Origin of the sequence: Microbacterium istanbulense (assembly GCF_037204145.1) — a bacterium.
Classification (GTDB): domain Bacteria; phylum Actinomycetota; class Actinomycetes; order Actinomycetales; family Microbacteriaceae; genus Microbacterium; species Microbacterium istanbulense.
The window spans coordinates 56874-114544 of record NZ_JBBDGN010000003.1 but is presented as its reverse complement, the minus strand read 5'-3'; the positions used below and the strand labels follow the sequence as shown (position 1 = coordinate 114544).

Annotated in this window: 47 protein-coding genes and 1 tRNA gene (1 of these 48 only partly in view); 17 read left to right on the top strand and 31 right to left on the bottom strand. The window is 68.2% G+C overall.

The genetic code is table 11. From position 1 onward, the window contains the following. On the top strand, nucleotides 1-825 hold the 3' portion of the coding sequence (locus WDU93_RS05255; RefSeq protein WP_337318301.1) for a glycosyltransferase family protein. The gene continues 165 nt to the left of window position 1, outside the view; 825 of the gene's 990 nt are visible here — the last part of the coding sequence; its start codon lies off the left edge, out of view; its stop codon occupies nucleotides 823-825. Here WDU93_RS05255 and WDU93_RS05250 read toward each other — a convergent pair. The 4 genes from WDU93_RS05250 to WDU93_RS05235 are packed head-to-tail and all read right to left on the bottom strand — an operon-like array spanning nucleotide 818 to nucleotide 5301. Further along, a complete protein-coding gene (locus WDU93_RS05250; protein ID WP_337318299.1) occupies nucleotides 818-2596 on the bottom strand; it encodes an ABC transporter ATP-binding protein in 1779 nt (592 codons plus the stop codon). The two genes, WDU93_RS05255 and WDU93_RS05250, sit on opposite strands and share 8 nt — an antisense overlap. Nucleotides 2597-2609: 13 nt before the next feature. Beyond that, nucleotides 2610-3596 (bottom strand): Gfo/Idh/MocA family oxidoreductase, encoded by a 987-nt coding sequence (locus WDU93_RS05245; RefSeq protein WP_337318297.1) that lies wholly within the window; start codon nucleotides 3594-3596, stop codon nucleotides 2610-2612. After that, entirely contained in the window at nucleotides 3596-4693 is a 1098-nt protein-coding gene (locus WDU93_RS05240; protein ID WP_337318295.1) for a DegT/DnrJ/EryC1/StrS family aminotransferase, read from the bottom strand. The genes WDU93_RS05245 and WDU93_RS05240 overlap by 1 nt, the downstream gene beginning before the upstream one ends. Further along, a complete protein-coding gene (locus WDU93_RS05235; protein WP_337318293.1) occupies nucleotides 4690-5301 on the bottom strand; it encodes an acyltransferase in 612 nt (203 codons plus the stop codon). Before WDU93_RS05235 ends, WDU93_RS05240 begins: the two co-directional genes overlap by 4 nt. Before the next feature lie 169 nt (nucleotides 5302-5470). On the opposite strand from WDU93_RS05235, the gene WDU93_RS05230 reads away from it, so the two are divergent. Beyond that, complete coding sequence (locus WDU93_RS05230; RefSeq protein ID WP_337318291.1) at nucleotides 5471-6169, top strand: glycosyltransferase family 2 protein; 699 nt, start codon at nucleotides 5471-5473, stop codon at nucleotides 6167-6169. Nucleotides 6170-6171: 2 nt separating this feature from the next. Continuing rightward, a complete protein-coding gene (locus WDU93_RS05225; protein WP_337318289.1) occupies nucleotides 6172-6534 on the top strand; it encodes a DUF2304 domain-containing protein in 363 nt (120 codons plus the stop codon). 9 nt (nucleotides 6535-6543) lie between these two features. Here WDU93_RS05225 and WDU93_RS05220 read toward each other — a convergent pair whose 3' ends face one another. Then, complete coding sequence (locus tag WDU93_RS05220; RefSeq protein ID WP_337318287.1) at nucleotides 6544-8436, bottom strand: DUF6541 family protein; 1893 nt, start codon at nucleotides 8434-8436, stop codon at nucleotides 6544-6546. A gap of 307 nt (nucleotides 8437-8743) precedes the next feature. Between WDU93_RS05220 and WDU93_RS05215 the strand changes: the two genes are divergently transcribed. Genes WDU93_RS05215 through WDU93_RS05205 form a run of 3 tightly spaced genes read left to right on the top strand, consistent with a single transcriptional unit; the run spans nucleotide 8744 to nucleotide 12066 of the window. Continuing rightward, nucleotides 8744-9463: an NAD-dependent epimerase/dehydratase family protein gene (locus tag WDU93_RS05215; protein WP_337318285.1), complete on the top strand. Its 720-nt coding sequence runs from the start codon at nucleotides 8744-8746 to the stop codon at nucleotides 9461-9463. 1 nt (nucleotide 9464) lies between these two features. Continuing rightward, nucleotides 9465-10169: an IspD/TarI family cytidylyltransferase gene (locus WDU93_RS05210; protein WP_337318283.1), complete on the top strand. Its 705-nt coding sequence runs from the start codon at nucleotides 9465-9467 to the stop codon at nucleotides 10167-10169. Between the two features lies 1 nt (nucleotide 10170). Then, on the top strand, nucleotides 10171-12066 hold the full coding sequence (locus WDU93_RS05205; protein ID WP_337318281.1) for a glycosyltransferase family 2 protein: 1896 nt from the start codon (nucleotides 10171-10173) through the stop codon (nucleotides 12064-12066). A 16-nt stretch (nucleotides 12067-12082) separates the two neighbouring features. Here WDU93_RS05205 and WDU93_RS05200 read toward each other — a convergent pair whose 3' ends face one another. From WDU93_RS05200 to WDU93_RS05140, 13 genes are all read right to left on the bottom strand, one after another. Continuing rightward, complete coding sequence (locus WDU93_RS05200) at nucleotides 12083-12316, bottom strand: DUF6752 domain-containing protein (RefSeq protein ID WP_337318279.1); 234 nt, start codon at nucleotides 12314-12316, stop codon at nucleotides 12083-12085. Between the two features lie 11 nt (nucleotides 12317-12327). After that, the gene (locus tag WDU93_RS05195) at nucleotides 12328-13926 is read right to left on the bottom strand and encodes a class I SAM-dependent methyltransferase (protein ID WP_337318277.1); all 1599 of its coding nucleotides are present in this window, start codon (nucleotides 13924-13926) and stop codon (nucleotides 12328-12330) included. Next, nucleotides 13923-14681 carry an ABC transporter ATP-binding protein gene (locus WDU93_RS05190; RefSeq protein WP_337318275.1) on the bottom strand — a complete coding sequence of 253 codons (759 nt, stop codon included), beginning with the start codon at nucleotides 14679-14681 and terminating at the stop codon, nucleotides 13923-13925. The genes WDU93_RS05195 and WDU93_RS05190 overlap by 4 nt, the downstream gene beginning before the upstream one ends. Further along, a complete protein-coding gene (locus WDU93_RS05185; RefSeq protein WP_337318274.1) occupies nucleotides 14681-15562 on the bottom strand; it encodes an ABC transporter permease in 882 nt (293 codons plus the stop codon). The genes WDU93_RS05190 and WDU93_RS05185 overlap by 1 nt, the downstream gene beginning before the upstream one ends. Nucleotides 15563-15701: 139 nt before the next feature. After that, nucleotides 15702-16886 (bottom strand): glycosyltransferase family 2 protein, encoded by a 1185-nt coding sequence (locus tag WDU93_RS05180; protein WP_337318272.1) that lies wholly within the window; start codon nucleotides 16884-16886, stop codon nucleotides 15702-15704. A gap of 63 nt (nucleotides 16887-16949) precedes the next feature. Further along, nucleotides 16950-19016, bottom strand: coding sequence for a cell wall-binding repeat-containing protein (locus WDU93_RS05175; RefSeq protein WP_337318270.1), 2067 nt, complete (start codon nucleotides 19014-19016; stop codon nucleotides 16950-16952). Nucleotides 19017-19167: 151 nt separating this feature from the next. Continuing rightward, nucleotides 19168-20241 carry a glycosyltransferase gene (locus tag WDU93_RS05170; RefSeq protein WP_337318268.1) on the bottom strand — a complete coding sequence of 358 codons (1074 nt, stop codon included), beginning with the start codon at nucleotides 20239-20241 and terminating at the stop codon, nucleotides 19168-19170. A gap of 92 nt (nucleotides 20242-20333) precedes the next feature. Further along, the gene (locus tag WDU93_RS05165; protein WP_337318266.1) at nucleotides 20334-21779 is read right to left on the bottom strand and encodes an LCP family glycopolymer transferase; all 1446 of its coding nucleotides are present in this window, start codon (nucleotides 21777-21779) and stop codon (nucleotides 20334-20336) included. Next, a complete protein-coding gene (gene purE / locus WDU93_RS05160) occupies nucleotides 21776-22243 on the bottom strand; it encodes a 5-(carboxyamino)imidazole ribonucleotide mutase (protein ID WP_337318476.1) in 468 nt (155 codons plus the stop codon). Before purE ends, WDU93_RS05165 begins: the two co-directional genes overlap by 4 nt. A 106-nt stretch (nucleotides 22244-22349) precedes the next feature. Beyond that, nucleotides 22350-23474 carry a 5-(carboxyamino)imidazole ribonucleotide synthase gene (locus WDU93_RS05155; RefSeq protein WP_337318264.1) on the bottom strand — a complete coding sequence of 375 codons (1125 nt, stop codon included), beginning with the start codon at nucleotides 23472-23474 and terminating at the stop codon, nucleotides 22350-22352. Between the two features lie 63 nt (nucleotides 23475-23537). Beyond that, nucleotides 23538-24101 (bottom strand): PH domain-containing protein, encoded by a 564-nt coding sequence (locus WDU93_RS05150; RefSeq protein ID WP_337318262.1) that lies wholly within the window; start codon nucleotides 24099-24101, stop codon nucleotides 23538-23540. A gap of 62 nt (nucleotides 24102-24163) precedes the next feature. Continuing rightward, nucleotides 24164-24931, bottom strand: coding sequence for a biotin--[acetyl-CoA-carboxylase] ligase (locus tag WDU93_RS05145; protein ID WP_337318260.1), 768 nt, complete (start codon nucleotides 24929-24931; stop codon nucleotides 24164-24166). After that, entirely contained in the window at nucleotides 24928-26217 is a 1290-nt protein-coding gene (locus WDU93_RS05140; protein WP_337318257.1) for a CDP-glycerol glycerophosphotransferase family protein, read from the bottom strand. Before WDU93_RS05140 ends, WDU93_RS05145 begins: the two co-directional genes overlap by 4 nt. 112 nt (nucleotides 26218-26329) lie before the next feature. Here WDU93_RS05140 and WDU93_RS05135 point away from each other — a divergent pair, with 112 nt between their 5' ends. After that, a complete protein-coding gene (locus tag WDU93_RS05135) occupies nucleotides 26330-27382 on the top strand; it encodes a glycosyltransferase family 2 protein (protein ID WP_337318473.1) in 1053 nt (350 codons plus the stop codon). Between the two features lie 21 nt (nucleotides 27383-27403). Here WDU93_RS05135 and WDU93_RS05130 read toward each other — a convergent pair whose 3' ends face one another. From WDU93_RS05130 to WDU93_RS05120, 3 genes are read right to left on the bottom strand one after another with little or no spacing between them, the layout of a single operon-like run. Further along, a complete protein-coding gene (locus WDU93_RS05130; RefSeq protein WP_337318255.1) occupies nucleotides 27404-28840 on the bottom strand; it encodes a CDP-glycerol glycerophosphotransferase family protein in 1437 nt (478 codons plus the stop codon). Further along, nucleotides 28837-30087 (bottom strand): CDP-glycerol glycerophosphotransferase family protein, encoded by a 1251-nt coding sequence (locus tag WDU93_RS05125; protein ID WP_337318253.1) that lies wholly within the window; start codon nucleotides 30085-30087, stop codon nucleotides 28837-28839. Before WDU93_RS05125 ends, WDU93_RS05130 begins: the two co-directional genes overlap by 4 nt. 49 nt (nucleotides 30088-30136) lie before the next feature. Then, nucleotides 30137-31702: a S1C family serine protease gene (locus tag WDU93_RS05120; RefSeq protein ID WP_337318251.1), complete on the bottom strand. Its 1566-nt coding sequence runs from the start codon at nucleotides 31700-31702 to the stop codon at nucleotides 30137-30139. A gap of 96 nt (nucleotides 31703-31798) precedes the next feature. Here WDU93_RS05120 and WDU93_RS05115 point away from each other — a divergent pair, with 96 nt between their 5' ends. After that, entirely contained in the window at nucleotides 31799-32998 is a 1200-nt protein-coding gene (locus WDU93_RS05115) for an aminotransferase class I/II-fold pyridoxal phosphate-dependent enzyme (protein ID WP_337318249.1), read from the top strand. Nucleotides 32999-33002: 4 nt separating this feature from the next. Here WDU93_RS05115 and WDU93_RS05110 read toward each other — a convergent pair whose 3' ends face one another. Further along, nucleotides 33003-33815, bottom strand: a complete 813-nt coding sequence (locus WDU93_RS05110) for a carbon-nitrogen hydrolase family protein (protein ID WP_337318247.1) — start codon at nucleotides 33813-33815, stop codon at nucleotides 33003-33005. A gap of 80 nt (nucleotides 33816-33895) precedes the next feature. On the opposite strand from WDU93_RS05110, the gene WDU93_RS05105 reads away from it, so the two are divergent. Together WDU93_RS05105 and WDU93_RS05100 are read left to right on the top strand one after the other, a co-directional pair. Continuing rightward, nucleotides 33896-33969, top strand: a tRNA-Met gene (locus WDU93_RS05105). Between the two features lie 75 nt (nucleotides 33970-34044). Continuing rightward, nucleotides 34045-34422 carry an SMI1/KNR4 family protein gene (locus WDU93_RS05100; RefSeq protein ID WP_337318245.1) on the top strand — a complete coding sequence of 126 codons (378 nt, stop codon included), beginning with the start codon at nucleotides 34045-34047 and terminating at the stop codon, nucleotides 34420-34422. Between the two features lie 8 nt (nucleotides 34423-34430). Here WDU93_RS05100 and WDU93_RS05095 read toward each other — a convergent pair whose 3' ends face one another. The 3 genes from WDU93_RS05095 to WDU93_RS05085 form a co-directional block, all read right to left on the bottom strand. Further along, nucleotides 34431-34619, bottom strand: coding sequence for a DUF1918 domain-containing protein (locus WDU93_RS05095; protein ID WP_337318243.1), 189 nt, complete (start codon nucleotides 34617-34619; stop codon nucleotides 34431-34433). Between the two features lie 160 nt (nucleotides 34620-34779). Then, nucleotides 34780-37695, bottom strand: coding sequence for a UPF0182 family membrane protein (locus WDU93_RS05090; protein ID WP_337318241.1), 2916 nt, complete (start codon nucleotides 37693-37695; stop codon nucleotides 34780-34782). Between the two features lie 133 nt (nucleotides 37696-37828). Further along, complete coding sequence (locus tag WDU93_RS05085; protein ID WP_420064042.1) at nucleotides 37829-38899, bottom strand: YlbL family protein; 1071 nt, start codon at nucleotides 38897-38899, stop codon at nucleotides 37829-37831. Nucleotides 38900-39039: 140 nt separating this feature from the next. Here WDU93_RS05085 and WDU93_RS05080 point away from each other — a divergent pair, with 140 nt between their 5' ends. Further along, entirely contained in the window at nucleotides 39040-40452 is a 1413-nt protein-coding gene (locus tag WDU93_RS05080) for a zinc-dependent metalloprotease (RefSeq protein ID WP_337318237.1), read from the top strand. 805 nt (nucleotides 40453-41257) lie between these two features. Here WDU93_RS05080 and WDU93_RS05075 read toward each other — a convergent pair. Together WDU93_RS05075 and nudC are read right to left on the bottom strand one after the other, a co-directional pair. Further along, complete coding sequence (locus WDU93_RS05075) at nucleotides 41258-42985, bottom strand: ATP-dependent helicase (protein WP_337318235.1); 1728 nt, start codon at nucleotides 42983-42985, stop codon at nucleotides 41258-41260. Next, nucleotides 42982-43860 (bottom strand): NAD(+) diphosphatase, encoded by an 879-nt coding sequence (gene nudC, locus WDU93_RS05070; RefSeq protein WP_337318234.1) that lies wholly within the window; start codon nucleotides 43858-43860, stop codon nucleotides 42982-42984. The genes WDU93_RS05075 and nudC overlap by 4 nt, the downstream gene beginning before the upstream one ends. Before the next feature lie 64 nt (nucleotides 43861-43924). Here nudC and WDU93_RS05065 point away from each other — a divergent pair, with 64 nt between their 5' ends. Then, a complete protein-coding gene (locus tag WDU93_RS05065) occupies nucleotides 43925-45283 on the top strand; it encodes a phosphotransferase (RefSeq protein ID WP_337318232.1) in 1359 nt (452 codons plus the stop codon). Here WDU93_RS05065 and WDU93_RS05060 read toward each other — a convergent pair. Together WDU93_RS05060 and WDU93_RS05055 are read right to left on the bottom strand one after the other, a co-directional pair. Then, nucleotides 45229-48690, bottom strand: a complete 3462-nt coding sequence (locus tag WDU93_RS05060) for an ATP-dependent DNA helicase (protein WP_337318231.1) — start codon at nucleotides 48688-48690, stop codon at nucleotides 45229-45231. The genes WDU93_RS05065 and WDU93_RS05060 overlap by 55 nt on opposite strands. Beyond that, a complete protein-coding gene (locus WDU93_RS05055) occupies nucleotides 48687-51950 on the bottom strand; it encodes an ATP-dependent helicase (RefSeq protein WP_337318229.1) in 3264 nt (1087 codons plus the stop codon). Before WDU93_RS05055 ends, WDU93_RS05060 begins: the two co-directional genes overlap by 4 nt. Nucleotides 51951-52111: 161 nt before the next feature. On the opposite strand from WDU93_RS05055, the gene WDU93_RS05050 reads away from it, so the two are divergent. Genes WDU93_RS05050 through WDU93_RS05040 form a run of 3 tightly spaced genes read left to right on the top strand, consistent with a single transcriptional unit; the run spans nucleotide 52112 to nucleotide 53136 of the window. After that, nucleotides 52112-52336 carry a DUF3107 domain-containing protein gene (locus WDU93_RS05050; RefSeq protein ID WP_337318227.1) on the top strand — a complete coding sequence of 75 codons (225 nt, stop codon included), beginning with the start codon at nucleotides 52112-52114 and terminating at the stop codon, nucleotides 52334-52336. A gap of 1 nt (nucleotide 52337) precedes the next feature. Then, on the top strand, nucleotides 52338-52628 hold the full coding sequence (locus WDU93_RS05045) for a hypothetical protein (protein WP_337318225.1): 291 nt from the start codon (nucleotides 52338-52340) through the stop codon (nucleotides 52626-52628). Nucleotides 52629-52635: 7 nt separating this feature from the next. Further along, complete coding sequence (locus tag WDU93_RS05040; RefSeq protein WP_337318222.1) at nucleotides 52636-53136, top strand: hypothetical protein; 501 nt, start codon at nucleotides 52636-52638, stop codon at nucleotides 53134-53136. A 24-nt stretch (nucleotides 53137-53160) separates the two neighbouring features. Here WDU93_RS05040 and WDU93_RS05035 read toward each other — a convergent pair whose 3' ends face one another. Continuing rightward, complete coding sequence (locus WDU93_RS05035) at nucleotides 53161-53871, bottom strand: ferritin-like fold-containing protein (RefSeq protein ID WP_337318220.1); 711 nt, start codon at nucleotides 53869-53871, stop codon at nucleotides 53161-53163. 196 nt (nucleotides 53872-54067) lie between these two features. On the opposite strand from WDU93_RS05035, the gene WDU93_RS05030 reads away from it, so the two are divergent. Further along, entirely contained in the window at nucleotides 54068-55582 is a 1515-nt protein-coding gene (locus WDU93_RS05030) for a DEAD/DEAH box helicase (protein WP_337318218.1), read from the top strand. Nucleotides 55583-55640: 58 nt separating this feature from the next. Here WDU93_RS05030 and WDU93_RS05025 read toward each other — a convergent pair whose 3' ends face one another. Beyond that, the gene (locus WDU93_RS05025) at nucleotides 55641-56510 is read right to left on the bottom strand and encodes a PHP domain-containing protein (protein ID WP_337318471.1); all 870 of its coding nucleotides are present in this window, start codon (nucleotides 56508-56510) and stop codon (nucleotides 55641-55643) included. Nucleotides 56511-56595: 85 nt separating this feature from the next. On the opposite strand from WDU93_RS05025, the gene WDU93_RS05020 reads away from it, so the two are divergent. Continuing rightward, nucleotides 56596-57621 carry an endonuclease/exonuclease/phosphatase family protein gene (locus WDU93_RS05020; protein ID WP_337318216.1) on the top strand — a complete coding sequence of 342 codons (1026 nt, stop codon included), beginning with the start codon at nucleotides 56596-56598 and terminating at the stop codon, nucleotides 57619-57621. Nucleotides 57622-57671: the final 50 nt, after the last annotated feature.

The following is a 57671-nucleotide window of genomic DNA, read 5'->3' as shown; positions in this document are numbered from 1 at the left end:
TACTCGACGATCGGTCGCGTTGCTCTCGGCGCAGGCTGGGCGGATGTCGTGCATGTTCATTACGCCACCACGGTTGCTCGCCTGCTGCCGCCGTACGTGCCGAACCGCCCGTACGTGCTGCACCTGCACGGCACAGATATTCGCACCCTCTGGCGACTGCCCGAGCGGCACGCGACGATCCAGAGGTACATCGACGGCGCAGCCCACGTCTACTTCTCGACCCCCGACAATGAGGCAAATGCCGTCGACGCCCGCCCGGACGCCGAGTACCTTCCCGTCGTCATCGACGAGACCAGTCTTCCGCCGTGGAGGCCGTCAGGCTACGTCGCATTCGCCTCACGCTGGGAACAGGTCAAGGGGCTCGAGGACATGCTCAACGTCGCCGCGCGCCTGCTTCGGGCCGGTGTTGAGGTCCGCGGCCTCGACTGGGGGCCGGGCGCCGCCGAGGCACGGCAGCTCGGCGTGAAACTGATCCCCAAGGCGCCGCATGCGACATACCTCGACTTTCTGGCCGGCGCGAACGTGGTCGTCGGCCAGGCCACCCGGATCCTGTCCGTGTCAGAGCTCGAGGCGATGGCGATCGGTGCACCGGTCGCCGCGGTCGGCCACCATTTTCCTGGCCCGGATGGGCGACCGTTGCCGATCCGCAACGGCGATCTCGATACCGTCGTCGATGCGATTCTCAGCGACATGTCTGACCCTGTGGCGGCCGCCACGACGTTGGCGTCCCGGGAGTGGACGTTGCACCATCACGTGCCCGCCAGACAACTCGACCGCCTTCAGGCGACGTACGACCGGATCCGTGGCGGCGCGCCGCTCAGATGAGTCCGGCGAGGCGGGCTTGCGCAGCAAAGTCGGGTTGCGCCTGAACGACCTCGTCAAAGGTTCCCTGCGCGACGATGCGACCTCCGACGAAGAAGCACACCAGATCGGCGTGACGAATCGTCGATAGGCGATGAGCCACAGTGATCACGGTGACCGAGCCGTGCAGAGCACCGATTGCCTGCGTGACGGCCTGCTCAGTCTGCGTGTCCAGGGCCGACGTCGCTTCATCCATGACCAACACGACCGGGTCCGTGTACAGCGCCCTCGCGATCCCGAGGCGTTGACGCTGACCTCCCGAGAGAGCAAGGCCCCGCTCCCCGATGGACGCGTCGAGCCCGCCCACCCGTCCTCGCACGACGGCGTCGAGCTGAGCGCTATGAACGGCGCGCCACGCGGCGTCCGAGTCATAGTCCTCACTCCACGTCAATGCGACGTTCTGTCCCACGGTGCCGTCGAAGAGCGCGACATCCTGAGGCACATATCCGACCCGCGATCGCCAGGTACCCAGAACGGCCGACAGATCGGCTCCGTCGACGGTGATCTTTCCCGATGTCGGGGTCAGGAGCCCGAGGATCAGATCGACCATGGTCGACTTCCCCGCTCCAGATGCCCCGACAAAGGCCACATGGCTGCCGAAGGGGATCCGAAGATTGACATCGGCGAGGGCGGGTGCGTCGGCACCGGGGTAAGTGAACTCGACATCGCGCAGCACGAGTTCGGACGGGTGCTCGGCCAACGGCCCCGTGCCCGGATTCTCGGCGGACTGTCGGTAAGACTCGGCATCCCGAATGTCGCGGATGACCGCGCGCGCATGCGGCAAGGTCGACGCTGTCGACGTCATCACGGACTGGAACTGGAGAAGTGAGGGCACCATACGGAACGCCGCGAGGCCGAAGAGGGCGATCGCGCTGAACGCCCCCTGCATCCCGCCAGTCAGCAGACCAATGCCTCCGATCAGCAGGAAGCCGACGACCATGGCTGAGTCGAGAATGAACTTCGGGATCGCTCCCAGGAATCCGATGGTTGCTCGGGCGCGCACGGCGACGGAGCGGTTGGCATTCACCAGAGCGGCGACCTCACCTGCCTTGTCGCGCAGCGTGATCTCTTTGAGCGCCTGGACCATCTCTGTCATGAGCGTCGCCGTGCGGAACGAGTAGTCACGGTTGCGACGGCCGTTCACGACGGCCCGGCGTGATACCCATCCGTACAGGATGGCCGCGACGACACCCAGATAGGCGACGGTCGCGACGGCGATCAGCGGCTGCGCCCAGAAGAGGACAACGAGCACGGAGAAGAACGTCACCACCTGCGACGGAAGAGAGGCGGCAGGCAGAATCAGCCCCGACGTGGTGTTCGCAATGCCGACGTCGGCCATTCGCACGAGTTCAGCAGAGTTTCGCTTCATCCGCTCCAGCCAGGGGGCACGGATGTACGCCGAGAACAACCGGTCCCCGATGATCAGCTCGAACTGTGCCATTTTGCGCGTCACGTACCACTGCTGTCCCAGCGCAATCAAGGACTTCACGACCATCAGGGCACAGGCCGCGACAAGCACCCACACCACATTCTCGGTAGGGATCTCGCCGATGAGCGGCAGCGAGACTGCTCGTCCCGATCCGAGGGCGCTGAGGACAATCGCCAACAGGCCGAGGGCGACGATGTCCAGCAGCGCCAGCGCCGACGAGGAAATCGAATAGCGCACAAGGAAGCTGCGCGCGCTCTTCGGCAGAAGTGCCAGAAGTTGCCGGAGCGTGTCCCACAGAGCAGACATAGTCGTCCCGAGCTCAGCAGACCACGGCTGTGCTCGTACGGGCAGAGTCGAGTGCAGCTTCGACGACGGCGAGGGTGCGGAGGCCTTGTTCCATGGTGACGAGGTCGGTGTGGTGGCCGAGGACGGCGTCGCGGAATGCTTCGTGTTCGACGCGGAGGGGTTCGCGTTTGGCGAAGGCGTATCGGGTGACGTCTCCTTCCGATACGCCGCGGAATGAAGAGACGGACTCCCATTCGAGGGGGATGGTGCCGTTGGCGTAGAAGGTGAGGTCGCCTGTGGAGGTGTCTGCGACGAAGGCACCCTTCTCACCGGTCACGACGGTGAGGCGCTCCTTCATCGGGGAGAGCCAGTTGACGATGTTGTTCACGATCACGCCCGACTTCGTCCGCCCCGTAATCGTGATCATGTCCTCGTACTCCCGGCCGGACTTGAACGCGGTCTGCGCGAACACGGTGTCGTAGTCGGACTGCACGACCCAGGCGGTCAGATCCACATCGTGCGAGGCAAGGTCTTTTGCGACACCGACATCCGCGATCCGTGCGGGGAACGGGCCCTGACGGCGCGTCGCGACCTGATAGACCGCGCCGACCTCCCCCGCCTCGATCCGGCGGCGCATCTCCTGCAACGCGGGGTTGAAACGCTCGATGTGCCCGACCGCGCCGACCAGACCCGCCGCCGCGAACGCGTCGACCATCCGCTGCCCCGCATCCAGGGTGTCCGCGATGGGCTTTTCGACCAGGGTGTGCACCCCGGCCGCGGCAAGCTTGAGCGCCGCGTCCTCATGGAACCGGGTCGGGACCGCGACAACCGCAATGTCGATACCGGCGTTGATCAGCGCGTCGATGTCGGGCAGCACTTCGAGATTGCCGGCGACACCGTGGGGGTCGCCTCCCGGGTCCGCGATCGCGACGAGGTCGATGCCCTCGACCTCGCGCAGCACGCGTGCGTGGTGGCGGCCCATCATGCCAACGCCGAGCAGCCCGGCCCGAAGATTAGCCATCAGGCGCCCGCTCCCGCGACCGTGTTCACTGCGGCAACGATGCGGTCAAGGTCGCCCTGCGACAGCGACGGATGCACCGGCAGCGACACGACCTCACGCGCGGCCCGCTCGGTCTCCGGCAGATCAAGACCCGGCGCGAAGTGCGCGAGCGACGGCAGACGGTGGTTCGGGATCGGGTAGTAGACGCCCGCACCCACGTTGTGCTCGTTCTTCAGAGCAGCCACGAACCCGTCACGATCTTCGGGAACTCGGACCGTGTACTGGTGGTAGACGTGCACGGCGCCGTCGGCCACCGGCGGCACCACCACGCCATGCAGGTTCGCGTCCAGGAACGCCGCGTTCTCCTGGCGGATCTTCGTCCACGTGCCGACCTTGGTCAGCTGCACTCGGCCGATGGCGGCGTGGATGTCGGTCATACGGGCGTTGAAACCGATGACCTCGTTCTCGTACTGACGCTCCATGCCCTGGTTGCGCAGCAGCTTTACCTGGCGGGCGATCTCGTCCGTCGCGGTGGTGACCATGCCGCCCTCGCCACTGGTCATGTTCTTGGTCGGGTAGAGGCTGAACATCGCAAACTCGCCGAACGAGCCGACCGGGCGTCCGTCGAGCGACGCGCCGTGAGCCTGCGCAGCATCCTCATACAGCGCCACCCCGCGCTCGGCCGTCAGCTGCTCCAGCTCCCGCATCCGCGCGGGGTGACCATACAAGTGCACAGGCAGGATGCCCTTGGTCTTCGGCGTGATCGCCGCCGCGACGGCCTGCGGATCCAACGTGAACGTCTCCGGCTCGATGTCAACAAACACCGGGGTCGCGCCCGTCAACGCGACCGAGTTCCCCGTCGCCGCGAACGTGAACGACGGAACGATGACCTCGTCGCCGGGACCGACACCCGCGGCCAACAACCCCAGGTGCAGACCAGCGGTACCCGAATTCACCGCCACCGACGGACGACCAGGCACAAAGAACGCCGAGAACTCCTGCTCAAACGCCGCGACCTCGGGCCCCTGAGCAACCATGCCGCTGCGCAGCACGCGATCAACAGCCTCCCGCTCGTCATCACCGATGATGGGCTTCGCAGGGGGAATGAACTCGCTCACGCGACCTCCTTGGTCAGAATTCCGTTGCTTTCGGCGTAGCGATCGCCCGTCGCGGGACACACCCAGTGCGTCTCGCGCTCTCCGGGGACGAGTGGCACGCCACTCTCCCCCACCCATCCAATTCGGCGCGCGGGAACGCCGGCGACCAGCGCGTACGCGGGAACGTCCTTCACGACGACAGCCCCCGCGGCGACCGTGGCCCAGGCTCCGACCGTGACGGGCGCGACACACGTCGCACGGGCGCCGATGGACGCACCGCGCTCGATGGTGACACCGACAGGCTCCCAGTCGTGCGCGCTCTTGAGGCTGCCGTCGGCGTTGATCGCCCGCGGGTACGTGTCATTGGTGAGGACAACGGCCGGGCCGATGAAGACACCGTCGGCAAGTTTCGCGGGTTCATAGACGAGCGCGTAGTTCTGCACCTTGCAGTTGTCACCCATCTCGACGCCGGTGCCGATGTAGGCGCCGCGGCCGACGATGCAGTTCTCCCCCATCCGAACGCCCTCTCGCACCTGCGCGAGATGCCAAATGGAGGAGCCGTCGCCGATGGTCGCATCTGCGGAGACGTCAGCGGATTCCACGATCCGGACGCGGGGCGCACTGTTCACGGAGCTCCTCTGTTTCGGCGCAAAAGGATGCAGCAACATCCGCCCCGAGTCTACTCGTCCGCACCCACCCGACCTTGACGCGCACCGTGTGCAGCCACGAGCGCTAGAGCCTGCGGCGGCGATCAACGACCCTGTCATCAGCGCGGAACTCACCTGACAGAATGGAGGCATGTCCTCCCGCGTGCCTGCGCCACGAACCGCCGACCGCCACGCGTGGATCGTCATCCCGCTGTTCAACGAAGCAAGCGTCATCGGACGCGTGATCGCAGAACTGCGCGAGCACTTCGTCAACATCGTGTGCGTCGACGACGGCTCCTCCGATGGGTCCGCGCGTCTCGCGGCGGACGCCGGCGCCCATCTCGTGCAGCACCCGGTCAACCTGGGGCAGGGTGCCGCGCTGCAGACGGGGATCGAGTTCGCGCTCGGGCATGCTGACTGCGACTACATCGTCACCTTCGATGCGGACGGACAGCATCGCATCGAAGATGCGCTGGGCATGCTCGAGAAGGCGCGGTCGGAGGATCTGGCCATCGTCTTCGGATCCCGCTTCCTCGACGATCGCACCAACCCTGGTTGGGTCAAACGCGTCGTCCTCAAGACGGCGGTGTGGGTGACGAATATGACGACAAGCCTCAAGCTCACTGACGCGCACAACGGTCTCCGCGTGATCCGCCGTGACGCCGCGGAACAGATTGACTTAAAGCAGGACCGGATGGCGCACGCCACGGAGATCGTGCTGCAACTCGGGCACACGGGACTGCCCTGGGCTGAGTACCCGGTTGAGCTGTTGTACACCGACTACTCGAAAGCCAAGGGACAGAGCGTGCTGAACTCCGTCAACATCCTCGTCGATCTGGTGGTGCGCTGAATATGTGGATCCAGATCCTCCTTATCGCGGCGATCGTCCTGCTCGCGTTCTTCATGATGCGGCGCACGGGAGCCGACAGCCACCTGGCGATTCGCCGGCTTCTGCTCGGCGTGTTCGTGCTGATCGCAGTGCTGTCGGTACTCTTCCCGCAGTGGCTTACATGGCTTGCGCAGCTGATCGGTGTCGGCCGCGGAACCGATCTCGTTCTCTACGGCCTGATCGTGATGTTCCTGGCGTTCGTCTACACGCAGTACCGGCGCAATGCGCAGCTGCAACGCCAGCTGACGCTGTTGTCGCGACGGATCGCCCTGTTGGACGCCACCGAGCAGACAGAGGCCACAGGCTCGTCTCTCGACGAGGACTGAACGGCCGGTTCAGTCGCAACCGGTGATGCGCCACAGTGACGCGGCGCCGCGTTCGACCACAAGGTCGAACCCATCGCCATCGACGAATCCGGTCATCCCCGGCATATCCCACTTGCCGGGCCCCTCGTCGCTCTCCCCGAAGTCAAGTACGTACTCGACGCCGAGCGCGCGGACCGCCGGGCAGACATCCGCATCCGTGTTGAGATCCACAAGTTCGTCGGCCAGCACGCGGAAATCGTTACCCCCGGGCATCGCCCATGTGCGCGGAACGACGTCCGCACCGCTGAGCCCATACCCGAACGCCGCCCCGGCGGAGGGATTTCCGATGATTCGGGCATCGGGTTCCACAAATTGGTCGAGGTCGTCGAGCAACGCACGTTCGTCGGCAGAAAGATAGCTGACTTCGGTCTCGCCGTAGCGGTGTTCGATGGGGTTGATGACAGCCCAGGCAACGGTCTCGACGTAGACGAGCAGCACGATGGCAAGGCCCGCCAGAACACCAGCCCGCGCGTTCCGCCACCTTTCCCATCTCATGAGCGCCACAACGCCGATGGCCGCGAACGGGATGACGACCAGCGGCATCATCGCCGTGAACCGTCGCGGATCTGCGTACCACGGAGAGAGCAGCATGCGGACGGTGTCGTTCTGCACGGACTGCGCGACGACGACCAACAGCGCCAGGGCCACCCCGAACAGCGCGAGCCAGCGCAGGCGGGCGATCCGCAGCGCGATGACGAACCCGATGATCGCGAACACACTCAGCACGATCGAGGGGCCGGCACCGACGCTGCCATTGACGAGCATGCGCGCGGCAGCATCCGGGAGATTCCTGACCGCGGGCCACAGATTGTCGGAGCTGATCGCGACCATGGCCAGCCACACCACTCCCGCACCGGCGACGAGCGCTGCACACGCGATCGCGCGCCACAGCCGCTGACGGGTGGGGAGAGTTCCCCACGGCGCGCAGATCCGCACCAGTCCCCAGGCGACGGCGGCGAGAACCCAGACGAGGAGCGCGCTCGGCTGCGACAGGCCCAGCGCGGCAAGGCCCACGAGACTGACGAGGGTTGTCCGCAGCGCGGCGCGCAGGGCGCCTGATCGCGATCCCTGACCTTCCGGGGTTCCACCACCGGACCCGACGAGTACGGCGACGACGCCAGGGAGGATCGCGAGCGCCAACGCGTAGGGGTAGAGCACACCGAAGTCGAGCATGTGGAACGGGAAGGCGAAAAGCGTCGGCGCGAGCAGCGCCGCGACAGCAGTAACCCGGCCGGAGTGCGTCGTCGCCCACACCAGACCGGCAAGCGACACGGTCCAGATCGGGCCTGCGATCGCCAGCGAGGTGGCGTTGGCCGCGGTAGCAACGTCCGCGCCGGTCAGCTGCATGGTGAGCGATGCGACCGCGTGCCAAGCGGCCGGATAGAAGCCGGAGGATCCCGTGGTTCCGAGAACATCGAGCGACGATGCGCTGCTGGTATCTGCGATGTACCGCAGCGCGTTCAGGTGAAAGGTGGCATCGTTCGTCTGCGACACGTTGTCCGGCTCACCGATGATCATCGCCATCCGGACGGCACCAGCGAGTGCGCCGACGATCATCGCCGGAATGACCCATCGTCGGGCCCTCACAGCCGGGGTGCGGTCAGGCGCCTTCAGCACGAGCGCGATCACCCACGCGGCGATCGCGAGAAGGGCGGCTCCTGCGACAGCGGTGAGCGGCGACCAGGCGACGCCGACGAGCCCGAGTGCGGTCGCCGTGACCGCGAGTGCGCCCACGCCAGCGGCCGGCGCGAAGGCCCACAGCAGCATGCGCCGCAACCCGAGACCGTAAGCGAGTGCCGCGCCGGGGACGAAGACGACCATCGTGGCGACGAGCGCCAGCAGTGCGAAGGTCAGCCACTCCATTGCACGTCACCCTTCAGCACCCTCAACCGCAAGGTAAGGGCATGCCACAGCAAAAAACGCCGGCTACTGATCGCCAGAGCGTCGGTGTGAGTGTATCCGAACGGCGATTCCCTTCCGGCCGGTGGCGCCCCGGAACTTTCCAGGTCGACAGCCGTAGACTCGGTTCGCCAGCGACCGTTAACTCGCAAGAGACCTGCTGGCCACCAGACGTTCAACAAGCTGAAATTGGTGAGGCATGCGCTCAGCCCTGATTGGTTACACCGGATTCGTCGGGTCGAATCTCCTTCAGGCGTTTTCTTTCGATGACGTGTACAACTCAAAGAACATCTCGGAGATCGAGGGCAAGCAGTACGACCTGGTCGTCAGCGCGGGCAACCGCGCGGATTCGTTCCGCATCAACAACAACGGCGATGCCGACCGCAGCGAGATCGACCACCTCGTGGACACTGTCCTCACCGCTGAGATCGGGGAGCTGGTATTGATCTCGACAGTCTGCGTGTACCCCGCAGGCGGCGCACCCGACGAGAACGCGACACTATCGGAGCGAGGCCTCACGCCGTACGGCGCGAACCGGCTTCACCAGGAACGACGGTTCACGACCTCCGTGCCTACCACTGTCGTGCGCCTCCCCCAGCTGTACGGCGCCAATCTCAAGAAAGGTGTCGTGTACGACCTCGCCAACGACTACCGCGTCGAGCACATTCGTCCAGCCGGCGAGTTCCAGCACTACGACGTCCGCCGGCTCTGGGGCGACATCGAGATCGCGCGCGCCGAAGGTCTGAAGTCGTTGAACGTCGCGACCCCGCCGATCTCAAATGAGACATTGGCGCGCGAGGTGTTCGGCCGGGACATCTCCGGCCAAGTTCCGCCAGAGCCGGAGTCACCTTTTGCCCAGATGTATACCCGCAACATGACGACGGCCCACGCCGCCCTGTTCGGTGCATCTGAGGCGTACCTGAACACGATGGAAGACGAGCTCGAGGGTCTCCGGACCTTTGCCCGCGCGTCAGCCGAGGAGAGGAACTGAGTTGTACAAGGATCACACCGTTTCAGCGATCGTCACCTGCGCGGGCAAGGGCACGCGGTTCGGGAGCAACAAACTGCTTGTCGAACTCGGCGGCATGACCGTTCTCGAACGCACCGTCCGCGCTATGGCGCTGCCGTTCATCGACGAACTGATTGTGACGATCAGCGCGGAGAACGAAGAGACCTACCGCAAGATTCTCATCGACGATGCGGGCCTCCCCGTGACCCTGGTGATCGGTGGCGCGGAACGCCACCTGAGCGCCAGGAAGGGCCTGAAGGCCACGACGGGCGACATCGTCATCGTCCATGACGGTGTCCGCCCCTTCGTGACCGAAGATCTGGTCACCGCGGTCCTCGACGCAGCGATCGAGGACGGCGCGGCGATGATCGGAACGCCGAGCACCGTGCAGGTGAAGCTCGTCGGTGACGACGGGTTCATCGAAGGATCACTCGATCGCTCGCACTCCTGGCTCGGCCAGACGCCGCAGGCCTTCCAGCGGAAGTTGCTGAAGAAGTCGTACAAGCGAGCGTTGAAGACCAACTATGAGCGCGTGAGCGATGATGCCGATCTGGTACACGAGTTCATGGACGTGCCGGCGCGCATCCTCCCCGGCCATGTGAACAACATCAAGATCACCACTCCCCAGGACCTCGGCACTGCGCAGCTGATCGTCGAGAACCGCATCGCTGAAGCCGACAGCGTCTGACATGCCTACGCCGAAGATCTCGCTCGTCATAGCGACGTATCGTTCGGGCGAGGCTCTCGATGCCCTTGTGGAGTCATTGGATCGCCAATCCCTGCCGTCCGCGGAGTGGGAGGCGATCTTCGTCGACGACGGCTCTCCGGATGACACGTTCGACCGTTTGACAGCGTTCGCGTCGACTCGCCCACATTTCCGGGTGGAACAGATCGAAAACTCCGGCTGGCCCTGTCGCCCACGTAACACCGGGATGGATCTCGCGAGCGGCGAGTACATCGGGTTCATGGACCATGATGACGAGCTCTTCCCCGATGCTCTGCGGAATGCCTACGCGTACGCAAAGGCGCACGGCGCAGACGCGCTCAACGGTAAAGAGGCGCGCACGGACGACTCCGGCTGGTCTTTGGACTCGCTCGCCAAGGACATGCCACAAGTGCTGGGGCGAGAACTCCCGTTCGGTGCCCTGACACCGACGAATCCACACAAGCTCTACCGACTGTCCTTTCTCCGCGAGCACGGCATTCGCTTTCGCGAGGGCGGTCGCGTGCTGTGGGAGGACATCTTCTTCAACATCGACGTGCTGCGGCACGCCGAAGTGATCAGCACGCTCGCCAGCACTCCCTATTACCACTGGCGCACAACGACGGGCAGTGGATCGACTACCTTCCGCCGGGCGAAGGCGGAGTGGTGGCACTGGCTCACGGAAGTCGTTCGCGCGATCGATGATCGCTTGGTCGACCCGAAGCTTGCGGCCGAGCGCCGCGCGCTGCGCGATCATCAATACCGAGCTCGCCTCTTGGAGAGCTTTAACACGTACTACCCCGAGCGCAGCCCCGAAGCGCGCAAAACGATCTTTGAACACGCAAGGCGCCTACAACTGGATCATTTCCCAGAGGAAGAGGATGCGCGACTCAGCGTGAGCAACCGCCTGCGCGCTCATCTGCTCCGTGCTGGCCATCCTCACGCGATGGACCGCCTGGTGCGAGACGACCCGTTCTTGGTAGCGACCGCAACGACGACCTCCCAACCTCGTTGGGCAGACGGAGCCCTGGAGCTCGAAGTCGAAAGTACTTGGCGTACGCCGAGCGGTGACACTCCGGCGCTGAGACGCAGCGGTTCTCGAGTGTTCAAGGCATTGCCCGCCGAGTACCACCGGGTCTTCGAGGACGGCACTCTGGACGTGACCGACGAGGTCAGCAGAACAACGGTGGAGGTCGGCCTCCGTTCCGCCTCCACCAGCGTCGCGTGGCTGGCGCCTACCGACACCGAACCGTGGGTATCCCCGGACGACAGCCCTCGTTTCGGTGCGCGCGGCCGCGCGCTGATCGACCCCCGCACAGCGGCGCTGGGGCAGCCATTAGCAAGGGAACGCTGGCTCATCAGTGCTCGATGCACGATGGCTGACCACCACGCGCAGCCGGCCGCCATATCACCGGCGGCGCCGGCTGTGCGGCTCAGTGAGCACGATGGGCTCTACGCGGCATCGACTTCCGTCGAGGGCCATCTGGTTCTCGACCTGGCTCCGAAGGCTTCATCCATTGCCGAGTTGCTGCACCCGACCGGTCGAACGGAAAGAGTGGGCAAGCTGGTCCGGATCGAAGTGGTCGTTTCCGAGGTGGAAGGAACCGCAGCCTTGGAGTTGCCGCTGCAGGTGCGCGGTGCGCATTTTTCGCGCGGTGCCGCCCTGCGCGCGCGACTTCTCGGCGGGCACGCCGACCACGACAACACGTGGCGGACGATCACAGCGACGCTCACGGGCGCCGACCGGACTGCGTGGGTCGAATTCGATGCGACAGACGTCGGATACCTGAAGCTGGGACTACGCCATCCGGAGGCGACCGGAATCTATCAGCTCTCGCCAGACGGTCTGCTGCGGGCGGCACATCCGCGCCGGACGCGCTGACCGCCCGGCACCGGCTTCAGCGGGCAGAAAGCGGATTGTCGTCGCGTAGGCGCTCGAAGATCACGTCATAGAGCTCGGCCACCCGACGATTGTCCTGCCGCATCTCCTTGAGTTGCTGCTCAAGATCAGCAATTCTCGCTCGAAGATCATCCGCGTCCTCAAGCCCAGTCGGAAGCGGCCTGTCGACGTCAAGTGCCTGCAATTTCGTGTAGGCCGTTGGCGCGATCCACATCGCGAGTCGGCGCAGCATGCTCCGCATAATTAGATCTCTCCATCCACAGAATCTTCCGAGGCGCGCTCGCGCCGCGTGGTGTTGTCTCCGGCCGCTACGCGACCCGCGGTCCGCCGCAGACGCAGGGTGGCGACCTTCCTGGGTTGCCCAGCATCCCAACGAACTCTGCGGCCCACACGCTCAAGGTGGATGGGGTGCCCGTCAAGCTCCCGTTCGACCCAAGAGGTGGGCAGGTGCCATGTCGAGGGCCTCCCACGCTTGTAGCGCGCGCTAAATGTCTCATCGTTGACGAGGTCCGCGAATCCGTCACCTCGGAGCACGAGGTCAAGGAACAGGAACAGATTCTGCCTGTTGACGCGAGTCAGTGTCTGAGCAGTGTGGTGCGCGAAGACGTACCACTCGTCTCCGGTACCGAGCATCCATGCGCCGAGTTCGAGTAGTGCGGCGCGATCATTGATGTTGAGATAGCGATACTCGACGCCGTCCGCCGCGGCCCCGTTCCGAGCGATCCGCAGAGCCTCATGACTGTAGTCGACGGCGGTAACACGATTGCCCTGAGCTGCAAGGGCTGGTGTCCAACGGCCGTCCCCGCAGCCGAGGTCGAGGATTCGCGCGCTCGGCGGAATGTCCTTCAGGAATCGGCGAATCGCCCCACGCGCGCTGGTAAAGCCGGTCGGTTCGTCACTTTCGAGATAGTGCTTGTCCCAGTACACCCTGCCTCGATTGAAGACACCGAACCAGCCTTCAAAGCGCCAGCGGGTGGACTTCGGCGTGACGAACTTGAAGGTCGGATCAGGAACCCGCCAGCCCGGGCCGTAGGCGTAGGAAAGCCACGCCTCGGGGTTCTGCGGTTCCGGAAAGGGAACCCCGTCGATCTCGCGTTGCTTGGTAGGGAGCAAGTCGTCGCGAGCGACCTCGGGCCCTTTGAGAGCGAATGGCTGGCAGTAGTCGTCGTCGATGAAAAAGCCGGTGAAGATGTCGATGTAGTGATCTGGCTGGCCCTCATCGTTGAAGAACTCGATCTCAAGGTGCGCCAGGCTGTGCCGCACCACGGTGTAGCCGCGGCGCTGAAGTGCACGCTCCATGCGATACGACACAAGCCCAAGGTCGACAGCGTTCTCAGCCTTGCAGTAGAAGGCAAGGTCGAGATCATCGTCGTGCGGCAGCAGGCCACCGTCACGCACTATGCCCAGCAACGTGCCGCCCACGATGTAGACGTCATGGCCATCCTCGATGAGGTCATCGACGAGCTTGCGTCCGTTCTCCAGCAGCAGGCGTCCGACTTCGTCGTCGCGTCCCTCGAGTACTGGCCCTAGACGATCCCACTTTGTCATCGCCAGCCAACGCCCACGGGCGTCGACCAGCTCAAGGCGCGAGCTTCGTCGCCCGAATCGAACATCGACTTGGCTGTCGATCTCACGACCTGTCGCCGAGTCGGTGACCGCCACATCCGTCACCCCGGTGAGCCGTGTCTTGAGGGCGTTCGGCCATTTGAGCGCGATCACGCCGTCTACCGAATAGGGAACGCGAGCCGACCATACGCGATGGCCGTCGAATCGGACGTCGACGACTTGGGCGTCTTCGATCGTGAACGGGTCAAGAACGATGCCCTTCCCGTCGACGATCACTTCTTCAACCCCATAGCATCAATCGCTTCAGTGATCGGTCCGTCGAAGACCTTCTTGCCCTTCTTCAGCACAATACCCCGGTCGCAGAGGTCCTTGATCATGCCTGTGCTGTGGCTGACGACGAGCATCGTGACCCCCTGAGCCGTCAGCTCCTTGATCTTGTTGATGCACTTTTCGCGGAACGGAGCGTCACCGACGCTGAGCACCTCATCCACGAGCAGGATGTCGAGCTCGACGTGGATCGCGACCGAGAACGCGAGCCGCATGAACATGCCCGATGAGTAGTGCTTGACCTCCTGGTCGATGAAGTCGCCGATCTCGGAGAATGCGACGATGTCGTCGAATCGCGCGTCGATCTCGTCCTTGTTCATGCCGAGGATCGCGGCGTTGAGGTAGACGTTCTCGCGACCGGACAGATCGGGGTGGAAGCCGGCACCCACCTCGATGAGCCCGGCGACACGGCCTCGCGTGTAGACCTTGCCCTTGTCAGGCTCGAGCACACCCGAGATGAGCTTCAGCGTCGTCGACTTGCCGGAGCCGTTGAGGCCCATGACAGCGACAGACTCGCCCTCACCGATCTGGAAGCTGAGGTCGTCGAGCGCGGTGAACATGTCGGAGCGCACCTTCTTGCCCCGAATCCAGCCGACGAACGCCTCCTTGAACGAGTGGCTGTTGCGCTTGACGAACTGCTTCGTCACACCATCGACGATGATGCTCGGGCGCGTGGCGACGGTCTGGAAGATGGTGTTCGACATCACAGGTCCTGCGCAAACGATCGTTCGAAATGACGGAAGACGGCCTGTCCGATGATCAGCATGACCACGCAGATCAAACTCGCGATGAGCACCGCGATACCGAAGTCCGGCATGATGCTCGGATCCGGCTCGCCTGCGGCAGGCGGCGGGACCGTCCCCGCCCAGAATGCCTGGTGGAAAAGTTCGACGGCGACCGTGAGCGGGTTCCAGGTGTAGATGTGGAACATCCACTCATGGTTCTTCAACGCGTTCTGAACAAGCATCCAGGTGTACAGCACGGGCGAAGTCCACGTGGAGAACATACGGATCAGCTCGACGAAGTTCTGCGCATCGCGGTAACGAACGTTCAGTCCAGCGAAGAGCAGACCCAGGCCGAGTGCGAACGCCGTCACCAGCAAGATGCCGAGCAACGCACCCCCGAGACCGATCAACGTTGGGGTCCAGCCGATCAGGAAGCAGACCAACAGCAGGATCGCCAGCTGGGGCAGGAAGTGGATGAAAGCGATGATGATCGCGGCGATCGGGAACAGCTCGCGCGGCAGGTAGATCTTCTTCACCAGCGCCCGGTTGTCGACGATGGAGGTCGTCGCATTCCCGAACGCCTCGTTGAACAGGTTCACGGCGACCACGCCGGAAAAGAGGTAGACCGGGAAGTTCTCGACTCCCCGGTCGAGCCCCATGATGACGCCCATCACGAAGAAGTAGATGATGAACTGCGCGGCGGGCTTGACGTAGGACCAGACCCAGCCCAGGACCGAGTTACGGTAGCGGGTCGCGGTGCCCTTACGAACGAGAAGCTGAAGGAGGTATTTCCGGCGGAAGACGTCGAGGATGCCTCGGCCACGCCCGGGTACGTCGAACTCGCTCAGATCAATCGGCACGCCAGACGTCAATGCAGTTCACCATTCGGGTTGTGCAAGCGGCACGGGGCCGCGCGGAACGTCGCAATCATATCGAACCCATGCTGAGAGGCCGCAGACGCCGAGATTGACGATGCGCGTCCGCGCCCCGTGCGACCTGTCAGATGAAACTCACCGTCGCCGCCTCGAGACTGACCCGCCGGCCAACGACCGCTGCGTGTACATCCTGTGTCAACGGGAAAGTGTCAACCGTCTCGATAGCGCGCCCCACCCGCACCTCGGCACGGCCGCCTCGCCCTTGAAGGTACATAGTTGTCTCGCGCCAGCCAGTCCGGTGTGCCGCAAGCACCCATGCGTTCTGCTGTGCACGCTGGACAACCTTGACGAGATCGTCGATGTCTCCGGCGAACAGGGCTGTGTACAGTGTCCGCAGACGGTGGTCCGCCTTCTCGCGAAGACCCGGCGTCCACATGTCCTCGGCAGACTTGGCGCGTCGCACGATCTGGAGTTGCTCGTCGCGTGACAGTTTCAGGAAGCGCGCCCCGAAACAGACCCGCATGCCGAAGGTGTCCAGCATGAATCGCTCAAGCAGGATGTCTCGACGCGATCCAGGGAGCGTCAGCTCGCGAATTGCCTCTATCCCGGTCAAGTTCTTGGTGATGTCGTCCGCTACAGACTGACCGCCCATGGACGCACTCTTGGCGTCGCCGCCGGGAGCATAGTTGCGTACCCAGTAATAGACCTGATCGCTGATCGCGGAGATGTGGTTGGCCAGGAGGAACGCCCGCAATGTGAATGGCTGATCCTCACCGACTCGATACCCCTCCGGAAAACGGATACGGTGCTCCTCGACCAGGGAGCGCCGGAAGAGCTTGGTCGGCCCGAGCGTTCGGTAAGCGAAGCTCTCGATGAAGTCCGCTTGTCGCCGCTCAGCGCGAAAGACTGCCCGCGGAATCGACCGGGTGCCTTCGCCGAAATTTTCCATCCTGCACAGCACAACGTCGGAGCCGGTGTCGTCTGCGACCTCAAGCAAGCGATCAACCGCCTCTGGGGCGAGCAGATCATCTGAATCGAGGAAGAAGACGTACTCGCCCTGTGCGCGCTCTAGGCCGACGTTCCTTGGACGGGCTCCTGAGCCGCTGTTAGGAATACGCACGGTTGTGATCCAGGGATAAGCCGCAACGTATTCTGCGAGGATCTGAGGCGTCTCGTCAGTGGAACCATCATCCACCAGGATGTATTCGAGGTCGTGCCTGGTCTGAGCGACGACACTGTCGAGGGTTTCGCGGAGCACACGCGCCCCATTGAAGACGGGCGTGATTATGGACAATCTCGGTGACGACACGACAAGTTCCTAGTTACGTAATGTACTCGCGACCATCCTATGCCGAGAATGTCGTCGGCCCGGTCACCGTCGGACGTAGTCGCCTACCTGCTTCTCGACGTTCGCCGAGATGACGTTGGTTCCACCAAGCAGCACGACGCGGGCCGGATTTAGGCGGTCGAGCTCGGCCGCAACGACGGAGGGCAACCCCGATGTCGGAGTGAGCAGCACCGGGCCTCCGAGCATTCCCGCTGCGGCGGCGCCGGCTAGCGCGTCGGGGAAGTTCTCGCCATCGGCGACGTATACGACGGGCACATTTCCGTCCGGGTAGGTCGCCTTCGACACTGTGACAGCCGTGTCGTAGAGAGTTGCGCCGCCCTGGCGTGAAATCGACGGCGCGAATGCCTTCACTTGGCCCTCGATCTTCGCGGAGATCACGGTGAGACCACCGAGGAGCACAATGCGCCCGGGATTCAGGCGGTCAAGCTCAGCAGCCACGACGGAGGGAAGAACGTCCGACGGCGTGAGCAGGACTGGTCCGTTCAGCATTCCCGCGGCGGGCGCGCCGGCGAGAGCGTCCGGAAAGTCCTCACCGTATGCAAGGTAGACGACCGGTACACCAGGCTTAGGGTGGGTTGCCTTGGAGACCGCCACGGCCGTGTCATACAGGCTGGCGCCCCACTGCCGTGACACCGAAGGCGCATAGGCCTTGGACTGCGTCTCGACGTTCGCAGACACGACATTCTTCCCACCCAACAGCACAATGCGAGCGGGATTCAATCGATCCAGCTCCTGGGCTACGACAGACGGCAAGCTATTCACCGGCGTCAACAGGACGGGGCCACCCAGCATTCCGGCTGCTGCCGCACCAGCGAGAGCATCTGGAAAGTTGTATCCGTTCGCGAGATACGCCACCGGAACGCCGCCGTTCGGGTACGTCGCCTTTGACACCGCGACTGCCGTATCGAAGCGGGTAGCTCCCGCCTGCCGCACGACGGACCCCGGCGGCGGCGGAGCGATCGGCGTGACGGCGGCCGACTTCGCGGAAGCGGGTGAGGTTCCCGCAAGGTTCGTCGCCGTCACCGTGAAGGTGTACGCGGTGCCGTTCGTCAGTCCCGTCACGGCAACACTGGTCGCGCCGGTCGTGGTCGCGGTTTTGCCGCCCGGCTGCGCGGTCACCGTGTACTTGGTGATCTTCGAGCCGCCATTCGATGACGGCGCCGTCCACGTGACCGTCGCCTTGGCGTCACCCGCGGTCGCCTTGACGGCCGACGGTGCGGTGGGCACCTTGTACTGAGTCGAGCCGAACCAGTCGGTGAAGTAGTTGTAGAAGTTGCGGTTGCCGTAGCTCGAGCATGCGTCACCGTAGCCGTAGCCCGCACGGAGAGCTGCCGCGTTGGGCTGGTACGGGGTGTAGTAGTAGAGCGCCGAGGTCGCCTTGTTCGCCACGTACACGGGGGCGGTCCCGCACGCCCGGTCCGGATGGTAGAGGATGTTCCAGGTCTTCCCGGGGGCGTACCACGTGAAGTACCGCCCTTCCATGTAGATCTGCATCTGCCGCGCCGCGCCGTAGATCTGATGGAAGAAGCCGACGTAGGCCGGGTTGCACGCCGCGTCATCCGGGCACCCCTGGCCGAGTGCCTTGTCATAGCGCCACGCGCTCGGCCAGGTGTGGGTGACGAGCCCCTGCTCCTTCTGCAGCATCACGATCAGCACCCGCGGGTTGATGTCGCACGACTGGGACACGCGGTAGATGATGCGTGCCGCGCTCTCACCCGTCGCACCGGTGTAGCCGTCGCAGTATGCATCGGCCGCCCGCGTCACCGAATCAATCCGGAAGTCCTTCAGGCAGACGATGGGCCCCCACTTGTCGTACCCGCCGCGGCACGTCGTCACCTTCGAGTTGAAGAAGGACTGGATCTGCGCCTCGGTCATCGTGGACTTGTCGGTGAACACCGCATCGCTGATGATGTTGCCGGCCGAGAATCCGGCGAGCGTGGCCTTCACGGGGCCCGCGACGGTGGCTGCTGACGTGGCCACGGCCGAGGTCACCGGAGTGGAAGAAGCGGATGCCGCGGTCGGCGCCAGAACCCCCAGAACAAGCGCTCCGATCGCGACGATGGATGCCATCACGCGGGGTCGAACGGGCACGTTTCGATGGTTCGGGCCGCGTCGGAACATGTGACCAGTGTGACAAAAGATCACAAATGATGCCAGTGTGACGATTTTTCGAGGGCAGAAACGCCGGGTTTCCCCCGCTTTTGCAGGCCGCTTTCAGGCACCGCGTCGGGCTCGACGACGCTCAGAGGTCAGCGTGAAGGGACCAGACCCGCTCAGCCGAGCTCTGCCAGGAGAACGCCCGCGCACGATCCGAGGCGAGCACGCGCTGGCGCCGCTCCCCCTCGCCGAGAGCATCCTCGAGTGCGTCCGCGAGCTCGGCGGCGTCCACCAGCGCGCCACCGTCGGCGATCACGTCACGGTGGGCACCCGAATCAACTGCCACCACCGGCACCCCCAGCGTCATCGCCTCGACGACGCGCCAGGGCCATGCCGAGCTGGTGCTCGTCGCAACGACGGCGCCAGCACCGGCGAGCACGGCGGCGCGGTCTGCGGCATCCAGCACTCCACGGATGTGAGCACGATGCTCGGGCAGGCCGCTGGCGGCGGCGAGCTCAGCCAGCGCAGGCTCGGTTCCCTCGACCGCGCCGATCACGACGGCATCCACATCCGCACGCGCGGCGGCGCGGAAGCCATCGGTATACGAATCACCCTCGCCGGTGACCAGCACGTAGACGGCAGGCAACGAGAGCGCGGCACGACGATCGGCAGCGTCAGCGGGGGTCGCGAACCCGAGCGGGGCCGCACCAGCGATGACGCGGATGCGGTCGCCGAAGGGCGCAAGGTCGCCCAATCGCTCGGCCATGGCGTGCGAGGGCACGACCACGGCATCCGCGTGCTTCACGGCGCGGCGCAGCATGCCCTTGTACCAGACGACGGATGCCCGCGGCATCAGCTCCGGGTTCTCCCACGCACGCAGATCCCACAGCGTGACGGTCGTCTGGTCGTGGTCGTTCATCCGGTCGTGACGCACCAGGGGTGCCGCCAGTGACGGTGCATGGATGAGCCCACCCCCGACACCGGGCGCAATGCCCAGCTGCCACGAAGCGAGCAGTTCGCGTCTCGGAAGCGGCATCGGACGCACGCCGTTGACGCCCGGCAGATCCAGGTCAGAGCCCGCGGGGACGATGGCCGACACCACGCATCCGCGCGGCGCCGTGTCGATGAGGCCGGCGGTGAGCGCGAGCGCTGCTTCGGCCTGATCCGGGTCTGCGACGTGCGCCAGCTGGTCGAGGACGATTCGCAGCTGCACACTCATGAGGCAAGACTAAAGGCGGCCGCGTCGCCTTCCCTGAAGGCGTGCACAGGCAAACCTATATACCGGTATGGAGCGCGTGGTCAGTACTTCGGTCAGCCCTCGGGCGCCGGCGTGGGTGACGGCGGATGCAGGGCATCCTGCACCATCTGGTGAATGGCGTCGAAATCGGGCTCGTGCTCATCGACCCCACCCTCCGGCGTCAGCTCGATCTGCGTGACCTCCTGGCCCTTGGCCTTCGTCATCAGGTCGAAGAACTCCGGCAGCTTGTCCTGCGGCAGGTCGGTCTGCACGATCGCGGTTCCCGCCGCGGCGATCTCGTTGAAGCGCGCCAGCACGTTCTGCGGCGTGAACTGCTCCAGGATCGCCACCTGCAGCTCGCGCTGGCGCTTCATCCGATCCCAGTCGCTGGTGGTGTAGCGCGAGCGGGCATACCACTGGGCGGTGTCACCGTCCATGTGCTGCTCGCCGACCTCGATCCAGCCCGTCGCCCAGTCCTCGGCCGGCTGCCCTTCGTAGGCCGGTCCCCCACCCTCGGGCAGACGCTCGGTGACCGTGATGTCGACACCGCCGAGCGCGTCGACGAGCTGCGCGAAACCCTTCATGTCGAGGAAGACGTAGTACGGGATCTCGATGCCGAGCACACCCTCGGCGGCATCCTTCGTGGCTTCGATCCCGGGCGCCGACCCGTGTGCGGCGGCATCCGGATACAGCCCGGTGCCCTGATCTTCGCGGCACACCTCTGCGGCGTTGCGGATGTGGTTCATCCACCCGTTCCACCCGCAGGTGGCCGAGCTGTGCCCCTCGAAACCGTTCGGATACAGCGCCTGCATCGGGCTGCCCTCGCTGAACGGAGCCCCCGGCAACTCTCGCGGGATGCCGGTGATCGTGACGGCACCCGAGTCGGCATTCACCGAGACCACCGAGATGCTGTCGAACCGCATCGAGTCACGGCCATCGCCGCTGTCGGCACCCAGCAGCAGGATGTTGTAGTAGCCATCACTCGGTGGCAGGCTCGGCCCGCTGTTGCCGAAGATCGTGCTGAGGGTGCCGCGGCTCGACGCCGCCACCGTCGATCCATAGACGGCCGCACCCCCGGCGAGCGAGACCACGAGCAGCGCGGCCACGGGGATCGCGAATCGCGAGATCGTCGGCACACGCACGAGCTTGACCAGGCGGATCGCGTCGATCGTGAGCACCACCCACAGCACCGCGTAGCCGATCAGCAGCACCTGGGCGAGCGTCAGCACGATCCACGACAGTGGGCCGGTCACGAGCCAGACCAGGGCCGTCCGGGCGAACAAAGCGAGGCCGACGCCGATCACCACGAGCAGCCAGGCGAGCAGAGTCGCCCCCAGCCCGAAGCGGCCGAGTCTGCGGTTGCCGGCCAGCACCTGCGCGCTGCCGGGGATGAGCGCGTTCATGACGACCAGCCACCACCCGCGGCGCCCCATGAAGCGCTCATCCCCGAGTTCGGGGTTGCGCAGCGGGCGCGTCTCGATCAGTGGACGCCCCGCGGGGCGCGCGGGGGCATAGGTCACAGGGAGTCCTTCAACCGCGTGTTCTTCTCGTCGACCTGCGCCTCGAGCTCGCGGGCGTACTGTTCGATGCGGTCGGCGAGCGCGGCATCCGCGGTACCGAGGATGCGTGCGGCGAGCAGCCCCGCGTTGCGCGCGCCGCCGATGGACACGGTCGCGACAGGGATGCCTGCGGGCATCTGCACGATCGACAGCAGCGAGTCCATGCCGTCGAGGTAGGCCAACGGCACGGGAACCCCGACCACGGGCAGGGCGGTCATCGAGGCCACCATGCCCGGCAGGTGCGCTGCCCCGCCGGCACCGGCGATGATGACTCGGATGCCGCGGGCACGAGCCTCACGCGCGTAGCTCATCAGCTTGTCGGGCGTGCGGTGCGCCGAGACCACTTCGACCTCGTGCGGGATGCCGAAATCGGTGAGTGCCTGCGAGGCATCGCTCATCACGCGCCAGTCGGAGTCGGAACCCATGATGACGCCGACGAGGGGCGCTGCCGAGGAGTGCAGTGGCTCAGTCACCCTTCCAGGCTACGGGCCGCGGCTGGGAGATCAGCGCAACGGCGCGCATTCCGGCGCCTCAATCGAAGAATGCGGCTGCCGCGCGTGCGACGTACACGGCCTCATCGAGGTCGTCACCGGAGACGTTGACGTGCCCGACCTTGCGCCCGGGCCGCGGCGCCTTGCCGTAGGTGTGGATCTTCGCCTCGGGGTGCTCGGCCATCGCCGAACCGAACCTGTCCTCGAGCCCGCCCTCCGCGGGGCCACCGAGGATGTTCACCATGACTGACCACGGCGCGCGCGGCACCGCCTGCCCCAGGGGCAGATCGGCGACGGCCCGCAGGTGCTGCTCGAACTGACCGGTCACCGCGCCGTCCTGGCTCCAGTGGCCGCTGTTGTGCGGGCGCATGGCGAGTTCGTTGACGAGGATGCGCTCGTCGTCGGTCTCGAAGAGCTCGACGGCGAGCATGCCGGTGACCCCGAGCCCCTCGGCGATGCGGCGCCCGATCTGCTCGGCGACCTCAGCCAGCCGCTCGGAGGCCCCGGGGGCCGGGGCGATGACTTCAGCGCACACCCCATCGCGCTGCACCGTCTCGACCACGGGGTAGGCGACGATCTCGCCACTGGGGCGGCGGGCGACCTGCTGGGCGAGCTCGCGTGTGAACGACACGAGCTCTTCGACCAGCAGCGGCTCGCCCGCGGCGGTGTCGGCGAACCAGTCGGCAGCCTCCGTTGCGGATGCCACGACCCGCACACCCTTGCCGTCGTATCCGCCGCGCGGGGTCTTCACGACCGCCCGCCCGCCGTGGTCGTCGAGGAACGCCTGCAGTTCGGCCTCGTCGTGCACCGGCGCCCAGTCGGGCTGGGGCACACCGAGCGCGGCGAGCCCGGCCCGCATGACGAGTTTGTCCTGCGCGTACTGCAGCGCGTCGGGGCCCGGGTGCACGGCCACGCCATCGGCGACGAGGGCGCGCAGCACGTCCTGCGGCACGTGCTCGTGGTCGAAAGTGATCACGTCGACGTCGCGGGCGAACGCGCGCACCGTGTCGACGTCGCGGTAGTCACCGACGGCGGATGCCGCCAACTGAGCCGACATGCCGTCCTGCTCAGCGAGCACCCGCAGATCGAGCCCGATCTCGACCGCCGGGGCGATCATCATTCGGGCGAGCTGTCCTCCACCGATCACACCCACGCGCACGGCCATCCGCGACCCCTTTCGTCGCATCCATTCTCCCGCATCCGCGGGCGCGGTTCCGCCGCTGCGCGCTCAGGGCTGCGTCGGCGACTGCAGGCGATCCCCGATCGCCTGAGCATCGCGGTGCGCGAGGATCTGATTGACCTCGATCTGGTCGGCGAGCACTTCGCCCACGAGGTTCACGTGCGGCACGTTGATCAGCCGCAGCGGCGCATCGACGCCGTTGGTCAGGGTGATGGTGCCCGCGCCCCACAGTCGCTGCAGGAGCCCTCGGCGCACCGAGATCGAGTAGCCGCGCGTGTGCGTGAACTCCCGCCGGTTGCGCGAGCCGATGCCGTCGCGCACGATCACCCGGCGCGTGGTGATCGTGTACGTGCGCGACGCCCAGATGAGGTACGGCACGATCACGCCGACGATGACGAGCACGGCGGCGGCGCCCAGCAGCATCCAGTTCTCGAACGGTGCGGGCAGGTTGCCGTAGAAGTACGTGGTGGCCGCGCATACGATCGCCAGCAGTAGCGCCGACCACAGCAACCGGCGCGCATGCCCTCGGAAGCGGGCGATCAACCGCTCCTCGACGGGCGCGCCCGGCGGCGGCATCATCGGCCGTCCTCCGAGCGTCACGGGCTGGGTCACCCCTCCATTGTGCCCGCCCTGGCGGACACCGCGGCGACCCGGCAGGGTGTGTCAGCGGGTGCTCAGAGCGCGCGCACGTGCACGACGTCTCCGGCAGCAACGGCATGCGCGCCGTCTGCGGCGTCGACGACGAGGCGGCCGTGTGCATCCAGGCGCCGGGCGACGCCCTGCAGCACGTCGCCGCCGGGCAGCGACACCCTGACTTCCTGGCCGAGCGTGACGCACCGCTCGGTGACGGCGGCATGCAGGCCAGAAGCCAGCGCATCCGGTGCCGCGGCCAGCGCGGAGACAGCCGCACCCAGTGCCTGCACATAGTCGGCGACGAGGCGGTCGGAATCGGCGTCCACGCCGAGCGCGGCGAAGGAGGTCGCGGTCTCGACCGGCAGCTGCTCCGGAGTCATCGCGGTGTTCACGCCAGCGCCGACGATAACCGCATCCGCGGTGGCCTCAGCGAGGATGCCGCAGATCTTGCGCCCGTCGACGAGCACGTCGTTCGGCCATTTCACCCCGACGTCGTGACCGGGAAGTTGTGCCGCGACGGCATCCGCCATCGCCTGCCCTGCCGCGAGCGGAATCCATCCGCGCGCGTCGAGGGAGGCCGGCAGCTCCCGCAACAGCACCGAGATCGCCAACGCCGAGCCGGCCGGGGTGACCCAGCTGCGATCCAGGCGCCCGCGACCTGCCCGCTGGTCATCGGTCAGCAGCACCGACAGGTGCGGCCACTGATCGCTCGCGGAGGCGGCGCGCAGTTCGGCGTTGGTGGATGCACTGTGCTTCACCACCGCGAGCCGCGCGGCGGCGGCCTCGGTGAGCGGAAGAGAGGCGATCACAGTTCGTCCTCCTCTTCCTTCTCTTCCTCGTCGTCATCGTCTTCGTCTTGGGCGACGGCGCCGAGTTCATGGTCGCGCCAGTCCTGCCAGCGGTTCATCAGCTCGGCGATCGCGGCGTGGAACTTCGTCGTCGCCGCCCCCTCAGTGGTGTCACCGAAGTAGTGCTGCACCCACATGCGCAGTCGCGCGGTGGCCGCGTCGTCGGCGCGCACGCGCTCGACCTCGGCCACGATGTCGCCCGCGCCGTCGACGGTCAGCCACTCGCAGTCGGCCAGATAGCCCTTGGTGTCGATCGAGGCACGCTCGTCGGCCGGACGCGTGATCAGCAGCGGTTTGCCCGCGGCGAGCCGGTCGTAGACCATCGCCGAGATGTCGACGACGGCCACGTCGGCCGCGGCCAGCTGCCAGCCCAGTTCCGGACCGTCGTCGTAGACATGCTGCGCCGAGGGGTCGGCCGCGTTGGCCTGGGCGATCGCGGTGAGGATGCGGCGATGCGCGGCGCCGTACTCGTGGTCGACGACCCCGCTGCGCGGGTGCGGTCGATACAGCACCCGGTGGGTTCCGGTGGCGAGCAGCGCCGAGACGAGCGCCTCGCCGTGGGTCGCGATCGACCCGTAGTGCGCCGATGGGCGGTCGCCCTCCCAGGTGGGGGCGTAGAGCACGACGGTGCGCTCGTCGGGGGTGTAGGGCAGCGTTCCCGAGTAGTGATCGGCCTGAGGGCGACCGATCTCGATCGTGCGGGCGTCGACGTCGTAGTCCCACAGCGTGCGCGAGAGCCGGTCACGCGCGGCCTGGCCCGCCACCAGCGCGTAGTCGTACGCCTTGTACTGGTTGGTGGTCATGTACATCTTGTCGGACTCGCCATGGTTGATGAACACGTGCCAGCGGCGGCCGTAGCGGAACATTTGGAAGTTGCGCGTGTTCTGGTTCACGTACAGGACGATGCGGATGTCCTGCTTGGCGATGAACCGCTCGAGATCCCGCACCGTGGGCACGAAGGCCACGGGCGGAGCATCCTCGGCGAGCAGCTTCTCGGCACCGGTCGCCGTGCGGGAGAGCACCACGACGGGCCAGTGCTCGGCGAGGCGCGCGAGCGGACGGTACCACTGGCGCATCTGGTACATGTTCACGTCGCCGTCGGCGAAGTACACCGCCACCTGATAGTGCCCGCGCGGATGCGGGGGCATCGACGCGAGCGTCCGGCGCACGCGCTGCACGGCGCTGCGAGAGGCCAGCGCCTTACGCAGCAGACGATAGGCCTTCTTGGTATCAGAAACCACACTCACCCATCCAGGGTACTCAGCCGCACACGGATGACCGTCTCCGAGACAGCCGACGACGTTCGTTCAGGTGGCCGGTAACGTGCCGTGACATGATCGACATGTGCACGACAACGACATGACAGCCGACGTCGGCGTCTCCTTCGTCATGCCGGTGTTGAACGAGCGCGACTACCTCGAACATGCCGTGGCCTCGGTCCTGGCGCAGGATGTTGACGGCCCGACCGAGCTGGTGCTGGCCCTCGGTCCGTCCACCGACGGCACGACCGCTCTGGCCGAAGCACTCGCCGCCGCCGACGCGCGCATCCGCCTGGTCGATAACCCGGCCGCGCACATCCCGGTGGGGCTCAATGCCGCTATCAGGGCGAGCCGGCACCCGATCGTGATCCGGGTCGATGCGCACTCCGAACTCTCCCCGGGTTACACGCGCCGCGCGATCGCCACGCTGCGCCGCACGGGAGCGGCCAACGTCGGCGGCGTGATGAGCGCCGATGGGCGCACCGCATTCCAGAAGGCGGTCGCGCGCCTGTACAACTCCCCCGTCGGGCTGGGCGGCGGCGCCTACCACGGCGGCGCGCGCGAGGGCGAGGCGGAGTCGGCCTACCTCGGCGTCATGCGCCGCGAGGTGCTCGACGAAGTCGGGCTGTTCGACGAGTCCATCCGCCGCGGCGAGGACTGGGAGCTGAACCTGCGGATCCGGCAGGCCGGCCACCTGGTGTGGTTCGACCCGGAGCTGTCGGTGACGTACTGGCCGCGGGAGAGCTGGTGGCGCCTGGCGCGCCAGTTCCACGCCACTGGCGCATGGCGCGGCGAGCTCGTCCGGCGCTACGGCCGCAGCAATGGCCTGCGCTACTTCGCACCGCCCGCGCTGGTGGTCCTGCTCGTCGTCGCCGCAGTCGTCGGCGCGCTGCAACTGACCGGCGTGCTGCGCGGCATCCTCAGCCTGATCGCCTCGCTCGTCTACCTGCCGCTGGTCGCGTACGCACTGCTGGTGATCGCCGTCGGGCTCGCGCCGGGCAAACGCAGCGTGCGCGAGCGCCTGTGGATGATGCTGGTGCTGCCCACCATGCACCTCTCGTGGGGCCTCGGTTTCCTCGCCGGCGTGCTGCGAGGTGCCGGCGACATCGTCGACGCATCGCGACTGGGCGATCGCAACACGCCGCTGCCCTGAGCCGCCCGGGAAGGCGCCCGGTCAGGCCGTGAGCCAGCCCTGGTCGAGGATGCGGGACACCACGCGTTCTGCGGCATGCCCGTCGTCACGGCGATTGAACTGCGCCTGCCACGCCGCGTAGCGCTGCGCGTAGGCGACCGGCACCTCCCGGTCATCGAGCGCGCGCACGAGATCGTCCTGCGTGCGCACCAGCGGGCCCGGTGCACGCTCGGCGAGGTCGAAGTAGAAGCCCCGTAGTTCTCCGCGATAGTGCTCGAGATCGGGCACCAGGAAGAACATCGGCTTGCCGGTGACGCTGTAGTCGAACATCACCGACGAGTAGTCGGTGATCAGGGCGTCAGCGGCGAGCATGAGCTGAGCGGTCTCGGGGTAGCCCGTCACGTCGATCACACGGGCGCCGGTGCTGTCGTGCCCCGGGTCGATGGTGCGTGAGTGGCCGCGGACGAGCACGACCGCATCCGCTTCGGCGGCGAGCGCCGCAGGGTCGATGAAGTCGACCATCTCGGTGCGGTCATCGCGCCACGTGGGCGCGTAAAGCAGCACCCGCTCGTCCTCGCCGATGCCGAGCGCCGCACGCACGGCGGCGGCGTCACCGCTGGTGAGCACATCGTTGCGCGGATAGCCCTCGACCCAGATCGGCTTTCCGAAGAACGCGTACGCCTTGCGCAGCACGCGGGAGGCGTAGAGGTTCTGCGCCAGAAGGACGTCCCACCGGCGCGATTCCTTGACCACGGCGGCCATCCGGCGCGGGTGGAAGCCGGGGCGGTGCAGCGCCAGGCGCTTGAGCGGGGTGCCGTGCCAGGTCTGCAGCACCCGCTGGCCCGGCTTTCGCACGAAGCGGCGGCGCAGCCAGTCGTTGACGATGAGCATCCGCGCCTCCGAGCGCGCCCGCCACCACTCGGGCGTGCCCTCGACCACGGCGACAGCGCCCTCCGGCACGGCCACGGAGAGGTCCTTCACGCTCCAGTACCGGTTCACGGCAGGGGCGCGGCGGGCGAGCTCGCGGTCGATCGCGCGCGGATTGCACCCTGCGCTGTGGCCGTAGAAGCTCTCGAAGAACACGGCGTTCTCGCCGCCGCCCGGCTGCGCCGTGTACCGCTCTTCCAGGGTCGACTGCCCTTCCGCCGTCTCGAAGACCGGGTCGATGGGGCCCGCCACCACGGCGCGGCCGCCGCGGACTTCGACGCGCAGCCGCTCGAGCAAGGTGGGCGCGAGGGCCACATCTTCGAGGTCGACACCGTCGATCTCGATCGTGTACTCCCCCGTGGGCAGCGGAAGGTCGGCGCCGCCCCAGCGGGCCAGATGCAGCGGGAAGGTCGCCTTCCACGTCTTGCCACCGCCGGTGAGCTTGGCGTGCACAGAGGCACGCGGACCGCGCAGGGTGGCGGATGCCGGGCGCGGCCCGGCCCCGGCGATCACGAGCGCTTCGGTGGGCTCGTCGACGCGGGCGTCTGTCATCGTGCTCCCTTCGGCGCGGGGACTCCCCGCGCGCGGATGGCCTGGTACACCCGGCGGCTGTTGTGACCGTCGCGGTGCGCATGCATCTGAGCGCTGAGCGTAGCGGAACGTGCGGAACGCTCCTGCCACACGGCGGCATCGCCGAGCAGCTGGTCGAGCTGTTCGGTCGCTTCGGCCCAGGTGCGGGCGTGGTCGGTGCCCGCAACGTCCTCGTAGCGGCCATAGAACCCGCGCTCCCGTGCGTAGTCCTCCGCGTCGGGGGCGAAGTAGACCACCGGCATCGACAGCAGTCCGACGTCGTAGGCGAGAGATGAGTAGTCCGTGATGAGGGCATCGATCCGCGGCAGCGCCGGGGTCACGTCGGGCAGCAGCTCTGCACCCAGCATCCGCACCCGTCCGCTCGACCAGGGCGGGGAATACGCCCCCTCCCCCAGCGGGTGCGAGCGGATGAACAGCACCGCGTCATGCTTCTCGAGCAGCGCGACGATCCGCACCCATTCGGCGGCGCTGGGGACGGCCGGGTCGGCGGCGCCGTCACGCCAGGTGGGTGCGTAGAGCAGTGCCCGCTGCCGGCGCAGCAGGGGGCCGGTGCGGGTGAGCAGGCCGGTGGCCGCCTCTCGCCTCTCGGCGGAGGTACCGGCCGAGAGCACGTCGACGCGCGGTTCTCCGGTGACCACCACCCGGTCATCCCCCAGCCCGAAGGCCGACTCCAAGCGGCCGCGGGAGCGGTCGGAGGCGGCTGGAAGCACGCGAATGCGCTGGGCGGCCCCGCGGTAGAGACCCGCGATGACCCGTCGCAGCAGCGGCGCACCGGGAAGCCGCGGCACCTGCACGGTCGCCGGCGAATCCAGCCCGATCCGCTTGAGCGGAATGCCGTGCCACAGCTGCACGGTGAAGGCGTCTGAGCCGCCGTAGCGGTTCACATCGCCGAGCCCGTGGGTGACGACGAGCACTCCGGCCCGCGCGGTCGCCCACCAGCCGCGCAGGCTGTCCCGGGGGATGCTGCGGATGCCGCGCTCCCTGGCGTCTGCGACCTCGCGCGGGTTGCGGGTGAGCCAGACGGCCCGGTGTCCGGCATCCGTGACGACGGTCCACATCGCCAGCGCACCGTCGCCGATGCCCGCCCCGCACCCGAACACCCACCGGTCGCCCCGCGGGACGACCCAGGTGCCTATGCGTCCGGCGGCATACAGCGGCAGTCGCAGCAGTTTGGCCGCATTTCCACGGCCGAAAGAGAAGGACGCCACCCGCAGAGCCTATCGCGGGGTGGCGTCCTTCCCTGGACGGAACCGGGGATCAAAGCTGGAGCTCGCCCAGGGTGACGTCGGCCTCGTAGGTCTTGCCGCCGCGCACATAGGTGACGCTCGCGTAGCTGTCCGCAGCCGCGCCGCGCACCTGCGCCGTGAGGTCGGTGGCGTCGGTGATCGGGTGGCCGTTGAACGAGGTGATGACGTCGCCCGCCTTGATACCGGCCTCGGCGGCCGCGCCGTTCGCGGTGGCCTCGACGACGTACGCGCCGGCGACGGTGGCATCCTCGATCGAGGCCGCATCGCGCACCTGCGCACCGAGCAGACCGTGCGTAGCCGCGCCGGTCTCGATGATCTCGTCGGCCACGCGCTCGGCGATGTTCGACGGGATCGCGAAGCCCACGCCGATCGATCCGGACTCACCGTTGCTGCCGCCCGCGGTCGCGATGGCGACGTTGATGCCGATCAGTTCGCCCTTGCTGTTCACGAGAGCGCCGCCCGAGTTGCCGGGGTTGATGGCGGCATCGGTCTGGATGACAGAGATCGAGATCGACTCGGTCGCCTGCTGGGTGCCCATACCGGGGATGTCGAACTGGAACGGGCCGCCCTCGGAGTCGTCCTCGGGCTGCTGCGACTCGTCTTCGGTCTCCGGCACGGCCGAGGACGCGATCTGGATGCTGCGGTTGAGCGCGCTGACGATGCCGGTGGTGACCGAGTTCGACAGGCCGAGCGGTGCGCCGACGGCGACCGTGGTGTCGCCGACGTTGAGGTCGGCCGAGTCGCCGAACTCGATGGGCGTGAGGTCGCTCGCGTCAGTGAGCTGGATCACGGCGAGGTCGTAGATCGGGTCGGTGCCGACGATGGTCGCGTCGTAGATGCGGCCATCCGAGGTGGTGACGCGGATGCTGGGGTCGGAGGCGGCGCCGCCCAGGGTGACGACGTGCGTGTTGGTGAGCACGTAGCCGTCCTTGGAGATGATGACGCCCGATCCGCTGCCGGACTCGGACTCACCCGCTACCTCGATCGTGACCACCGAGGGCAGAACCTCGGTGGCGACGGCGGTGGCCTCGTTGACCGAACCGGGGTTGTTGACCGTCACGGTGCCGGGGCCGGTGGCGCCGGCCGAGACGGGGTTGTTCAGCACCTGCTGGGCGATGGCCGCGCCGCCGAAGCCGGCGACACCGCCCACCAGCGCTGCCGCGAGGATGAAGCCGGCGATCTTGACGGGGCCGTTCGACTTCTTCGTGGTCGTGGCCGTCGCGGGCGCTGCCGCGAGGGTCGGGTCGATCGGCAGCGTCTGGCCCTGGGTGGGCACGCCCTGCGGCGAGGACGTGAAGGCGGCGCCCTGCGGCTGCGCCGGGGCCTGGTGCTGCGGCTGGCCGTACGGCTGCTGCGACGGCTGGCCGTAGGCCAGGGTCTGCGCGGTGGCCGGGGCTTCGAAGCGCGGCGCCTCGGCGGGCTGCTGCGCGGCCGGGGTCTGAGCGGTGGGGGTCTCGGGCGCCGAGGTGAAAGTCGGGGGAAGGTCGTGCCCGCCAGCGGCGGGGGTTGCGGGCGCCTCGTGGGCGGCATCCGCGCCGTTCGCGGATTCGCCCTCGGGGGTGTTGTTCTCGTTCATGTGTGCTCCTTCACAACGCCCTATCAGAGTGACGGGTGATGCTGTGCGTTTCATATGGCGAAGATGGATGTCCCCTATGGTCTTAGCCTGTTCTCCATGAGTGTGATTCCTGGAGCGTGGCGGCGGACGGCGGCGGGCGCGGGGCTGCTCTCGCCCACGGGCGAGGTCGCACCGACGATCTTCGCAGAGATGTCGGCCGCCGCGGTGCGCACCGGTGCGATCAACCTCGGCCAGGGCTTCCCCGACGAAGACGGCCCGCGTGAGGTGCTCGAGGCCGCGCGCGAGGCCATCGCGGCCGGTGCGAACCAGTATCCGCCGGGGCGCGGCATCCCCGATCTGCTCACGGCGATCAGCGAGCACCAGCAGCGCTTCTATGGGCTCGACGTCGACCCGGGCCGCGAGGTGATCGTGACCGCCGGCGCGACCGAGGCGCTCACAGCCACGCTTCTCGCCCTCATCGACTCCCCCGACGACGAGGTCGTCGTGTTCGAGCCGTACTACGACTCGTATGCGGCAGCGGTTGCCCTGGCGGGTGCCCGCCTGCGTACCGTGCCACTGCGTGCCCCCGACTTTCAGCCCGATCTCGATGAGCTCGCGGCCGCGGTGACCGACCGCACCCGCATCATCCTCATCAACGACCCGCACAACCCCACCGGCGCGGTGTTCGGACCCGAGGTGCGTGCCGAAGTGGTGCGGCTGGCCGAGCGGCATGACGCGGTCATCGTCACCGACGAGGTGTACGAGCATCTCTCGTTCCACGCGCCGCACATCCCGATCGCCACCGTGCCCGGCGCAGCCGCGCGCACCCTGACGATCTCGTCAGCCGGGAAGACCTTCTCGACGACGGGATGGAAGATCGGCTGGGTGCACGGCCCCGCCGACCTCATCACAGCGGTGCTCACCGTGAAGCAGTACCTGACCTACGTGAACGGCTCTCCCTTCCAGCCGGCGATCGCTGTGGGGGTGCGCTTGCCGGATGCATACTTCACCGACGCCGCGGCCGCGCTGCAGCGCAAGCATGCCTTGCTCGGTGCCGCTCTGACGGATGCCGGGTTCACCGTGCACCCACCCCAGGGCGGGTACTTCACCGTCGCCGACGCGACCGCACTGGGCGGCGCGGATGCCGCCGCGTTCTGCCGGGAGCTCCCCGAGCGGGCGGGCGTGGTCGCGATCCCGCTCACGGCGTTCGTCGCGCGCGAGCACCAGGCCGACTACGCCGGGCTGGTGCGGTTCGCGGCCTGCAAGAGGGTCGAGGTACTCGAAGAGGCCGCGCGGCGCCTGCAGGCGCTCGCCTGACGGGTCAGTTCTTCGGCACGACGGCGTAGCGCCGCAGGCGCAGCGCGGGGTTGGCCGCACGCACGCGTGTGATGACCTCAGGGTCGACGGAGGCCACCGCGATGCCCTCGCCGGAGCCGACACCCGCGATCACGACACCCTGGGGGTCGATGATCTGCGAGAGCCCGACGCCGATCGACCCGGGGTGGTCGGCGGCGATCACGTAGCACGTGTTCTCGATCGCACGGGCGGCGAGCAGGGTCGTCCAGTGATGTTCCTTGAGCGGGCCGCGTACCCATTCCGCCGGGACGAGAATCGCCTCGGCTCCCTGGTCGATGAGGGTGCGGGCGACCTCAGGAAAGCGCAGGTCGTAGCAGGTCATCAGACCGAGTCGGATGCCGGCGACGTCAAAGGTGGCCGCGGCCGCCAACTCCCCCGCCTCGATCCAGTCGGACTCGGTCTGACCGAAGGCGTCGTAGAGGTGCTGCTTGCGGTACACGGCCTGGATGCCGTCGCCGCGCACGGCGACGAGGGTGTTGCGTACGCGTCCGCCCTCGGATGCCCGCTCGACGAGTCCGGCGACGATCACGACCGCGTAGTCGGCGGCGAGCGCGGCCAGGGTGGCGACGAAGTCGCCGTCGAGGTCTTCTGCGTTCGCGGCCAGTGACGCATCCATCGGGTCGACGAAGTAGCTGGAGTACTCCGGCAGCACCACCACTCGCGCTCCGCGCGCGGAAGCCTCAGCGACCAGATTTGCTATGCGGTCGCGGTTGTCCTCGCGCGACGCAGTCGGCGCGAACTGGCAGACCGCGACGGGCAGGGCGGCGGATTCGGTCATGCCCTCATCCTCCCCCATCGCGGCTCTCATGGCCTCGATTAGACGACCCTCCAGATCCGTGCTAGAGTCATCTCTTGTGCCGCGGGGTGGAGCAGTTCGGTAGCTCGCCGGGCTCATAACCCGGAGGTCGCAGGTTCAAATCCTGTCCCCGCAACAAAATGAAGGCCCGGATCCTCGGATCCGGGCCTTCTGCTTTGCCCGCCGCGAGCTGCGCACATACAGTGGCGCCATGGCTTTCCCCGCCTCCGAGCAGATCATCGCAGCCGCCGAGAACACGCTGAGCCGGAGTCTGCCCGACGGGTTGCGCGGCCGTCTCCTGGCCGACAACGGCGGTCAGGTCGTGGACGGCGACCATCACGCCTGGACGCTGCATCCCGTGCTCGACAGGACCGATCGCAAGCGACTGACCCGCACCGCGAACGACATCGCCCGGGAGACCCGCAGCGCGCGGGAATGGGCTGGATTCCCACCGGAGGCGATCTCGATCGCCGCAGACGACTACGGCAACCGGCTCGTCCTCCTCCCCGGATCCGACACCGTCTCCGCCTGGGACCACGAGACGGGTGCGGTCGAGGCCGTCACGATCGATTGGACTCGGCGCGGCTGAACGGCGCGTCAGTCCGCCCGGTGCTCCAATTCGCAGTCGGGCCCCGGGAAGATCAAGCTCTCGTGGCCGTCGTCGAAGCGGATGAGGAACGGCGGCCCGGAGTCCTCACCGCGTACCTCCAGCACCTCGCCGTGCCGTTCGACGTGCCCCACCCGCGCACCGTGGATGACCACGCGCGCGCCCACGGTCACTCGCATGACGCACTCCCCTCTCGAGACGTCGCAGGGTTCGTGGCATCCATTCTCCGCGCCTGAAGGTGGCAACGCCAGGGCACTGTGCACCGCAGACGCGAACTGTGCACCGCGGACGCGAGAGGGCGCCTCCCGCAGGAGGCGCCCTCTCATGGTCGAGCGGCGATCACTCGCTGGCCGCGGCCTCTTCCAGCTCGAGCAGCTTCTCGACCGCTGCGGTGAGCTTCTTGTCTTCGGCGGCGAACTTCTCGAGGTCGCCGGCCTTCAGCGCCGCGTCACGAGCGGCCATGGCATCACGGGCGTCATCCAGCGCCGCCTGACGCTCATCCGTGCTCGGCGTCGACCCCTCCTCAGGATCGGTCGGCGTCTCGGGATCTGTCGGTGACTCGGGATCGGTGGGCGTCACCTCTTCGTCACCGCCGGCTGCCCCGGCGTCGCCGCCGAAGAGCGTGTCCAGCGCCTCGGTGAGCGTGTCCTCGAAGGCCACCCGGTCACCGAAGGCGACGAGCACCTTGCGCAGGTTCGGGAGCTTGGTGCCCTCGGAGGACTGCACGTACACCGGCTGCACGTAGAGCAGACCACCACCGACCGGCAGGGTGAGCAGGTTTCCGTAGGTCACGTCCGACTTGCCCAGCGAGAGCACGTTGAGCTGATCGGCTATCGCGGTGTCGGAGTCGAAGGTGTTCTGCACCTGACCGGGACCGGGCACGGTCGTCGCCGTGTCGATCTCGAGCAACTGCAGCTGCCCGTAACTGTCGGCCTTCACCCCGGCCTTGTTGCCCGCGTCGGAGTCGACAGCCAGGTACCCCATCAGCACCTCTCGGCTGTCCTCACCCTGCGCGGCGGGGATGAACGTCGAGAACATCGAGAAGCGCGCCGAATCCTGGCCCGGCATCTTCATCGACAGGTAGTACGGCGGCTGGAGCTGGTTCTCGTTGCGCGGGTCATCCGGCGTCTGCCACCGGTTGTCCTCCTGCGCGAAGGAGCGGGCATCGTCGATGTGATAGATGCCCAGCACGTCGCGCTGCACCTTGAACAGGTCGGTCGGGTAGCGGACGTGACTCATCAGCTCACCCGACATCTCGCTGATCGGCTTGACCGTCGTCGGGTACACCTTCTGCCAGGCCTGCAGGATCGGGTCCTCGTCCTCCCAGGCGTACAGCGTCACCGACCCGTCGTACGCGTCAACCGTTGCCTTGACCGAGTTGCGCATGTAGTTGACCTCGTCGAAGGCGACGGCCGAGGCCGGCGTCTTCGAGTCGGCGATCGCATCACGCAGGCTCACCTTGGTGGAGTACGGGTAGGTCGCGCTCGTGGTGAATCCGTCGATGATCCAGACGATGCGGCCATCCACGACGCTCGGGTACGGATCGTTGTCGAGAGTCAGGTACGGGGCGACCTTCTGCACACGGGTCTTCGGGTCGCGGTCGTAGAGGATCTGCGACTCAGGGTTCACCAGGTCAGAGAACAGGATCTGCTCAGACTGGAACTTCAGCGCGTAGAGCAGCTTGGTGAACGTGTTGCCGATCTGCGGACCACCGTCGCCGTTGAACGTCGTCTTGGTCTCGTTCGCGCCGTCCTCACCACGCGGGTAGTCGATCTCGACCGGCTCGGTGCCCTCCGGGGCGCCGACGATCGAGTACTCGGGCGAGCTCTCGCCGAAGTACACGCGCGGCTCGAAGTTCTCGCTCGCCGTGAGGAACCCGGAAGACGGGATGCCGCTCTCGAGGAACACCGGCTCACCGTCGCTGGTGCGCTGGTTGCCGGCCATCGCGACCATGCCGTAACCGTGCGTGTACACGGCGACGCGGTTGTTCCAGCTGTCACCGCCACCGAGCTTGGACATGTCCAGGTCGCGCACGGCGACCACGGTGTCCTGCATCTCGCCGTCGATCTCGTAACGGTCGACGTCGAGCGGCTGCGGGAACTGGTAGTACGCGCGGTACTGCTGCAGCTGGCGCACGGTGGGGCCGATGACACTCGGGTCCATGACGCGGACGGATGCCGTGGTCTCGGCGTCGTCGCGCAACTGGCCGGGTTCGGTGTCGGTCTCGGCGGTGAACGGCGTGACCGTCATGTCGGCGACCCCGAAGGCCTCCTTGGTGCTGTTGATGTTCCGCTCGTAGTACTCGGCCTGGTACGCGTTCTGGTTCGGGCGCACCTGGAAGGTGGTGACCACCCACGGGTAGCCGACGCCGACGACCAGCGAGGCGACGAGCAGCAGTGCGGTCGCCGCCAGCGGGAAGCGCCACCGGCCGATCACGGCCGTGACGAAGAAGAGGATCGCGACGACGGCGGCGATGATGGACAGGATCGCCAGACCCGGGATCGTCGCATTGGCGCCGGTGTATGCGGCGCCGGTGATGCGGTCGTCGGGCGAGACGAGTGTCAGGTAACGGTCGAGCCAGAGACTCACGGCCTGAACCAGCAGGTAGAGACCGGCCAGGACGGCCAGCTGCACGCGCGCGGACTTCGACACCCGCAGCTCTCGCTGACCGATGCGCACCGAGCCGTACAGGTACGACACGAGCGCCGTGATCAGCAAGCACAGCAGCAGCACGGCCGAGACGAAGGCCAGCAGCGACGAATAGAACGGCATCGCGAACAGGTAGAAGCCGGTGTCGACGCCGAACTGCGGGTCGAGCGTGTCGGTGGTCACGCCGTTGGCCCAGAGCCACGCGGTCTGCCACTGGCCGGCCGCGGCGAAGCCCGCGAAGATGCCGAAGAAGACGGGCATGCCCCACATCGCCAGGCGACGCAGCGGCTCGATGACCTCCTGGTAGCGGTCAAGCTGCGAGCTCAGACGCACGTAGACCGGTCGCAGCCGGTACGCGAGCTGGATGCAGACGAAGATCGGCACGGCCATGCCGAGGAAGCCGATCACGAACATCGTCGCCGTCGCGATCCACTGGGTGGTCAGCACGGACGCGAAGTCGAGCTGGTCGAACCACAGGTACTCGGTGTACAGGGAGGCGAAGACGAAGAAGGCCGCGATCAGGCCCGCGATCGCGGTGAGCGATATCGCGAGGATCCGTCGAGACGTGCTGGGCGTGGCCGGTGTCGGCGCTGAGGTCGTGGTCACTGTTCCATCCTAGGCAGGGTGGTCGGACACGGGGCCGCCGTACGCTGAGCGCGGAACCCGCCCTTCGTCTCGCTGCGCTCGCTCAGGGACCGGCGGTGTGGCGGCGCTCGCTCAGGGACCGGCGGTGTGATGGTCAGGGCGCCGTGCAGGTGGGCAGCTCGGAGGTGTCGCCGCCCTCGGCGATCACCTCGAGGATCTCCAGCGACTCATCGAGCGTCCCCGTCGAGAAGACCTCCAGACCGTCGGGCACGTGTCCGACGACCTCGTCGCAGTTCGTCTCGGGCGCGAGGAAGTAGTCGGCGCCGGCATCCCGCGCGCCGTACAGCTTCTGCCGGATGCCGCCGATCGGTCCCACCGCACCCGAGGCATCGATCGTGCCCGTGCCGGCGACATCCTTGCCGCCGTTGAGCTGACCCGGCGTGAGCGTGTCGATGATGCCGAGCGTGAACATCATGCCCGCGCTGGAACCACCCACGTTGTCGAGCTGAATCGTGACGTCGACCGGGAAGTCGTACTCGGTGGTCGGGGCGACACCGATCAGCCACACGGTCTCGCCCGCGTCGTCGGTGGTCTCCTCAGGAGTGATCGTCACCGTGCGCTCACCGTCACCGTCCTGAAGGGTGAGCTCGACCGCTTCGCCCTTGCCCTTCTGGATCTCGGCGCGCAGATCGGCGGCAGACTCGAGCGGCCTGCCATCCACGGCGAGGATCACGTCGCCGACCTCGAGCACGCCGACCGACGGGGAGTCCTCGATGACCTCGACGACCTCGACCGTCGCGCCGACGTCGTAGCCGAGCTCGATGAGCGCCGCGGCCGTGGCCTCGTGCTGCGAGTTGACCATGAGCGCGGCATTGCGCTCGTCACGCTCCTCTGCGGTGAGTCCCTGCGGGAAGGCGACGTCGATCGGCACGACCGCCCGGGACGGATCCAGCCACGCAGTGGCGAGTTCGAGCCAGCTGGGTGTGCGTTCACGGTTGCCCATCAGCTGCACGGTGGTGAGGTTCAGCGCCCCACCGGTCTCGTAGGTCCTTGTACCCTCGACCTCGATCAGCGGCACCTGGGCACCGTCCGCCGACGGCGCGGTGCCAAGCGTGTCGTACACCGGGCCGGGCCGCTGGATGACGTACTGGGTGGGGATGAACGTCAACGCGACCAGTGCGGCGAGCGCCACGACCAGGCTCCACACCCCGATGCTCACGCGCACGCTTCGGCGTTCTGACACAGGTGACCTCCGGGGACGTTCGCGAGCGGCGTACAGCGATCCTCACCCGTCGGGCACGAGCACAGGAACCTGCGTCTAGCGTAGATCGCACAGGCTACGCGCGTCCTGGGAGGGCGATCCAGATGGCAGACAACGACAACGACCCGGCGGACTTCGAAGAGTTCCTCCGCCGCATGATGTCCGGCGGCAGCTTCGACCCCGAAGCGATGCGTGAGGCGCTCTCGAACATGGGCGACATGGAGTTCGACCCGGCCATGCTGGCGGGCCTGATGTCGCAGATGCAGGGCGCTTTCGCGGCCGACCCGTGGCCGGCAGCCGAGCGGCAGGCGCTGCACGTGGCCAACCGCGACGGCCAGGGCATCACCGACGGGTCGCGCTCGTCGCTGTCGGATTCCTTCGGCCTGGCCGATCTGTGGCTGAGCGAGGCGACCGCGCTGTCGGAGCTGAGCACTCCCCCGCGGGCGATGACCCGCGGGGAATGGGTGGAGGCCACCCTGCCCGTGTGGAAGGACATCGCCACTCCCGTCTCGACGAGCATCGCCGATGCTCTCACCGGTGCGCTCGGCACGCAGGTGCCCGACGAGATGCGCGGCCTGGTGCACGGCGCGGGCGAGCTGATGAAGGGCCTCGGGGCGTCGCTGTTCGCCGCCCAGTTCGGTCAGGTGCTCGGCAACCTGTCGCTCGAGGTCGTCTCGGGTGGCGATGTGGGCATCCCCGTTCTCCCCGCTGGCACGGCCGCCGTGATCCCGCAGAACATCGCCGCCTTCGGTGAGGGACTCGAGATCCCCGAAGACCAGATCACCCTGTACCTGGCTGTGCGCGAGCTGGCGTACGCACGCCTGTATCGTCACGCCAAGTGGCTGCACCTGCACGTCATGTCGCAGATCACCGACTTCGCCCGAGGCGTGACCGTCGACATCGACGCGCTCGAAGAGGTCGCCGGCCGGCTCGACCCGTCCAACCCCGAGGAGCTGCGTGCGGCGATCGAGGGCGGCGCCCTGCTCCCGGCCCAGACGGATGCCCAGCGTGACGCACTGACCCGCCTGGAGAACCTCATCGCGACGATCGACGGCTGGGTCGACGTCGTCACGACGCAGGCCATCGCGCGCCTCCCCGACGGTGCGCGCCTCGCCGAGGCTGCCCGCCGCCGCCGCGCCGTGGGGGGCCCTGCCGAAGACGCACTCGGCGCCCTCGTCGGTCTGAAGCTCCGTCCGCGCCGCCTGCGGGAGGCCTCGGCCATGTGGCAGGCCGTCACCGATGCGGTCGGCACCACGGTCCGCGACTCGCTGTGGGACTACCCCGACCTCATGCCGCAGGCATCCGACATCGACGACCCGGCGGCCCTGATCGAGCGCCTGCAGGCGGCCCAGCGCGGTGACGCCCCCGTCGCCGACGAGTTCGACGAGGCGCTCGCGCGCTTGCTCGACGGCGACAACTTCGAGCAGGCCGCAGGCGATGCGAGCGAAGCGAACGCAGCATCCTCCGACGACGATGGCGAGGCGGACGGGCGACCCGAAGGCGACCGCCCGGTCTGAGCTGCTCGCTTCTTCCTCCACAGGCGCACGTGCGCGCGGATTCTCCACGGATCCGTCCGGCCGCGCCCGTGCGCTCGGCTGCTCCCGCATGATCGGGGCATGAGCCCGCTCACCTCTCGCACGATCACGCGACTCGACCCGCGGTACCCGATGCTGTGGCGCGACGAGCGGACGATCCAGTTCGGCCTCGACGATCTGCTGCGCGTGCCCGTCGACGACGGGTGGGTGGAACGGCTGCTACACCAGCTGCGCCTCGGCATCAGGATGTCGACGTTCGATCTCGTCGCTCATGGCGCCGGCGCACCGCGGGATGCCGCGCGAGCTCTGTTGGAGCGGCTGCGCCCACTGCTCATCTCTGATCGTGCGATCACGGTCGGCGCGTGGGTGGAGGGCGTGAACACCACCGACCACCGGTCGCTGCCGCGGCTGCGCGATGCGCTCTTCGAGGAGGGCATCGCGGCCGCCCACCGCGACGACCCGGATGCGATCGGGGTCATCGTCGTGGAAGGCGCGGCGGCTGCTCTGCACTTCGCACACTACCTGCGCGATGACACCGCGCATCTGCCGATCGCCTTCGAGGAGGCAGCGACGGTGATCGGTCCGCTCGTGGTGCCGGGCCAGACCCCGTGTCTGTCGTGCCGCGATGCGGCGGAGACCGCTCGCGACGCGGCCTGGCCGCTGCTGCACTCACAGCTGATGGGTCGCTCCCCCGGCCGCATCACACTGGCCCGCATCGCCGAGGCGGCGACGGTCGTTCCGCGGCTGCTGCGCGCGGCCCGCCCCGGCGCGGGCTTGAGCGTGCGGATCAGGCCCGACGGGCGCCGGTCATGGCGCTGGGTGGCACCTCACGCAGAATGCCGGTGCCTCGCGTCGTCGTCCCAATCTCCGCAAGGAAGCGCGACGGCGCCCGCTCGCCTCGCCCCGCCGAGCGCGACCACGTCATGGAAAGAGTACGCGCGGCCCGCGTGAGACCCACGTAGGCGAGGCGCCGCTCTTCATCGATCTGCTCGAACCCGGTCGCGTACGAGATGGGCAGCGCTCCCTCGGCCCAGCCGACGAGGTACACGTGCGGCCACTCCAGGCCCTTGGCCGCGTGCAGGGTCGACAACGTCACGGTGCGCATCGCCGGCTCATGCTGGTCCTTCGCGCGCGCCATCAGCGCATCGGCGAACTCCCGCAGGGTGGTCGTGGCCGGAGCTTCCTCGGCCAGGCGCAGGATCGCGCGACGCGCCTCCCAGCCGTCACGCTGCGCACCGCCCGCCGCCGGCGGCTCGTCGGTGAGACCAAGGCCACGCAGCACGTCGCGCACGGTGGGCAGGAAGCCAAGCTCATTCGGGGCGACAGCGGCGCCACGCAGGGCCAGCACCGTCTGGCGCACCTCGGGCATGTCGAAGAACCGTGTGCCGCCGAGGACGCTGGTGGCCACACCGGCCGCGGCGAGCGCCTGCTGCAGCACTCCGGACTGCGCGTGCGCGCGATACAGCACAGCGATGTCGGAGGGCGACACACCGGATGCGATGCGAGCGGCGATCGACGCGGCCACGCCCTCGGCTTCCTCGGTCTCGGTGTCGAAGGCGGTGAGGGTGGGGGCAACGGCGGCATCCGCGGCGTCATCCTCGACGGCCGCGAGGTCGAGCGCACCGGGCCGTCCACGCATGAGCGCGTTCGCGGCGGCGAGGATCGGCGGATGCGAACGGTAGTTGCGCTCGAGACGCACCACAGTGGCATCCGGAAAGCGGCGCTCGAACTCGAGCAGGTACCGCTGCTGAGCACCGGCGAACGAGTAGATCGTCTGGCTCGCGTCACCGACGACGCACAGGTCCTGCCGGTCGCCGAGCCACAGCTCCAGCAGCCGGTTCTGCAACGGCGACACGTCTTGGAACTCATCGACCGTGAAGTGCCGATACTGCTCGTGCACGGCCTTCGCCACGCGGGACTCCGCCTCGAGCATGCCCGCGCACGCCAGCAGGACGTCCTCGAAGTCGAGCTGACGTCGGTCGTCCTTGAGCGCCTCATAGCCGCGCTGCAGCTCGACGAACTGCTCCAGCGTCATGCCGCTGAGCGGGCGTCCGAGCGCGGCGTGCTGGTCGATCGAGAGCATCGACACCTTGCGCCACTCGATCTCGGAGGCGAGATCGCGCAGCGTCGCCGTGGAGGGCCGCAGCCGCATCGCATCGGCGGCCTGGCCGAGCAGACGCACCTTGTTGTCGATGATCGTCGGCGCGGTGTCACCGGCCAGCGTCGGCCAGAAGAAGTTCAGCTGCGCAAGGGCGGCGGAGTGGAAGGTACGGGTGGACACGCCGTCCACGCCCAGCGCGCGCAGCCGACCACGCAGCTCGCCGGCGGCCTTGGCGGTGAAGGTGACGGCCATCACCCGCGACGGCGAATAGGCGCCGGTGTCGACGCCATGCGCGATGCGGTGCGTGATCACCCGCGTCTTGCCGGTACCGGCACCCGCGAGCACCGCCACGGGCCCGCGCAGCACGGAGGCTGCCTCACGCTGCCGATCATCGAGCGCGTCCAGCGCGCTCATGCGTGCTCCTCGTACCAGTCGACGATCAGAGCCCTGGCAATCGACGCCTTGCCGGGAAGCCCAACGTCGCCCTCGCCGGCCAGCGCCGCACCGATCTCCGCGCGGGTGAACCAGCGCACGTCGAGGATCTCTTCGCCGTCGGCACGCACGGACTCCTCGTTGGCAGCGACAGCACGGAAGCCGACCATGAGCGACCGCGGGTACGGCCAGGGCTGCGAGGAGACGTAGCGGATGCTGCGCAGACGCACACCGGCCTCTTCGGCGAGCTCGCGATGGATGGTCGACTCCAGCGACTCCCCCGCCTCGACGAAGCCCGCGAAACACGAGTACATCCGTCCACGCCAGTTGGCGTTCGCGCCGAGCAGCAGGCGTTCGCCGTCTGCGCTCTCGACCGCCACGATGACGGCGGGGTCGGTGCGCGGGAAGTGCTCCCGACCGCATCCGGGACAGTGCCGCGCCCAACCCGCCTGACGCAGTTCGGTGCGCGTGCCGCAGGCGGGGCAGAAGGGGGCCTCGCGCAGCCAAGCGGCCAGGGCGACCGCCTCGACGAACAACTCGGTCTCGTACCCGTCGAGCCGTCCACCGGTGTCGCGGAGCCCCAGCCAGGTCTCATCAGGGGCGGCGTCGAGGCTGTCTGCGACGGACGGCACGGCGGCGAGCAGCAGGGGTGAGCCATCGCGGTCACGGCCGAGCAAGGCCCACTCGGCGGCGTCGACTTCGGCAGCCGGGGCACGCCACAGTTCGCCGTCATGCACGCGCAACCGCCCGTCGCGCACCACGATGGTGCGGGCGTCAGGGTCGGTCCGCAGCCGGGTCAGTGCGTCGCCCTCGCGCAGGTCCGCGGCGCGGTCGACGAACGGCGGCTGAACAGGCATGCGATCCTCTCGTGCGGGCGTGGCGTGGGGGCCACGACCAAAGCACACATCTACCCTTGGGGTCATGGCGCGCTCTCCTTTCACTCTAGTCGCGGCGGTCACGGCGGCTCTTCCCGGGGCGGAGGTCACGGGGGCCCGGGCACTCAGCGCCGGCGGCGATGGACGCTTCGACTCTGCGATCGCGACGCTCAGTGACGGCCGGGAGCTCGTGATCCGTGTCGCCGAAGACGACGAGGCCGCCGTCGAGCTCGCCGAGGAGGCGCTCGCGCTGCGGGCGCTGACCGCCGGTGCACGCGAGATGCTGCCGTTCGCTGCCCCGGTCTACATCGGAGAGACCAGGGTGGGCGATGCCCGCGCCTTGGTCACAGACCTGCTCGACGGCTTCCAGATCGACGCCCCCGATGTGCCGGCCGGCCGCGGAGCGGCATGGTCGATGGGTGAGGCCACGGCCGCTGTGCACGCCCTGCCGGCATCCGTCGTGCGCGGCGCAGGACTCACGGTGCGTGACGCCGCCGGCGTGCGCGAGGAGCTCTGGCAGGTCGTCGACCGTTCGGCAGCCACCGGGCGCGTCCCTGCACGCCTCACCGTGCGCTGGCGCCAGGCCATCGAAGACGACGACCTGTGGCGCTTCGAGACCACGGTGACGCTGGGCGGTGTCGAAGCGAACTCCTTCCTCTTCGCCGATGACCCCGAGGCCGGCCCGCAGGTGACCGGAGTGATCGGATGGAAGGGTCTGGCCGTCGGCGACCCGGCCGTCGACCTCGCCTGGTTCTCGAGTGCGCCCGATGCCGCAGACGACGTGCACGCGGCCTATGTGCGCGCCGCCGACCGCGGCACCGATGACGCGCTGCGCGTGCGAGCCCGGCTGCATGCCGAACTCGAGTTCGCCCGCTGGCTGCTGCACGGTGAGTCGCTGCGCCGCGACGACATCATCGACGATGCCGCCGCCCTGCTGGAATCGCTCGCCGACGGCATCCGACAGGAACTGACGCTGCCCGCGGCCGGTGGCACCGACGTGGAATCGGCCATGGATGCCCTCGACCGGATGCCGGCTGCCGAGGCGCCCGCCGTCGACACGAGTATGGAGACCGACGCCTACCGCCCGGAGCAGCTCTGGGTGGAGGCAGAGGAGACGGACACCGCGGACGAGGCGGATGCCGAGCCCTCCGATGCGGATACCGAGGCTCAGGACGCCGACGGCGAGGCCGTGGCGACCGACCCCGATGCGACGGGGCCGACGTGGGGCGACGCCACGGAAGACCTCAGCGACATCTCGGGCGTGCGCGGATCGTCCGGCTCCCCCGCCCGCCCGGCACCGGAAACGGCCGCGGCGGAGGCCGACACTCCGATCGACGCCTCGGAAGAGGCTCAGCGCGCCGCGCGCGCGGCGCTCCAGCGCTGGACCAACTCCGGCTCGGAGTAGACCCGGTCACCGCGGATGACGAGGTCGTCCGCGACGTAGTACAGCGCCACGTCGATGTCGTCAAGCGGCACACCGAAGCGTCGGTGGTAGGCCAGCCGATACAGCGCGAGCTGCAGCATCCGCTCTTCGCGCTCCTGCGCGTTGCGGGGGGCACGACCGGTCTTCCAGTCGACGATCTCGATGCGGCCGCCGCGGTCGGCGCGGCGGTAGACCGCGTCGAGTTTGCAGATGACGATGTGGCCGGACTGCTCGCCGCTGCCCGCCCCGAGCGCGAAGTCGATCTCGATCTCCACGGCGATCGGACGCAGCGCGCCCCATTCGCTGCGTTCGAAGGTGGCCTGCAGCGCGGCGAGGTCTGCGGCATCCGTGGCGCTGCCGGAGATCGCGTCGTCGGAGCCGGGCTCGTCGTCGTCGAGTTCCCACAGTGCCTCGTCGGGACGAGTGCCGACGCCGACCAGTTCAGAGCGCTGCTCGACCCACGCGTGGAACAGGGTGCCCAGGCGCGTCTGCCGGAACGGCCGCTCCGGCATGGGGCGGGCGATCTGGTCGATCGTGCCGCCGAAGTCGGTCACATAGTCCTTGAACCGTGACGCCGGCAGGCGCGTCGGCGGGGCAGCATCCGTCCCGCGCTGACGGGCCGCCCGCTCAGCCAGCAGCCGGCGCAGCTCGAGCGTCGGCTCGACAGGAATCTCGGATGCCGCGCGTACCGCCTCGGCGGCGCGCTCGACGATCGGGCGTCTGGCCCCGAGCGGGTCGGCCGGCCAGGTGAGCGTCTGTCCCGGTCCTTCATACGGGTTCTCGTCGACGGGCACCTCGGCGATCGGGTCGCGCCCGAGCACCTCGATCGCCTCGTCGAGGAAGGGGCTGGGACGGCGCGGCTTCGTCTGGCCGGCCCAGTGCGATCCGGAGAGCAGCAGGTGGCCGCGCGCGCGGGTGACAGCGACGTAGGCGAGGCGCCGCTCCTCCTGCTGCTGGTAGTCGCGATAGGCGTTCTTGAACCGGCGCAATGCTCCTCCCTGCGGGTAAGCCTTCGTCTCGCCGGCCGAGAGTGACGCCTGGACGAGCTTCGCCCGCTTGGCCGGATCGCTCTCGTCGCCCGCAGCACCATCGGGGTCCCAGGTGAAGCGCGGCAGCGCATCGCGGTCGCCGCGCAGCGCGAACGGGAGCACCCCGAAGCCGAACCAGCCTGAGGTGTCGGAGATGCGCCCCGGCAGTTCGTCGACCACGAGCCGCACGACCGCGACGGCGTCCCACTCCAGACCCTTCGAGCCGTGGATGGTGAGCAGCTGCACCACGCCGGGCTCGGGAGGTTCCGGACGGGGCATCAGCTCGTCGGTGCTCTCGGCCTTGTCGAGCCAGGCCAGCAGGCTACCGATCGTGCCCCTGGCATCGGCCACGAGGAAGGCGCGCACCTCGTCGGTGAACGCTCGCAGCTGCGTCGCGGCGACCCGTGCCGGGCCGCGGGTCTCGTTCACGGCCAGTTCGACGTCGAGGCGCAGCTCGAGTTCGATCAGGCGCAGCAGCTCGGGGATGGGCTGGCCGCCAGCGCGGCGCAGCCGTTCGAGCATCTCGCCGGCCGCGCGGATGCGCGCACGTCCCTCGGGGGTGATGCCCTCGAGCAGCCGGTAGTCATCGCGCACGGCGCGGACGACGTCGACGGCGTCGATGATCGACACCGCCTCGTCGGCTCCCCGCGAGGTACGCAGCTTCTGACGCAGCTCGTCGGGCAGCGGCAACATTCCGGTGTCGCGCTCGGCGAGCGTGCGCGCCAGGTCGTACAGGGCCGCCATATCGGCGACACCGACCGCGAACCGGGGGCCGACGAGCAATCGGATGAGCGCCGATCCGGCCGTCGGGTCGTGCACGACACGCAGAGTGGAGACGACGTCGACGACCTCGGGGGTGGCGAGCAGACCCCCCAGGCCGAGGATGCGGTGCGGGATGCCGCGAGCGGCGAGCGCGCCGGCGAACGTCTGCATGTGGCGTTTCGAGCGGAACAGGATCGCGCCCGTGTGTGGCTGTCCGCCCGGGTGCGCGGCGTCGTGCTCGGCGCGACGCTCGGCGAACCAGTCGGCCACCTCGGCGGCCTCCTCGTCGACGGTGAACGGGTAGCGCACGTCGACCGCGCCGTCGCCGGCGCCGGGGCGGGATTCGAGCGGCGGCACGTCGAGACCGGGACGCTGGAGGGGTTCGAGCACACGGTTGGCGACATCGAGGATGCGGCGGTCGTTGCGCCAGCTCGTCATGAGACTGTACGTGCGAGCCGGTTCGTCGACCGCGAAGGAGCGGGCGAAGGCGTAGAGGTTGTCGGCGCTCGCTCCCCGCCAGCCGTAGATGGACTGGTGCGGGTCGCCGACCGCCATCACCGCCGAGTCGCGGAACAGCTCGGCGAGGAAGCGAGTCTGGATCACCGAGGTGTCCTGATACTCGTCGAGCAACACGACCCGGTGCTGCTCTCTCAGCTCGGCGCGCACATCGGGTGAGGTCTCGATGATGTCGTACGCTCCCGCGACCTGATCGGCGAAGTCGAGCACTCCCCTGCGCTGCTTTTCAGCGATGTACTCCCGCACCAGTGCAGCAAGGGTGGGCAGGGCGAGCAGGTTGCCCGCTGCTTTGTCGACGTCGGCGTTACTGCGGTAATCCTCGAACGCCGCCGCCTGCGCGGTGGCGATCCGTTCGGCGTCTGCGAGGTCGACGCGGTGATCGAGGGTGTCGCCGGCGAGGCGCTGCACCGCGTCGATCACAGTGCCCAGCGCATAGTCGATCTGCTCCAGTTCGGGCAGAGCGGCGCGCAGCACGACCTCGCGAGCGAGCATCCATGACGCCGCCTGGCTGAGCATCGCGACGTCGGGGTCACGACCGATGCGTGCCGCGTGTTCGCGGACGATCCCATCGGCGAAGGCGTTGTAGGTCGAGACCCGCGGACGAATCATCAGGTCGTCCGCCGTGCGCGGTGTGGCCGGATCCCAGCCGGTGGCGTAGTCGGCGGCGAGTTCGTCGAGCACCGTGGTGCGGACGAGGTCACGCTGGCGACCGGGAGCCGCGGCCTCGACACGGGCGAGTACGCCGGAGGCGACGATCGCCGGCACATGAGGCAGCAGCCCGCGGCGACCGTACTCGTCGATCATCGACAGCCGCGCTCCGATGCGTTCGGCGAGTTCGCCAGCCGCCTTGCGGGTGAACGTGAGTCCCAGGATCTCGTCACGGCGCACGAGTCCGTTGGCGACGAGCCACACCACCCGCCCCGACATCGTCTCGGTTTTGCCGCTGCCGGCACCGGCGACCACGAGGGCCGGGGTCGGCGGCGCCTCGATGACCTGCTGCTGCGCGAGGGTCGGCGTCGGCAGCAGCAGCGCGGCGGCGACCTCGGCCGCAGAGATGGTGGGGGTGGCGTCCCAGGCGCTCATGCGCTGACCGCCGGCACGGTGTGGATGCGGCACGGGTTGATGCCGCGCTGAGTGTCGGCGCAATGCGCCTCGACCTGCGCGGTGAAAGCGCCGGCCGACATGCCGCGCGCGGCATGGGCGACGCGGCCGAGGAAGGCGGCACGCGTGTCCTCGTCCAACCGATGCTGGTGCGCGACGCGGAAGTCGCTCTTCGCGAGCGTCTTGGACACGATCACCAGGCGCGCCCCACCGAGTTCCTCCGCCGGGGCGCCGGAGACGAGTCCCTCCTGCACCGCGATCTGGTAGGCGGCGAGCTGGGCGTGGTCGGCGACCCCGTCATCCGATTCCTTGTCTCTCTTGCCCGTCTTCAGGTCGACGACGACGACGTGCTCGCCGTCGCCTGGCATCGCTTCCCATCCGCGAGCGCGAGCCGGGGCGTGCTCACCCGCTCCGGGTGGATACACCTCCACGCGATCGATGTAGCCGGTGATCAGGGCGTGCGGTTCGTCACCGGCGGAGTCGACGGGCACGACGCGCGGGGGCGTGATCTCGGCAGCGGCCGGCGCGTCGTCACCCAGTGTCACGGCGAAGCGGAACTCTGCTTCGCTCTCCACGACGCGGCCGCCGTCATCGGCGACCCGTGTGAGGTAGGAATGCAGGCGATCGATGAAGATGTCGGCTTTGCGTCGCTCCTTGCGGCCGATCCAGGCGGTCTCGAAGTCGAGCTCCGGCCAGTGTTCGGCGAGCACGGCGCGCAGGCGGGTGAGCTCCCCGTCCGGCACCTGTTCCATCGCCTCATGGATGATCGTGCCGATGCCGGCGGTCGGCGGTCGCACCGTGTCGCCGCCGAGTGCTGAGATCGCCCAGTTCAGTCCGCACTCCTCGAACGATTCCATCCGCGAGGGTGAGACGCGGGCGCCCTGCTCCACCAGGTCACGCAACGGGGTCGAGGTCGATGGCGCGGCCACGCCGTACCACTCGCCCGGGTCGGCGCCCGCGACGCGCTCCGCAGCGAGCACCGCGAGCTGCCCCGCGGCCTCCTCGCGCGCCGCGACGGAGGTCGAGGTCGTGAGGGTGCGGCGGTGGCGAGCCACGAGCCCGCGCAGGGTGAGCGGGTGTTCCGCCGACGGGTGCGCATGGGCGGGGTCGGGCGCAGGAAGGAAGGCGAAGAACGGGCTCGGCGTTAGGTCGTCGTCGTCGACAGCCGTCACGAGCAGCCGGTGCCGCGCCCGCGACACCGCCCGCACGAACAGTCGCAGCTCGTCGTGCAGTGCGCCGCGGCGGCGGTCGAGCACGCCGGGCACCACCTCAGCCACCCCGGTGCGGGCAGAGGTCAGTGCCTCGCCCAGCCGCCAGGTCTGCAGCAGTCCGCCGCGCAGTCGCACATTCGGCCAGACTCCGTCCTGCACGCCGGCGATCACGACCGCGTCGAACTCCGTGCCGAGCGCGGTCGCGGGCGTGAGCACGGCCACGCGGCCGGGGCCGTCTGGGCTGGAGAGCGTGTCTTCGGGGACTTCGCTGTCGAGGATGTCGCGGACGAATCGGTCGGCCTTCTCGTTAGGGGTGCGCTCGACGAACCGCTTGGCCGCGGCGAACAGCGCCACGAGCGCATCCAACGCCCGCGCGGTCTCTGCCCCCGAGGGCTGCAGAGCGATCTCGCGCCAGGCGACGGCCAGGCGTCGCCCGTCGACCGCGCGTGCGTCATCCCACACTCGCCAGAGCAGGTCGTGGATGGACTCCCCCGCCCGCTCCGCATCGGCCACCGCTGCCACCGTCTCGGCGAAGCGTGCCGCCGACCGCGCCTCGGGGGCGTCGATGAGCGTGAAGTGTGCGGGCTGCGCCATCGCCTGCCGAAGCAGTTCGCGGGCAGGGGTGGCCCCGCCGTTTTCGAGCTCGATGTGTCGCAGCCGCGCCCGCAGACGGCGCAGCCCGACGGCATCCATTCCCCCGAACGGGGAGGTGAGCGCTTCCTCCCAGTCCTGCGGGGTGCGCTCGTCGGCGGGGATCAGTGCAAGTCGCACGACCCCGACGATGTCGCGCACGGAGCCCTCGCTGCCGAGGGGACGCTGCACGCCCGCTGCACGGGTCGGGATCTCACGGCTGGCGAGCTCCGTCTCCAGCTGCGTGACCTGCCGCGTGTCGTGGGCGATCACCGCCATGCGGTCCCACGGGATGCCGGCGCTCAGGTGCCAATCGCGCATGACGCCCGCGATGCGGTCGAGTTCTTCATAGGGCGATGAGGCGAGGAACGCCGAGACGACGGGACGGGAGCCCTCGTCGTCCCCCGTCGACGTCGGAACCGCCAGCGGTGCCCGCCGGTGCTCCACACGCCCCGCCGCGCCGATGGCCTGCGTCACGGTGCGCGTGAGGGTCGTCAGCGTCGGATGCTGCCGATGCGCGCCGTCGAGCACGAACACCTGCCCGAGAGCGGTGGCCAGATGTGCGAACAGCTCAGGGCTGGCCCCGCGGAACGCGCCAGAGGAGATATCGGGATCACCGAACGCCAGCACCGCGATGCCGCGGGCCCGGAGCGCCTGCACCACCGCGACGCCGCCGCGCGTCAGCTCTTGGGCGTCATCGATGAGCACTACCCGCAGCGTGCGGAGGGGACCGAGGGCGGCAGGGTCGGCGTCGTGCAGGATCGCCGTGGCCTCTGCCAGCAGATCTGCGGCGTCACGGTGCGCGAAGCGCATGCCGTCGAGCACCGCTCGGTACTCGTCGAGCAGGTCGGCCGCCGCACTCCACGCCTCATTGCCCAGGGCGCGCAGATCGCCGGCGGTAGCACCGAGCTCGGTGCACTCGGCGAGGAAGGCGCGCAGTTCTGAACGGAACCCCTTCGAGCCCCGCACCGCCGGGTTCAACGCCGCCGGCCAACGAATGCGCTCGTCTTCGCTGTCTCCGGCGAGGAGTTCGGCAAGGATGCGGTCCTGGTCTGCTCCGGTGAGCAGCGCCGGCGGCTCGAAGCCCGCCTGCACCATCGCCCCGCGCACCACCTGAAACGCGAAGGAGCCGAGGGAACGCGCCAGCGGTCCCGGTGTCGCCTGAGTGACGCGCACTCCGATGCGATCGCGAAGCGCCGTAGCGGCCTGCCTGCTCGGGGTGAGGACGAGCAGCTCCTCCGGGCGCAGCAGTGCGCTCTCGGCGTCGGGCCCGGTGCTGAGCAGATGCTCCACGCGCGCCACCAATGTGTGGGTCTTGCCGGTGCCCGGCGCCCCGATGATGACTCCGGATGCCATCAGCTCGGCCTCGACGACGGCTCGCTGGGCGGCATCCTGGGTCATGTTCTCCACGCTAGCGGCGCCGACCGACATCGCCGTCCGCGCTGGGGCCGCCGTGCCCCGAATGACGTCTGTGCGCCCACGGCGAAACCGGCCCGTCCACCCGATCCCCCACCACGCCCGCGGGGTAGGCTGGCGATGTTCCGAACCCTGGAGGAGATCGCGTGGAAATCCGCATCGGCATCGTCAACACCGGCCGTGAGCTGAACTTCGACACCGCGAGCAGCGCGGACGACGTGCGCTCGCAGGTCTCGTCCGCCCTCGAACAGGGCACGCCGCACCTGAGCTTCACCGACGTGAAGGGCAACTCCTACCTCGTCCCCACCGCGAACCTCGCCTACATCGAACTGGGCACCGAAGAGTCGCGTCGCGTCGGCTTCGTCGCCTGACATGTACATCCTGCTGGCGCTGGTCGCGGCGTGCGCGCTCGGCATCGCGCTGCACTTCCTGCTGCCTCACCGTGAGCTGCGCGGTGTCGCCGTGACGCCCGCAATTGCGACGGCCGCGGCCGCACTCATCTACACCGGCCTGCAGTGGGCCGGCATCGCTGAAGACAACGGATGGCTGTGGCTGGCGAGCATCGGCGGAGGTGTCGTCCTGGCGCTGCTGGCGACGCTGACGCTCAGCGGCGCGCAGCGACTGCACAGCGATGCGCAGGCCAAGGCAGCGCTCGGCATCTGACGGGCTGATGACCGCCGCGCGCACGCTGGCCTGGATCCGCGTGTGCCTGGCGGTCATGATCGCCGGTCTTGTGATCAGCGGCGTCACCGCTTTCCCGCTCCGAGAGGAGCTCGCGATGGGCTCCGACCTGTTGCATGCCGCAGGCGTCGGGCAGTGGGCCCCGGAGACGGTGGCCTGGGTCGACCGCGTGGCGGCGGCTCTCGCCGAGACCGCGACGCAGTATCCGTTCCTCGCCTATGGCACCGACTGGCTCGCCTTCGCGCACCTGGTGATCGCGGTCGTCTTCATCGGTCCGATGGTGGATCCCGTCCGCAACATCTGGGTGATCCAGTTCGGCGTGATCGCATGCGCGGGCATCATCCCGCTGGCCCTCATCGCCGGCGGCATCCGTGGCATTCCGCTCGGCTGGCAACTGCTCGACATCTCGTTCGGCGTGATCGGGGTGATCCCGCTGCTCATCGCCTGGCGGCTGACCCGGCGTCTCGAACGGATGCCCCCAGCCGTCTGACCCGCTCGCGACGGGCTCGCTGAGCTACGAAGCGAGCCCCATGGCGTCCATGCGGCGGGCGTGCGCGCCCATGAGCTCGGTGTACACCGGTTCGATGCGCGTGTCGGCATCGGCGAGGTGCTCGGGGCGCAGCGCGCCGCGGCAGACGAGAAGCGTGTCTCCGACCAGGCGACGACCCCACATCGACAGCAGCGAGCGCCACTCGGGATCGCTCTCGATCGCGGATTGGATGATCGGCACGATCTCGGGCCGCGCTCCGTCGACGCGCAGGATCTCGGCCACCCGCTCCCCCGTCTCGCCGTAGCTGGAGGCGAGCGCCAGGTAGAAGTCGTCGAGCATGCCCGAAGTGAGATAGACCGCCAGCAGCGTCTCCTCCGGACGGGCACCGATGGTCTTGCGCCGGAATGCGTCGAGGTTCTCCCGGAACGGCAGCATCAGCTCGGTGGGGTCCTCACCGCGTTCGGTGATCAGCGCCACGATGCCGCGGTGCTTGTCGAGGGCGGTGCCGGCGGCGCGCGCGAGCGACTCCTTGGTCGACAGCTCCGGCGTACCCCGGATGCCGCGGCTGAGCGTCTCGAAGTAGCCGAGCTGCAGATATGCGGCCTGGCCGAGGAAGCGGCTCAGCTCCGGCGCGAGCTCGGCGAAATCGACGCGCGTCGCATCGCCCAGGTCACCGCGACTGCGGAGAGCGAGGGGGCGCCGTTGAGGCTTGCGCTGCCAGAACCATCGGACCACTCGCCCAGACTACTCGGGCGCGGCGGTCCGCGCGGATCCGACGGCGCGCCCGCTGCGGATTCGCGCGCCTCCGGTAGGCTGGAGCGCGCCCTGCCATCGGAGCAGGGCCCCGCGCCTGTGGCACACATGAGACGGCGTGGATCCGCTACGAGGCGGCGCCCGAGAACGCGCAGCCGCCGGACAGGCCATGACAACAGTGACAACTTTCTCTGATCTCGGTATCGATCAGGACATCGTCGACGCACTCGCCGCCAAGGGCATCGTCGACGCCTTCCCCATCCAGGAGCAGACCATCCCCCTCGGCCTCCCGGGCCAGGACATCATCGGTCAGGCGAAGACCGGCACCGGAAAGACCTTCGGTTTCGGCATCCCCGTGGTGCAGCGCCTCGGCAAGGACCCGGAGCCCGGCGTCAAGGCACTCATCGTCGTGCCGACCCGTGAGCTCGCCGTGCAGGTGTACGAAGACATCGACCTGCTCACCAGCAACCGCTCCACCAGCGTCGTCGCCATCTACGGCGGCAAGGCCTACGAGGGTCAGATCGACCAGCTCAAGGCGGGCGCCCAGATCGTCGTCGGCACCCCTGGCCGTCTGATCGACCTCGCCGGTCAGCGTCTGCTCGACCTGTCGAACGCGACCGAGGTCGTGCTCGACGAGGCGGACAAGATGCTCGACCTCGGCTTCCTCGCCGACATCGAGAAGATCTTCCAGAAGGTGCCGGCCGTGCGGCACACGCAGCTGTTCTCGGCCACGATGCCCGGACCGATCGTCGCGCTCGCGCGCCGGTTCATGAGCAACCCCATCCACATCCGCGCCAACGACCCCGATGAGGGCCTCACGCAGGCGAACATCAAGCACCTCGTCTACCGGGCGCACTCGCTCGACAAGGACGAGGTCATCGCCCGCATCCTGCAGGCCGAGGGTCGCGGCAAGACCGTGATCTTCACCCGCACCAAGCGTGCCGCGCAGCGTCTGGTCGACGAGCTCAACGACCGCGGGTTCAACGTCGGCGGCGTGCACGGCGACATGGGTCAGGACCAGCGTGAGCGTTCGATGGCGGCCTTCAAGGCCGGTAAGAAGGACGTGCTGGTCGCCACCGACGTCGCCGCCCGCGGCATCGACGTCGACGATGTCACCCACGTCATCAACCACACCATCCCCGACGAGGAGAAGACGTACCTGCACCGTGCGGGCCGCACCGGTCGCGCCGGCAAGACGGGCATCGCGGTCACGTTCGTGGACTGGGAAGACCTGCACAAGTGGGCCCTCATCAACCGCGCACTCGAGTTCGGTCAGCCCGAGCCCGTCGAGACGTACTCGTCGAGCCCGCACCTGTACACCGACCTCGACATTCCCGAGGGGACGAAGGGTCGCCTGGTCACCAAGCCCAAGACGCAGTCGGTGAAGACGCAGCGCCCGCAGCGTGCGGCCGACGCCGCCGCGGAAGGCACCTCGGAGGGCACGACCAAGCGTCGGCGCCGCCGTCGCCGGGCCGCGGATGCCGAGACGGTCGGTTCGACGTTCGTGGAGGGCGCCGAGGCGCCTGCCGAGGGCACGAGCGCTCCTGCCGTCACCCGTGACGCGGAGGGCGCGGGCACCCACGACGGAGCGGGCAAGGAGCACCACGACGGCAAGCCGGCTCCGAGCCGTCGCCGCCGCCGCCGCCGGGGCGGCTCGGGTGGCGGGGCTGCGGCTCCGGCCGCCGGCGCCTGAAAGACATCGAAGGGGGATGCTGCTGATGCGGCATCCCCCTTCGTCATGCCCATGACCCTCAGGGGTATCGCGGTGCGCTTCCCGTGCCCTGTGCGATCAGGCGGGCGACCATCTCGTCGCTCGTGGTGTTCTCGCCGGGGCGATTGGGTTTGCCCGCGCCGTGGTAGTCACTCGAACCGGTGATGATGAGGTCATGATCTGCGGCGATGCGGCGCAGCATCCGCTTGCCGTCCTCGGTGTTCTCGCGGTGCTCCACCTCGAACCCACCGAGACCGGCGGCGATGAGGCGTTCGATCAAGGCAAGCGGCAGCAGTCGGTCGCGGCCGGCCGTGGCCGGGTGCGCGATGATGGGCACGCCGCCGGCGCCGACGATCAGACGCACGGCCGTGAGCGGGTCGGGCGCATAGTGCGGCTCGTAGTAGCCCTCGCGCGGATGCAGGATGCCGTCGAACGCCTCCGTGCGGTCGCGCACGATGCCCCGGGCGACGAGCGCGTCGGCGATGTGCGGACGGCCGACGGTGGCATCCGCCGTGGTCTGGGCGAGCACATCGTCCCAGCTCAGGTCGTAGTCACGGCCGATGTTGCGCACGATCCGGGCGGCACGGCCGATCCGGTCGTCGCGGATGCGATCGGTCTCGGCACGCAGCGCGGCATCCTCGGGGTCGAACAGGTACCCGAGCACGTGCACGCTGCGCCACTCGTACTTGGCTGACATCTCCATGCCGGGAATGAACGTCATCCCCAGGTGCACGGCCATGTCGCCTGCCTCCTGCCAGCCGGTGGTCCGGTCGTGGTCGGTCAGGGCGACGGTGCGCAGCCCGTGGGCGTGCGCCTGCCGCACCACCTGCTCCGGCGCTTCCGTGCCATCGGAGTGGTTCGAATGCAGGTGCAGGTCGCTGGGCCCCTGGAACCGCGCCGCGGCGTGCATCGTCATGCTCTGAGCGTACCGAGCGCAGCGCAGGCACAGGTCGGAGTCAGGGTGATCACAGCGGCTGCACCTAGGCTCGGAGGCGATGTTTCGACTTCTCGGGATCCTGATCACGGTGCTGTACGCGATCGCCACCGCCGTCGTGGTCTGGCCGCAGTTCTTCCACCTTGAGCACACCTACCCCATCGCCCAGCTGGTGTCGGTGCGCGGGGCGGTCACCGCGGGCTTCCTCGGTGTGGCACTGCTGTTCGCCCTGCTGCTGTTCGCCCGGCCGCTGCGCGGCTTTGCGGCATCCATGCTCATCGTCTCGCTGTTGGGTGCGCTCGCGGGGGGAGCGATCGGGGTGACGCGCGGCTTCGGTGCGGATTCGCTGCCGCAGAAGACCGAGAGCAGCGTGCGAGTGATGACGTGGAACACGGCCGGGGAGGCGGTGTCGGCCGATGCGATCGCGGCGGAGGTTCTCGCGCAGGAGGCCGACATCGTCGCGTTGCCGGAGACATCGGAGGCGGTCGGCGAGCGGATCGCGATCGCGCTGCGAGAGCAGGGCCATCCGATGTGGGTGCACCACGTGCAGTACCGGCCCGAGATCGCAAACGGTCCGCAGGCGTGGCAGACCACGATCCTCATCTCCCCCGACCTGGGCGACTACTCGGTGATCGAGTCGTCGGCCGACGGGTCGAGCAACACCGGCTCGGTGCCGAGCGCGGTCGCGATGCCGGTCGATGGCACCGGCCCGACCGTCGTCGCCGTGCACGCAGTGGCGCCCCGCGCGGAGGATATGCCGCGCTGGCGTTCAGATCTGGCCTGGATCGCCGATCAATGCCCCGGCGGGAATGTGATCCTCGCCGGTGACTTCAACGCCACCGTCGACCACATGGCCGGCTTCGGCGTGGACGGCGGCGACATGGGGGCCTGCCGGGATGTGGCCACGCGCACGGGCAACGGCATGGTGGGCACCTGGCCGGCGGAGCTGCCCGAACTCGTCGGGGTGCCCATCGATCACGTGATGACCAGCGACGCGTGGACGCCGAGCGGATCGATCGTGCTCGACGATGCCGGCGGCAGCGATCACCGTGCCCTGGTGGCGCAGTTGGAGCCTGCCGGAGACTGAGCACTGTTTCTGCACCCGTGCGGATGCAGTGTGCCCAGGCGCCTGTCGGA

Bases quoted from the DNA above. Each gene is read 5' to 3' on its own strand.
- WDU93_RS05205 (WP_337318281.1), top strand. From the start codon at position 10,171: ATGCCTACGCCGAAGATCTCGCTCGTCATAGCGACGTATCGTTCGGGC.
- WDU93_RS05100 (WP_337318245.1), top strand. From the start codon at position 34,045: ATGGCTTTCCCCGCCTCCGAGCAGATCATCGCAGCCGCCGAGAACACG.
- WDU93_RS05065 (WP_337318232.1), top strand. From the start codon at position 43,925: ATGGCGCGCTCTCCTTTCACTCTAGTCGCGGCGGTCACGGCGGCTCTT.
- WDU93_RS05020 (WP_337318216.1), top strand. From the start codon at position 56,596: ATGTTTCGACTTCTCGGGATCCTGATCACGGTGCTGTACGCGATCGCC.
- WDU93_RS05135 (WP_337318473.1), top strand. From the start codon at position 26,330: ATGACAGCCGACGTCGGCGTCTCCTTCGTCATGCCGGTGTTGAACGAG.
- WDU93_RS05250 (WP_337318299.1), bottom strand. From the start codon at position 2,596: ATGTCTGCTCTGTGGGACACGCTCCGGCAACTTCTGGCACTTCTGCCG.
- WDU93_RS05040 (WP_337318222.1), top strand. From the start codon at position 52,636: ATGACCGCCGCGCGCACGCTGGCCTGGATCCGCGTGTGCCTGGCGGTC.
- WDU93_RS05075 (WP_337318235.1), bottom strand. From the start codon at position 42,985: ATGAGCGCGCTGGACGCGCTCGATGATCGGCAGCGTGAGGCAGCCTCC.
- WDU93_RS05170 (WP_337318268.1), bottom strand. From the start codon at position 20,241: ATGAGTGTGCAGCTGCGAATCGTCCTCGACCAGCTGGCGCACGTCGCA.
- WDU93_RS05120 (WP_337318251.1), bottom strand. From the start codon at position 31,702: ATGAACGAGAACAACACCCCCGAGGGCGAATCCGCGAACGGCGCGGAT.
- WDU93_RS05110 (WP_337318247.1), bottom strand. From the start codon at position 33,815: ATGACCGAATCCGCCGCCCTGCCCGTCGCGGTCTGCCAGTTCGCGCCG.
- WDU93_RS05200 (WP_337318279.1), bottom strand. From the start codon at position 12,316: ATGCTGCGCCGACTCGCGATGTGGATCGCGCCAACGGCCTACACGAAA.
- WDU93_RS05025 (WP_337318471.1), bottom strand. From the start codon at position 56,510: ATGCACGCCGCGGCGCGGTTCCAGGGGCCCAGCGACCTGCACCTGCAT.
- WDU93_RS05055 (WP_337318229.1), bottom strand. From the start codon at position 51,950: ATGACCCAGGATGCCGCCCAGCGAGCCGTCGTCGAGGCCGAGCTGATG.
- WDU93_RS05225 (WP_337318289.1), top strand. From the start codon at position 6,172: ATGTGGATCCAGATCCTCCTTATCGCGGCGATCGTCCTGCTCGCGTTC.
- WDU93_RS05245 (WP_337318297.1), bottom strand. From the start codon at position 3,596: ATGGCTAATCTTCGGGCCGGGCTGCTCGGCGTTGGCATGATGGGCCGC.
- WDU93_RS05190 (WP_337318275.1), bottom strand. From the start codon at position 14,681: ATGTCGAACACCATCTTCCAGACCGTCGCCACGCGCCCGAGCATCATC.
- WDU93_RS05080 (WP_337318237.1), top strand. From the start codon at position 39,040: ATGGCAGACAACGACAACGACCCGGCGGACTTCGAAGAGTTCCTCCGC.
- WDU93_RS05060 (WP_337318231.1), bottom strand. From the start codon at position 48,690: ATGAGCGCCTGGGACGCCACCCCCACCATCTCTGCGGCCGAGGTCGCC.
- WDU93_RS05095 (WP_337318243.1), bottom strand. From the start codon at position 34,619: ATGCGAGTGACCGTGGGCGCGCGCGTGGTCATCCACGGTGCGCGGGTG.
- purE (WP_337318476.1), bottom strand. From the start codon at position 22,243: ATGGGTTCCGACTCCGACTGGCGCGTGATGAGCGATGCCTCGCAGGCA.
- WDU93_RS05155 (WP_337318264.1), bottom strand. From the start codon at position 23,474: ATGGCCGTGCGCGTGGGTGTGATCGGTGGAGGACAGCTCGCCCGAATG.
- WDU93_RS05220 (WP_337318287.1), bottom strand. From the start codon at position 8,436: ATGGAGTGGCTGACCTTCGCACTGCTGGCGCTCGTCGCCACGATGGTC.
- WDU93_RS05230 (WP_337318291.1), top strand. From the start codon at position 5,471: ATGTCCTCCCGCGTGCCTGCGCCACGAACCGCCGACCGCCACGCGTGG.
- WDU93_RS05130 (WP_337318255.1), bottom strand. From the start codon at position 28,840: ATGACAGACGCCCGCGTCGACGAGCCCACCGAAGCGCTCGTGATCGCC.
- WDU93_RS05115 (WP_337318249.1), top strand. From the start codon at position 31,799: ATGAGTGTGATTCCTGGAGCGTGGCGGCGGACGGCGGCGGGCGCGGGG.
- nudC (WP_337318234.1), bottom strand. From the start codon at position 43,860: ATGCCTGTTCAGCCGCCGTTCGTCGACCGCGCCGCGGACCTGCGCGAG.
- WDU93_RS05045 (WP_337318225.1), top strand. From the start codon at position 52,338: ATGTACATCCTGCTGGCGCTGGTCGCGGCGTGCGCGCTCGGCATCGCG.